We start from the raw sequence: 55,752 nt of genomic DNA on the forward strand, positions 1-55,752 counted from the left end.
GGCCACAACGCCGTCGACGGACTGACCCTCGGGGTCGAGAAGGGCGAGTTCGTGGCGCTGCTCGGACCCTCGGGTTGCGGCAAGACCACGACGCTGCAGATGATCGCGGGTTTCGTCGAGCCGACCTCCGGCGCGATCCGGCTCGGCGGCAAGGACCTGCTGGCGATGAAGCCGGCGAAGCGCGGTCTCGGCATCGTCTTCCAGAGCTACGCGCTGTTTCCGCACATGACGGTGGCCGAGAATGTCGGCTTCGGGCTCGAGATGCAGGGCGTGACCGCTGCCGAGCGCCGGACGCGTGTGGCTGAGACGCTCGAACTGGTGGGGCTGGGCACCTTCGCGTCGCGCTTCCCGCGCCAGATGTCGGGCGGGCAGCAGCAGCGCGTCGCGCTGGCGCGCGCGCTGGTGATCCGGCCACAGGTCCTGCTGCTGGACGAACCGCTCTCCAATCTCGACGCCAAGCTGCGCGAGGGCATGCAGATCGAACTGCGCCAGATCCAGCGCACGGTCGGCACGACGACCATCCTCGTCACGCACGACCAGGCCGAGGCGATGGCGCTGTCCGACCGCATCGTGGTGATGAACCAGGGCAAGGCCGAACAGATCGGGCCGCCGCACGAGGCCTATGAGCGGCCGGCCACCGCCTTCGTCGCCAACTTCCTCGGCAAGACCAATCTGGTCGATGGCGCCAGCGTGCGGCCCGAGCGCATCTCCTTCGCTGCCGCCGGCCTCGCCGGAACGGTGCGCACGCGAATCTTCCAGGGCAATCACTGGCTCTACCAGGTCGATACCGCGTCGGGCCTCGTCACCGTGATCCGCCAGAACACCGGCGAGGCGATGCCGGGCGAGGGCGATGCGGTGCATCTCCTCTGGGAAGGGCGCGCGTGAAGGCCGCGCCGTACCTGCTCTGCCTTCCCGCGCTGGTCCTGTTCGCGGGCGTCGTGATCGTGCCGCTGGGCATGACCGTGCTGCTCTCGTTCCACGACTGGGGCCAGTACAAGGGCATCGAGCCGGTCTTCATCCTGAAGAACTGGCAGGAAGTGCTGGGCGATTCGTACTTCCACGAGATGTTCGCGCGCACCTTCCGCATCGCCTTCTTCGTGACGCTGCTGGCGGCGGTGTTCGGAGCGCCCGAGGCCTACATCCTGAACCGCATGCGCAGCCCGTGGCGCGGCCTTTTCCTGCTGGTGATCCTGGGGCCGCTGCTGATCTCGGTGGTCGCGCGCACGCTGGGCTGGGCGCTGCTGTTCGGCGGCAATTCGGGCCTGGTAAACAAGGCGCTGATGGGCATGGGCCTGATCTCCGCGCCGCTGCCGTTCATGTTCACCGAGACCGGGATCGTGGTCGCATTGGCGCATGTGCTGATGCCCTACATGGTGCTGGCCGTCTGGGCCTCGCTGCAGCGCCTCGACCCGCAGGTCGAGAACGCGGCGGTGGCGCTGGGGGCGGGGCCTTTCACCGTGCTGCGCCGCATCGTGCTGCCGCAGGTGATGCCCGGCATCCTGTCGGGCGCGGTGATCGTCTTCGCGCTGGCCGCCAGCGCTTTCGCGACGCCCGCCATCATTGGCGGCCGCCGGCTCAAGGTCGCCTCGACGCTGGCCTACGACGAGTTCCTGAACACGCTCAACTGGCCGCTGGGCGCCGCCGTCGCGGTGCTGCTGCTGGCGGCGCTGATCGCCATCATCTGGGGCACCAACCGGCTGGTCGAGCGCCGCTACGCGCAGGTCTTCGCATGAGCCGCAACGGCCCTCTGGCGCTCGCCTACCACACGCTGTTCGTCGCCTTCATGCTGGCGCCGATCCTGGTCGTCTGCTGGGTGGCCTTCACGCCCGAGGGCTTCCTGTCGTTCCCGACGGATCGCTGGTCGCTGCGCTGGTTCGAGGCGATCGCACGCTATCCCGAATTCATCTCGGCGTTCTGGCGCAGCCTGTGGCTGGGCGCGATCTCCTCGGCGATCGCTGTGGCGATCTCGGTGCCGGCCGCGCTCGCCATCGGGCGCTACCGTTTCCGCGGGCGCGAGGCGCTGACGGCGCTCTTCATGTCGCCGCTGATGATCCCGCATCTCGTGCTGGGCATCGCCTTCCTGCGCTTCTTCACCCAGATCGGGCTGGGCGGCACCTTCGCCGGCCTCGTGCTCTCGCACATCGTGGTCGTGCTGCCCTTCGCGCTGCGTCTCACCCTCGCCTCGGCGGTCGGCCTCGACCGCTCGATCGAGCATGCCGCGGTGTCGCTCGGCGCGTCCGAGAGCGTCGTCCTGCGTCGCATCACCCTGCCGCTGGTCCTGCCCGGCCTGGTGAGCGGCTGGGCGCTGGCCTTCATCAATTCCTTCGACGAGCTGACGATGACCGTCTTCATCGCCGCGCCCGGTACCGAGACCTTGCCGGTGCGCATGTTCCTCTACATCCAGGACAATATCGATCCGTTGGTGACCTCGGTGTCGGCCTGCGTGATCGCCGTCACCGTCGTGGCGCTCGTGATCCTGGACCGTGCCTTCGGCCTCGAACGCATGCTCGTGGGAAGGAGCGCCAGCCATGGTCGCTGAAGGACGTGCCGCTGGAGCAGGAACCGGCGACGAGTTCGACGTCGCGGTCGTGGGCGGCGGCCTCGTGGGCGTCGCCACCGCCTGGGGCCTGGCGCGCGAAGGCTGCAGGGTCGTCGTGCTCGACGAAGGCGATCGGGCGGTGCGCGCCAGCCGTGGCAACTTCGCGCTGGTCTGGGTGCAGAGCAAGGGGCTCGGTCTCGCGCCCTATGCCGGCTGGACGATCCGGTCCTCAAACGCCTGGCAAGGCTTCTCCGATCTCCTGAAGCAGGAGACCGGCCTCGACGTGTCCTTCCAGCGCCCCGGCGGCTTCCATCTCTGCCTGTCGGAGAAGGAGCTGGAGGCGCGCGCGACCGTCCTGAAGCGGCTGCACAACCAGCCCGGCATCGTCGACTACAAGACCGAGATCCTGACGCACGACCAGGTCAAGGCGATGCTGCCGGACATCGGGCCGGAGGTCGTGGGCGGCAGCTTCTGCCCGCTCGACGGACACGTGAACTCGCTGCGCCTGTTCCGTACCCTGCATACCGCGCTCAATGCGCGCGGCGTGACCTACCTGCCGAGCCATCGCGTCGACAACATCACAAAGGACGGTGGCGAATTCCGGCTCACGACGCCGCACGGCGAGATCCGCGCCGCCAAGGTCGCGCTCGCCGCCGGCAACGCCAACATGCGGCTGGCGCCGATGGTCGGGCTGGAGGCGCCGATGCGGCCCGAGCGTGGCCAGATCGTCGTGACCGAGCGGCTGCGGCCCTTCCTCAACCATCCCGTCGTCACCCTGCGCCAGACCGACGAGGGCACGGTGATGATCGGCGATTCCAAGGAAGAGAGCGTCGACCCGAGCGGCCTCACGATTGGCGTCAGCGCCACCGAGGCCGAGCGCGCCGTGCGCCAGTTCCCGCTGCTCGCCAACGTCAACGTCGTGCGCACCTGGAGCGCGATCCGCGTGATGACCCAGGACGGCTTCCCGATCTACGACGAGTCGAAGACCCATCCGGGCGCCTTCACCGTGTGCTGTCATTCCGGCGTCACGCTGGCCGCCAACCACGCGCTCACCATCGCGCCCATGATTGCCCGCGGCGCGCTCGACGCCTCGCTCGTCGCTCCCTTCAGTGCCCGGAGGTTCCATGTTCAAGCGGCTGGCTGAGAGCAGCCCGGCCGTCGGCATCATCGTCGACGGCAAACCCGTGAGCGCGCGGACCGGTGACACGGTGGCCGCGGCGCTGCTGGCGGCCGGCATCGGCCACTGCCGCACCACGCCCGTCACCGGCGCGCCCCGGGCGCCCTTCTGCCTGATGGGCGTGTGCTTCGATTGCCTGGTGACGATCGACGGCGTCGGCAGCCGCCAGGGCTGCCTGATACCGGTGCGCGAGGGCATGAAGGTCGAGACGCAACTCGGCCGCCGGGAGGCCGGACGATGACCGCGGCGGCCGATCTCGCCTCGTCGTACGAGCTCGTCGTCATCGGCGGCGGGCCTGCCGGACTTGCCGCCGCCGCGCTGGCGGCGCGCGTCGGCGTGTCGACCGTGCTGTTCGACGAGAATCCCGGCGTCGGTGGCCAGATCTATCGCGCCATCACCTCGACGCCGGTGAAGGATCGCACGATCCTGGGCGAGGACTACTGGGATGGCACGAGGCTCGCCGACGAGGCGAAGGCCAGCGGCGCGCTGATCGTGAACGGGGCAACGGTGTGGAGCCTCGACCGGCAGCGCATCGTTGGCGTCTCGATCGCGGGCAGGGCGCGCATGATCGAGGCCAGCCGTGTGATCATCGCCACCGGTTCGCAGGAACGGCCCTTTCCCATCCCCGGCTGGACTCTCCCGGGTGTCATGACGGCCGGCGCCGCGCAGACGGCGTTGAAGGCACAGGGGCTGGTCGCTGCCGGGCGCACCGTGCTGGCCGGCGGCGGGCCGCTGCTCTGGCTGCTGGCGGCGCAGACGCTGCGCGCCGGTGGAAAGATCGATGCCATCCTCGACACCACGCCGCGGCGCAACTGGCTGCAGGCGATGTTTCATGCGCCCGATTTCGCGCTGTCGCCGTATTTCGCCAAGGGCCTGGCGCTGCTGCGCGAGGTGCGCGCCCGGGTGCCGGTCCATCGCGTCGACAGCATCGAAGCCGTCGGCACCGACCGTGTGCGCGAGGTCGTGTTCTCCAAGGGCGGCGTGTCGCAGCGCCTGCCGGTCGATCTCCTGCTGCTGCACCAGGGAGTCGTGCCCAACGTCAATCTCGCCAATGCGGCGGGCGTCGCTCACATATGGAACGACCGGCAGCTCTGCTTCGTGCCGGTGCTCGACGCGGATTTCGGCAGTTCGGTCCCCGGCATCGCCGTGGCGGGCGATGGCGCGGGCATCGCGGGCGGCACCGCCGCCGCAGAGCGTGGTCGCCTTGCCGCCATCGCTGCGGTGCGCGCGCTGAAGCCCGATGCGGTCGTTCCCGACACGCAGGCGATCCGCCAGAGCCTGCAGCGCGAGGAGATGGGACGCGCCTTCCTCGACTGGCTGAACCGGCCGGCGCCGTCGTTCCGCCAGCCCGAGGGCGACACCATCGCCTGCCGCTGCGAGGAGGTCACGGCAAAGCAGGTGCGCGACACGGCGCGGATGGGCTGCGAGGGGCCGAACCAGATGAAGGCCTTCCTGCGCTGCGGCATGGGTCCGTGCCAGGGCAGGCTGTGCGGGCTCACCGTCACCGAACTGATCGCGGCCGAGCGGGAAACGACGCCGGACGAGGTCGGCTACTACCGGCTGCGTCCGCCGGTGAAGCCGATCACCCTGGCGGAGCTCGCGTCGCTGCCGATCAGCGAGGCCGAACGCAAGGCCGTGGAGCGCTAGGATGGCGCGCACGGCCGATGTCGTGATCATCGGCGGCGGCATCCATGGCTGCTCGACGGCGCTGCATCTCGCGTTGCGCGGCCTGAAGCCGATCCTGATCGAGAAGGACTATGCCGGCCGCCACGCCTCGGGCGTCAATGCGGGCGGCGTGCGGCAGCTGGCGCGCGACATCCATGAGATACCGCTGTCGATCTCCTCGATGGACATCTGGGAACGCATCGAGGAGCTGGTCGGCGACGATTGCGGCTTCGACGCCCACGGCACCGTGCTGGTGGCCGAGAGCGAGGCCGAACTCGCGGGCTTCCGCGAGCGCGTCGCCGATCTCCGCCTGCGCGGCTTCGTGCACGAGGAGCTGATCGATGCCGCCGAGCTGCGGCGTCTCGTGCCGGCAGTGTCGGAACATTGTCCCGGCGGCGTGGTCTCGCGCCGCGACGGCGCCGCCGATCCCTTCCGCACGACACAGGCGTTCCGGCGTCGCGCGGTCGAGAAGGGAGCGGAGGTGATCGAGGGCGTCACCGTCACCGGTCTCGTCCGGGCCGGCGCCAACTGGCGGGTCGAGACCAGCGCGGGCGACTTCGAGGCGCCCAGGGTCGTGAACGCCGCCGGCGCCTGGGCCGACCGGATCGCCGCGATGCTGGGCGAGCCGGTGCCGCTCACCGTCGTGGCGCCGATGCTGATGGTGACCAGCCGTCTGCCGGCCTTCATCCAGCCGGTCGTGATCCTTCGCGGCCGCAAGCTCTCATTCAAGCAACTTGGCAACGGCACCGTCGTGATCGGCGGCGGCCATCTCTCCACGCCCTATCGCGACAGCAACGAGACGGTGCTCGACTGGGAGAAGCTCGCGATCAGCGCCCGCACCGTCTGGGAACTGTTTCCCGCCATGCACGAGGCCACCATCGTTCGTGCCTGGGCCGGCATCGAGGCCTACATGCCCGACGGCATTCCGGTCGTGGGCAAGAGTTCGACGTCCGAGGGAGTGTTCCATCAGTTCGGCTTCTCGACCCACGGCTTCCAGCTCGGGCCGGGCACGGGCGCGATGATGGCCGAACTCGTGGCCACCGGCTCGACCAATACGCCGATCGATGGATTGGGGATCGAGCGGTTTCAGGCGAAGCGGAAGTAAAGGTCCCTCGCTTACGCTCGGGATGACAACGTTGTTGGTCGTCATTCCGTGCGCTGGCGCACCCTTTTCATTCCACCAAAATTGTCATCCCGAGCGTACGCGAGGGACCTTTAGCTGATAGCCCTCCAATCATATCCCAGCCGCGGGAAATGCACGGCTACCTGTCCCACTTCATCGTTCTCGTGCAGCAGCGCGATCTCGTCGGCGTCGATGAAGTGCACCTCGCCCTCGATCCAGTCCTTCGCGTTGTCGGAGGCGCGCACGCGGGCGCGCTCGCCGGGCAGGGGATCGCCCTCCTGCGGCTGCGAAGGGCGCGGCGCCGCGGGGCTGGCGGCGCGGGCCTCGGCCAGGGCTTCGTCGGCCTCTATGTTCACGCGGGTGCCGTGGCCGATCGCGGCCATGCGGTCACGCCAGGCGAGCAGGCGCGGATGAGCGTTCAGCACCTCGCGGCAATCGATGTGCCGGCCGCGGAAGAACCAGACGACGTGATAGGTCGCGAAATCGGCGATGCACGGCGTATCGCCCAGCAGGTACGGCCGTCCGTCCGCCAGCATGTCGGCAATCCATTTGACCTGCGGCCGCACGAGCTGGAGGTTGCGCCAGGCTGCCTTGCGCACCGCCTCGATCGAGGGCTGCGGCAGGCCATGCAGCTTCGCGCGATCGGCATGCAGTCCCTCGGGCATGTGATCGGCGTTGATGCCCGAGACGTAGAGCGCGGTCGGCCGCATGAACTGCTGCTCCGCCCACCAGGCGATGGCTTCCGCCGCGCCCGCGGTCTTCGCCGGATAGAAGGTCGGCACCGGCCTGCGCCGTTCCAGCTCCTGCGCGATCAGCTTGGTATCGCACCACACATCGGCGCCATCCTGCAGTACGGGCGTGCGGCGATAGCCGCCGGTCAGCGGCGTAAGCTTGGGCTTGGGCGCGATGGGAGGAATCTCGACCGCCCGCCATGTCAGGCCCTTGAAGCCCATCATCAGGCGCGCCTTCTCGGCGAAGTTCGAGAAGTCGTACTGGTGGAGGATCAGGGGCTTCGGGGATTCGACGCTGGGCGACGACACGAGGGAAGTTTTTCCTTTCGAAGGGACAATGAAGGGCAGCGGCTATCGGACGGCGCCGCTGGTGAGGAGCATGGCCATCGCGATGGCAAGGACGGCAATCGATGCCGGCAGAAGGACGACCAGCAGGACGCGCCGGTTGCGGACCACGCGGCGCATGCGGATCGGCATCTCGACCAGGTGATAGGTGAGGCTCGCAAGAAGCCCCGCGACGAGGAGGGTCAGGGTTGCCTCGACGGGGGTCAGCAGGCGGCCCTGGACGGCGACCGCGAGAGACAGCAGGGGCCAGTGCCAGAGATAGAGGGCGTAGGAGATCCTCCCGAGGTATCGGACCGCCCGTACCCGCAGGACGGCGTAGTGCTCCCGGTCCAGTTCGAACAGCGCGAGCGCACCCGCGGTGGCGAGGCAGGCCACCAGTGTCTTGAGCGTCACGGCCAGTGGCCCCGCAGTGGCTGGAACGAGAGGGGCGATGAGGATCGTGCCCACCAGGGCAACCGACAGCAGGCGACGGGGCGGCTGGGGGGCTTCCCGGACCTTTCGCACCAGGCCAAAGACCAGGACACCCAGCCCCAGCTGCCACAATCGCCCGGGCAACAGGAAGAACGCACTGTGCGGCGAGGCACCCAGCGTGCCGCAGACGATATAGAAGGCGAAGGACAGGGTGGCGGCGGCGATCAGGAGCAGCCAGAACAACCGCTGCCGCGTGGTCGTCACCAGGCAGAGTCCCGCGATGAGCAGGTAGAACTGCTCCTCCACTGCCAGGTTCCAGGTGTTCAGGATCGGATTGGCCAACGGTGGCGTGAGCGAGTCGCCTCCCAGCCAGAAACTGAAGTTCTGGAGGTAGAAGGGCTGCAGGACGAGCGATGGCGCGAAGATCGCGCGATCGACCGGTTTCAGCAGCACGAAGCTCGCCAGCGCCGTCAGCAATACGGTCAGGAGGAGCGCGGGCGCCAGCCGGCGGAAGCGGGACGAATAGAAGTCGGCCAGCGTGGTGCGACGCTCCAGAAGCGGGAACAGGTAGGCACGCGAGATCACGTAGCCCGAGATCACGAAGAAGATATCGACGCCCAGAAAGCCCGTGGGCACGAGAGCCGGATAGGCATGGAACAGGACGACCAGCATCACCGCGATGGCGCGCAGCGTGTCGACCTCGGGCAGGTATCTACGGATCAACTAAGGCTGTTCCCGCGGGTACAAACCGGCATCACGCCGCCTTCAGGACCCCATCGTCCGCTTCGAGAGGCAGGGGATTCCAGTTGCGCGAAACGACCCAGTCGGGTCGCGGGTTGTCGCTAAGCGCCGGCCTGTTGGCGACGGTGTTGCACGAGACATAGATGTGCCAGCGGTCGTCGGCCGAAAGATTGTGCCCGGAAGCATGCAGCACGTTGCAATGGAACAGCACGCAGGTGCCGGCGCGGCCGGTCACGGCCACGGGCTCGGGCGAGTTCTTCAGGATTTCGATCATCCTCTGCTTGGGCATCGCCCAGAACTTGTAGGAAGTCGATTCGTCGTAGACCGGCTCGATGCGGCCGATCTTGTGGCTGCCCGGGATGAGATAGAGCGCCCCGCCCATTTCCGTCGTGTCGGTCATCATCAGGTTGAAGGTCGCCATGTCGGGGCGGCGGCAGCCGTCGCGCATCCATGAACCGTAATCCTGGTGCCACTGCCAGACGGTTCCTTCGATGGCGGGCTTGGTGTTGATCTTGGTGTGATAGACGTAGACCTCGTCGTCCTTCAGCACCTGCTGCACCGGGCGGAGCAGGCGTGGCGTGCGGACCAGCGCATGGAAGGGCTTCGAGCGGGTCGGGCCGTCGTCCTCGTGGACGCGGAAGATGGTGCGGACGCCGCCGGTATGCTCGCGGACGACCTCCTCGCTGTCGACGCCGGACAGCCGCGCCACTTCACGGCGGAGGATGGCCACTTCGTTGCGGTCGAACAGGTCAGGGAAGACCAGGAACCCGTCGCGATCGAATTGCTCGATCTGCCGGTCGTTCAACTCCATGGCGCAGCCTCCTTCTTGTTTCGGCAACGCTAACTCATGGGTCCATGACGTAGTAGACCTTTTTCTCCCGACGCATGCCCAGCCGGTCGTAGAAGCGCTGCGAGCCGGAATTTCCCTCGCCGGTTGTCCAGATGACGCGTGTGTCACCGCGCTCCCGGGCGAGCGTCCGGATGCCGTCGATCAGTTTCTCTCCGACTCCGCACGAGCGGGAGGCACCCCGCACGTAGAGTTCCTTGAGGAACAGCCCGTGCGTGAGGTTGGGGCCGGGGAAGTAGGGATTGAGAATGGCAAAGCCCAGGAGCTGCCCGTCCCGCTCGGCGACCAGGCACATCGTACCGCCAGGCGGGGCGGCCGCGAGGAAGGCAGCGCCCGCTTCGCCGGCGCCTCTCCCGACAGGGCTGCCGTAGTGGTGCTCGTGCTCCTCCAGCAGGAGGGCGATCTGGGCTTCGTCGCCCGGTTTTGCGTGCCTGATTTGCATGGAAGCCCGTCTAACATCGCTGGCCCGCCGCGACAAAGACCGGCAAAATCGACGCCCTCCGGGAGTTGGGAAACAATGAAAGACGTCGTCAACATCGATGATCTACGCAAGCTCGCAAAGAAGCGGCTGCCCAAGATCGCCTACGACTTCATCGAGGGCGGCACCGACGACGAGGTCGGCCTCGTCACCAACGAGCAGGCCTTCCGCAAGGCGCGCATCGTTCCGCGCTATCTGGTCGACGTCTCGGTGCGCGACCAGTCGACGACCCTGTTCGGCCGGACCTATTCCAGCCCCATCGGCATCGCGCCGACCGGCCTCGCCGGCCTGTTCCGCCACGGCGCCGACCTGATGCTGGCCGAGGCCGCGCGCGACGCCAACGTGCCCTTCATCATGTCGGGCTCCAGCACCGGCTCGATCGAGGATCTCGGCAAGCTGGCGCCCGACCATGGATGGTACCAGCTCTATTCCGCCAAGGATCAGGCGGTCTCCGAGGACATGATCAAGCGCTCCGCCGATGCCGGCCTGCGTACGCTGGTCTTCACGGTCGACGTGCCCGAGGGCTCCAACCGCGAGCGCAACACGCGCAACGGCTGGTCTCGGCCGCTCAGGCTCACCTGGAAGACCAAGTTCGAAGCGCTGCTGCATCCCGCCTGGATGATGCAGTGGTTCCGCCACGGCACGCCCTATTTCGACAACTGGGCCAAGTATGCCGGCCCCGATGCGTCGGCCGACAAGGTGGCCGACATGGTGGCCTACCAGAACCGCGCCCCGATGAGCTGGAAGCATGTCGAGCGCTTCCGCGAACTGTGGAAGGGCAATTTCGTGCTCAAGGGGATCATGCATCCCGACGACGCGATCCGCGCCCACTCGCTGGGCGTCGATGGAGTGATGGTCTCCAACCATGGTGCGCGTCAGCTCGATCTCGCGCCGTCGCCGCTCGAGGTGCTGCCGGCGATCCGCGACGCGGTCGGCGACAAGATGACGGTGATGTTCGACGGCGGCGTTCGCCGCGGCCTCGACGCCATCATTGCGCTGTGCATGGGCGCCAAGTTCGTGTTCGTCGGCCGTCCGACGCTGTACGGGGTCACGGCGGGCGGGGTCGAGGGCGCGGCCAAGGCGCTGCAGATCTTCCGCCGCGAGATCGACATCAGCATGGCCCAGATCGGCGCGACCAAGATCGCCGATCTCGGCCCGCAATACATGATGTGGAAGGACGAGGAGGATCTGCGCCGCAACCGGCGCTGATCGACATATACTTAAAGTCGGGTTGCGCTTCGGCGCGGGGTCACGCCTTCTCGCCAGACCGGTTTTCGTTCTGGTGAGGGGTCCCCATGCTTTCTGCGTTCGCTTCGTCGTCGCCGATCCTGGCTGGGGTTCTCGCCAGTCTCTGCGCAGGGCTCGCAACGGCGCTGGGCGCACTGCCGATCCGGTTCATCCGCAGGCTTTCCGAGCAGGCACAGGATGTCATGCTGGGCTTCGCTGCCGGGGTGATGCTGGCGGCCTCGTTCTTCTCCCTGATCATTCCCGGCATCGACGTGGCGCAGGAGCAGGGCGCAACCAGGCTGGGTGCCGTAACCCTGGTGATCGCCGGCATCCTGTTCGGCGCGGCGAGCCTCTGGACGGTCCATCGCTACCTGCCGCACGAGCATTTCATCATGGGTCGCCAGGGGCCCGACGCGCCGCGCTTCCGGCGCATCTGGCTGTTCGTGATCGCCATCACCCTGCACAATTTCCCAAGGGGCTGGCCGTCGGCGTGGGCTTCGGCGGCGACGATTCCGGCAAGGCCATCGCGCTGGCCATCGGCATCGGCCTGCAGAACATGCCGGAGGGGCTGGCCGTCGCCGTGGCGCTGTTGAGCCTGAACTACGGCCGGGCTCAGGCCTTCTTCGTGGCGCTGCTCACGGGCCTGGCCGAGCCGATCGGCGGCCTGCTCGGCGCCGGCGCCGTCACCATCGCGCAATCGCTGCTGCCCTGGGGCCTCGCCTATGCCGGCGGCGCGATGATCTTCGTTATCAGCGACGAGATCATCCCCGAGACCCACCGCCGAGGTTTCGAGAACCACGGCACCGTGGGCCTGATGATCGGCCTGGTGGTGATGATGTTCCTCGACGTCATGCTGGGCTGACGGCTTTCAGGTCGGGGAGCAGGCAATCGGGAACGCTCTCCGGGCGATAACGCCGCGGACGGTCTCGCCGAAACTCGAGACGGTGTTCCTCGAGGAGCGGGAAAAGCGGCACAAGAAAAGATCCGAACGAAAGCCCCGATTGACTGGCTCCCCATAACCACCAGCCTGCGAAGCGTCGCCAGCTCCATCCGCCGCGAAACCGGATACGGCGGCGATGGGGCACCAGTCGCCTATGCAATAGCTCGACGAAGTCGCGATACAGGCAGCGGCCAGCCATGTTGCTCGACAGGGTGATCGATTGCCGGTTGGCCAGCGCTAGCTCGCAAAAGAAGATCGCGACGCTGTCTCCGATGTCCAGGACGCGACCGCGGTCCGACATCTCGCAAAAAAGCCGGACCCCGCGGATCCGGCTGAAGGGCAGGGCGGCCGAACGGCCGCCCTCGTTTGTGAAGCACAATCCGTCGGCGGTGATCTCGATATCGACATCACCGCCGGGCTCGTCGCGCAGGAACGGGTAGCGCAGGGCCTAACCGCTCAGTGCACGACCTCGAACAGGCCGGCGGCGCCCATGCCGCCGCCGATGCACATGGTCACGACGACGTTCTTGGCCTTGCGACGACGGCCCTCGATCAGGGCGTGGCCGGTGCAGCGCGCGCCGGTCATGCCGAACGGATGACCGATCGAGATCGAGCCGCCGTTGACGTTCAGCTTCTCGTTGGGGATGCCGAGCTTGTCGCGGCAGTAGAGCACCTGCACCGCGAAGGCTTCGTTCAGTTCCCACAGGTCGATGTCGTCCATCTTGAGGCCGAACCGCTTCAGCAGCTTCGGGATCGCGTAGACCGGGCCGATGCCCATCTCGTCCGGCTCGCAGCCGGCGACGACCAGGCCCTTGTAGATGCCGAGCGGCTTCAGGCCGCGCTTGGCGGCTTCGGCATCGCTCATGATGACCGAGGCCGAGGCACCGTCGGAGAGCTGGCTGGCATTGCCGGCGGTGATCCACTTGTCGGGACCGGCCACCGGCTGCAGCTTGGCCAGGCCCTCGAGCGTCGTGTCGGGGCGATTGCCCTCGTCCTTGGCCAGCTTCACGGTCTTCTTGCTGGTCTGGTTCGTGTTCTTGTCGGTGACCAGCATCGTGGTCTCCATCGGCACGATCTCGTCGTCGAACTTGCCGGCCTGCTGGGCGGCCGCCGTGCGCAGCTGGCTCTGCAGCGAGTACTCGTCCTGCGCCTCGCGGCTGATCTTGTAGCGGGCGGCGACCGTGTCGGCGGTCGTGATCATGGCGTGGTAGATGCCGGGCACGTGCTCCTGTACCCACGGGTTCACGAGGCGGTTCTTATTGCCGCCCGGCGGGCCCTGGACCAGCGAGACGGACTCGAGGCCGCCGGCGATCATCACCGGCACCTTGTCGACCAGCACGCGCTGGGCGGCCATCGAGATGGTCTGGAGTCCCGAGGAGCAGAAGCGGTTGACGGTCACGCCCGAGACGCTGACCGGGGCGCCGGCGCGCATCGCCGAGACGCGGGCGACGTTTGAGCCCGTCGTGCCTTCCGGCGCGGCGCAGCCCAGGATCACGTCCTCGACCTCGCCCAGCTCGACCTTGGCGCGCTCGGCGGCGTGCTTGATCACGTGCGCGCCCATGTCGGCGCCGTGGGTGTCGTTGAAGACACCGCGGAACGCCTTGCCGATCGGCGTGCGGGCGGTGGAGACGATTACTGCATCAGCCATTTTCTTTCCTCCTCGATTGCCGCCCGGATGGCACGGCACTGACTTCAGATAGTTGTCATCCCGAGGCCGAAGGCCGAGGGACCCTTACTGTTCCGGAAAGGTCCCTCGCTGCACTCGGGATGACAGTGTGAGTAGACTCAGACGCTAGAGAACTTCTTGCCTTCCTGCACCAGCTTCTTGAGCAGCGGGGCAGGTTCCCAGAACGGGTCGCCGGACGCGTCGCGGTACTTCAGCAGCGCGTCGTGGATGGTCTTGAGGCCGACCACGTTGTCGGCCCACCACATCGGGCCGCCGCGATAGACCGGCCAGCCGTAGCCGTTGACCCAGATCACGTCGATGTCGAGCGAACGCTGGGCCATGCCTTCCTCGAGGATCTTGGCGCCCTCGTTGACCATCGGGTAGAGCGCGCGCTCCAGGATCTCCTGATCGGAGATGGCGCGGCGCGTGATGCCGAGCTTCTTCGAGGTCTCCTCGATGATCTTCTCGACCTCGGGATCGGGGATCGGCGTGCGGTCGGGCAGGTTGTACTTGTAGTAGCCCGCGCCGGTCTTCTGGCCGAAGCGGCCCAGTTCGCAGATCGCGTCGGCGACGTAGCCGGTGTAGCGAACGTTGCGCTTTTCCTTCTCCTTCTTGCCCTGGCGGATGCGCCAGCCCACGTCGTTGCCGGCGAGATCGCTCATCGCGAAGGGGCCCATCGGGAAGCCGTAGTCGTAGATCACCTTGTCGATCTGCTGGGGAAGGGCGCCTTCCTCCATCATGTAGGCCGACTGGATGCCGCGCATGCGCAGCATGCGGTTGCCGACGAAGCCCTCGCAGACACCGACGAGGACCGGGATCTTGCCGATCTTCTTGGAGAACGACATGACCGTGGCGATGACGTCCTTCTCGGTCGCCTTGCCGCGCACGTTCTCCAGCAGCTTCATGACGTTGGCCGGCGAGAAGAAGTGCATGCCGATCACGTCGCCGGGCCGCTTGGTGTAGGAGGCGATCTGGTTGACGTCGAGGCCCGAGGTGTTGGTGGCCAGGATGGCACCCGGCTTGGCGACCTCGTCGAGCTTCTTGAAGACGGTCTCCTTGACCTCCATCGTCTCGAACACCGCCTCGATGATGACGTCGGCGTCCTTGAGATCGTCGTAGTTCAGCGTCGGCTTGATCAGCGCCATGCGCTTCTCGACATCCTCGGCCTTCATGCCACCGCGCTTGGCGGTGTTCTCGTAGTTGGTGCGGATGGTCTTGAGGCCGCGATCCAGCGCTTCCTGGCTGGTCTCGAGCAGCGTGACCGGGACGCCGGCATTGGCGAAGTTCATGGCGATGCCGCCGCCCATCGTGCCGGCGCCGATGATGCCGCCGGACTTGATCTCGCGCTGCGGCGTGTCCGCCGGCACGTCCTTGACCTTGGCGGCCTCGCGCTCGGCGAAGAAATAGTAGCGCTGCGCCGCCGACTCCGAGGAAGTCAGCAGTTCGACGAACAGTTCGCGCTCGCGCTTCATGCCCTCGTCGAACGGCAGTTCGACGGCGGCCTGCACGCACTTGATGATGTTCCACGGCGCCTTGAAGCCGCGCGCCTTGCGGGCGATCGACTTCTCGGTCTCGGCGAACAGGTCGGGCGATTCCAGCGTCACCGTGAGGTCGCGCACGCGGCGCCTTGGCGCCTTCTGGGCCAGCAGCATCTCGGTGTGGGCGATCGCGCCCTTCAGCAGGTCGCCCTCGACGATGGCGTCGACGATGCCCTTGCTCTTGGCCTCGGCGGCGGGGATGTGTCGGCCCGACAGGATGGCCTCGAGCGCGTACTTGGCGCCCGTGAGACGCGGCAGGCGCTGCGTGCCGCCGGCACCCGGCAGCAGGCCGAGATGGACTTCCGGCAGGCCCATGCGCGTGGTCGGCAGCGCGACGCGATAATGCGCGCCCAGCGCCGTCTCGAGGCCGCCGCCCAGCGGCGTGCCGTGCAGCGCCGCCACGATCAGCTTCGGCGAATTCTCCATGGTGGCGATGACGTCGTTCAGGTTCGGGCCGGACGGCGGCTTGCCGAACTCGCGGATGTCGGCGCCGGCGATGAAGGTGCGGCCGCCGCCGATCAGCACGATGGCATCGACGCTCGCGTCCTGCGCGAACGCCTCGACCCCTTCCTTGATGCCGGCCCGGACGGCCGCGGCGAGCGCGTTCACCGGCGGGTTGTTGACGGTGAGGATTCCGATCCGCCCCTCTTTGGAGCGTATGACAGCGTCGGACATGGACGTTCTCTTCCCTGGTGAATGCCGTTTGGACGGCTGGTCTTAGCAATCTCTGGCTGCCCCGCCCAGCGGGCTGGTGTTCCGCCCTGCGAAGAAATGTGCAAATACACATGCTAGCCGACCGGCATGTCAGCCGCTATGCATCGCCGCACAAAAACGAAACCGGGAGGCCTTGAGCCAATGTCCAAAGTAACGACCACCCGTCGCGGTTTGCTGCGCACCGGTGCGGGCGCCAGCCTGCTCGTCGCGGCCCCCTCCATCGTGCGGGCGCAGTCCGCCGCCTGGCCGAACAAGCCGATCACCATCGTGGTGAATTTCCCCGCCGGCGGCCTGACCGACGGCATCGCCCGCGCCTTCGGCCAGTCCGTCAGCCAGGCCACCGGCCAGCAGGTCCTGATCGACAACAAGCCGGGTGCCAGCGGCAATATCGGTGCGGCTCTGGTCGCCCGCGCGCCGGCCGACGGCTATACCTTCCTGCACTCGGTCTCGAGCACGCTCATCCAGAACCGGGTGATGTTCAAGACCCTGGGCTTCGACCCCGACAAGGACTTCACGATCGTGTCGGGCACGTCGTCGGGCGTGCTCCCGGTCGTCGTGCACAAGTCGCTCCCGGCCGAGGTGAAGGATCTCAAGTCGTTCGTCGAGTACGCCAAGAAGAACAAGGTGAACTTCGGCTCCTGGGCGATGGGCTCCTCGGCTCACATCTTCGCCCAGACCCTGAACGAGAAGTACGGGCTCACGATGGAAGTCGTGACCTACAAGGGCGAGGCGCCGATGTGGCAGGACATGGGCGCGGGCCAGCTGCAGGCCGCCATGGGCAGCCCGCAGGCGATGAACGCGCTGATCGTGAAGGGCGAGGTCCGTGGCATCGCGGCACCGTCGAAGGTGCGCGCCCGCGTGTTTCCCGACGTGCCGACCTCGCGCGAGCAGGGCTTCGACGACGATGCGTTCACCGTGTCGGGCTGGCTGGCGCTCGCCGCGCCGGCGGCGACGCCGAAGGATATCGTCAAGCGGATGTCCGACCTGTGGGTCGCCGCCGCCGACTCAGAGCCCGGCAAGAAGATGATGGACAGCTTCGCCCTCGTGGAGAAGCCGATGCCGCACGAGGAAGTCATGGCCGACTATGAGCGGCTGAAGACGGTCCTGATTCCGCGCATCGTCGCGCTGGGCATGAAGCCGGAATAGCTAACCTCACCCTGAGGAGGCCGCAGAGCGGCCGTCTCGAAGGGTGGGCACCAGACGCGGTGCTCGTGCCCATGCTTCGAGACGCGCTCAGCATGAGGTGGGTGGTGGAAAATCCATCACCCTCAAAGAGCCTCAAGCCGAGACGCGCTTGAGGGTCTCGTCGAACCAGCGCGCGAGGCCGGTGATGCGGGCGTCCTCGTGCTTCTGGCCCATGAGTTGCAGACCGATCGGCAGTCCGCCGACGCTCATCAGCGGCACCGTGACCACCGGCGCAAACAGCATCGAGCTCGGAGCGTTGAATACGAAATCACCAGTCGGGCGCGGCGCCAGCGGCTGGCCCGGCACGTCGCCGACCCAGACCGGCGCGGGGCCGGGGCAGGCCAGCGTGATCGCGGCATCGGCCAGCGGCGCCATCGTCGCGTGCATGCGCTGGGCATTCTCGCGGGCCAGCAGGGCCATGCGATAGTCGTCGAGCGTCATCGCTTCGGCCTTTGCCAGCGTGGCCTTCGCCCGATCGCTGACGCCGGCGGGATTGTTGTCGACGATGCCGCGCTGGCCCCAGCGATTCTCCCAGCCCGTGACGCCGCCGCAGACCGCGCGGCCGTTGGCGATCGACTTCTCCAGCGCCTCGACCCAGGGATGATCCTCGCGCCGGATCAGTTCCACGCCGGCATCGCGCAGCTGCTTCAGCACGCCGTCGAAGGCGGCCTTCGTCGCGTCGTCGACCTCGACCCAACCCTCGGTCTCCAGCACGACGAGGCGGTTGGGCTTCACCGCGGCGGGCAGCGTCGAAGGGCCCATCAGGCCGACCTCGCCGCGATCGCCGCCGGCGCGCCGGGCGATCTCGATCGCGACCTGCCACATGTCCCGCAGCGAATTGGCGTGCGGCCCGTGCGTGCTCTGGCTGGTCGCCTGGCGTTCGCCGCGGTTGATGGCGCCCTGCGTCGGCTTCAGCGCGTAGTTTCCGCAATAGGCGGCGGGGCGGATGATCGAGCCGCCGACCTGGGTGCCGATGGCGGCCGGCACCATATTGGCGCCGACAGCCGCCGCCGAGCCGGAGGAGGAGCCGCCCGGCGTGCGCGTCGTGTCGAACGGGTTGGTCGTGGCGCCGGGATGCGAGCCGCCCAGCTCGGCCGTCACCGCCTTGGCGAGGATGATCGCGCCGGCCTGGCGCAGCGCCCACACGGCCGCGTTGTCGCGCTTGGGGAAGTTGCCCTTGAAGGCTTCGCAGCCCATCTGCGTGGGCATGTCCTTCGTCTCGAGCAGGTCCTTGATGGCGAGCGGCATGCCGTCGATCGGCGAGAGCGGCTTGCCGGCCTTCCAGCGCGCGGTGCTGGCGTCGGCCGCCGTACGCGCGCCTGCTTTGTTGATTGCCGTAAACGCCTTCACCACCGGCTCGCGCGCCGCCACCGTCTCCAGGCAGCGCTCGAGATAGGCGCGCGGCGTGTCGCCGCCGTCGGCAAACCGCTTCGCGGCGTCGTGGAAGGTGAGCGGCTTGAAATCCTTGTACGGGGGCATCGCTGATCGGTCCTCTGGTTGATGTCGTCCTGGGCGGAACTCCAACAGCGACGGACCCTAGCACGCGCGTTCAGCGCACCCGATAGCGTTCGATGGCGTCGGGATCGAAGGTGAAGCCGAGCCCGGGACGGTCGGGCACGGCGATGTGGCCGTCCTCGACCGCGATCGGCTCGCGATAGAGCTTCGAGGTCCACGGCATGTATTCCAGCCAGGTCGCGTTGGCGAAGGCGCCGAGCAGGGCGAGGCTCTGCTGCGTGAAGAGATGGTTCGAGATCGCGATGTCGTGCGCGGCCGCGAGGTGCGCCACCTTCACGAACTCGCTGACGCCGCCGACGCGGCCGAGATCGGCCATCCAGATGTCGGCCGCGCCGTGGGCGAGCATTTCGCGGAAGCCGTAGCGCGTCGCCTCGGTCTCGCCGCTGGCGATCGGCGTGTCGAGCGCTGCCGCGACTCTCGCCGAGCCGCGGTGGTCGTAGGGTGCGACCGGTTCCTCGAACCAGGTGAGGTCGAATTCCTCGAGCTTGCGGCCCAGCCGTATCGCATGGTCGGCGGTGAAGCCGCGGCTGGCGTCGCACATCAGCGAGACCCCGGGGCCGATCGCCTTGCGCACGGCCGCGACGCGCTCGACGTCTTCTTCGACCTGCGCCTTGCCGACACGCATCTTCACGCCCCGGAACCCCTCGGCCACGTAGCCTGCGGCTTCCTTCGCCAATTCGTCGGCCGTCGCAGAGAGCCACAGGCCGGCGCTGGAATAGACGGGAATACGATCGCGGGCGGCGCCCAGCAGGTGCGTGACGGACTGGCCGAGCGCCTTGCCCTTGGCATCCCACAACGCGGTGTCGACACCGGCGAGGCCGAAGATCGTCACGCCCTTGTGGCCGAGGAAGTAGAGCTCGCGCCACATCCGGTCCCAGAAACGTTCGGCGTAGCGGATGTCCTCGCCGACGAGGGCGGGCTTCAGGCTGTCGACCATCGCGCGCAGCACCTCGATGCGCCGTCCGCCCAGCGTGAACAGGAAGCTCTCTCCCGTGACACCGATGTCGGTGTCGACAAAGATCAGGACGCAACCGATGCGGTCGTTGCTGACGCCGCTCGAGTTCCTCGTGGGACGATCGAGAGGCACTTCGACGAGGATGGTCCTGAGATTTGTGACGCGCATCGCTGTCATTCTCCTGTCCGGATGAACTCACTCGAAGATGGTTCCGTCACAATAGTGTGTGATGCGGTTGATGAACTGCTGCTCGGACGACGGCGTAACACTCTACGACAAAGCCGCGGGAGATTGCGGTTCTGTCGGCCCTCGGCGAGCGCGCCGTCGTCGGTCACGCTACATGCAGAATCATTCAACCGGAGAAAACTCATGCTCAAGCGTCATACGCTGATTGCAGCCGCGGCCCTGTGCGTCCTGTCCGCTGCGCCTGCCTTCGCCCAGACCATGGCTCCTGCCGCCGGCACGGCCGCGACGCCGGCCAACCCGATGGTTGGCGGCGCCCCGATGTACGCCAACAAGAACATCGTCGAGAATGCCGCCAACTCGAAGGATCACACCACGCTCGTGGCGGCGGTGAAGGCCGCGGGTCTCGTCGAGACGCTGCAGGGTCCTGGCCCGTTCACCGTCTTCGCGCCGACGGATGCGGCCTTCGCCAAGCTGCCGGCGGGCACGGTGGAGATGCTGGTGAAGCCCGAGAACAAGGCCAAGCTCACCAAGATCCTGACCTGCCATGTCGTGGCCGCCAACGCGCTGTCGCCGGCGATCGCCAAGATGATCGCGGACGACAAGGGCACGCATCCCGTCAAGACGGTCGGCGGCTGCGTGCTGCAGGCCAAGATGATGGGCGACAAGATCACGCTGACCGATGAGAACGGCAATGTCGCCACGGTGACGATCGCCGACGTGAAGCAGTCGAACGGCGTGATCCACGTGATCGACACGGTCCTTCTGCCGAAGGGCTGAGCCTGATCGTCTGCGAGGGGAGGCGGCGGGGTTTTCCCCGCCGCCTTCATTTGCGCTAGGCTGCCCGCATCCATTGTACCGGGCTCCCGTTGCCCGGAGCGCCGGTCCGGCGCGCTTTCTCGTGGGAGGCGGGTTCATGGTCACGAAGCGGCCGCGCATCGAGGGTTACGCCGTGATCTCCACAGAGGGCATGATCGCGGCGTCTGACGGTTCGTTTCCGGAGAACCTCAAGATCCCGGCGGACCACAAATTCTATCAGGACTCGGTCGACCGGGCCGCCGCGGTGGCCAACGGCCGGCATTCCGCCGAGGGCGGTCCCAAGGAAGCCGCCCGCCGTCGCATCGTGCTGACGCGGCGGGTCGATCGCGTGATCGTCGATCCCGACAATCCCAACGCCGTCCTCTGGAATCCGGCTTCCGCGCCGTTCGAGGAAGCCTGGATGAAACTGAACCTCGACGGCGGAACGCTCGCCGTGGTTGGCGGGACCGACGTGTTCGGCCTGTTCCTCAACATCGGATACGACTGCTTCTTCCTGACGCGCGCCGACGCCAGCGTGCCGCGCGGCCGGCCGGTCTTTCCGGGCGTCGGCAGGAACGCGACGCCGGAAGAGGTGCTGAAGAAGCACGAGATGATGCTGGCCAGCACCCGCATGCTCGACGCCGCCACGAATACGCGGCTCGAGGAGTGGGTGCCCCGGCGCTAGAAGTCGACGACCAGCCCGTCGTGGGCGGCTTCCAGCGCGATCTGCGACGGGCGAGCCAGCAGTTCGGCGCTCATGTGGGTGACGATCGTGCGTTTGGCGCCGATCCGCGGCAGGTGGTTTACCAGCGTGGTGTAGTCGATGTGGTACTTCATCACCTTGTCGAAGAAATACGCCTCGCAGATGAAGAGGTCGGCGTCGCGACCGGCGGGTATCAACTCCTCGACCCATTCGGTATCGCCGGAATAGGCGAGCACCTTGCCCTCGGTCTCGATGCGCAGGGCGTAGGAGGGCGCGCCGCTATAGTGCTTCATGAGGTACGGCGTGACGGCGAGGCCGTTCGTCTCGACGCGCTCGTGCAGCTCCAGCTCGCGGATTTCCAGCTCGAACTTGCGCTGGACCTGGGTGGAGCCTGCGAACATCGCTTCCATCACCGTCATCAGCCGGTCGCGGAAGCCGGGCGGTCCTGCGAGCAGCAGAGGCTCGGTGCGCCGGCTGACCAGCTGGGCATCCAGCAGGAAGAACGGAAGCCCCGCGAAATGGTCGCCGTGGAGGTGGCTCACCAGCACGGTCGAGATCGCGTTGGGTTCGACCTCCCACTTGCGGATGGCGACCATGGACGAGGCGCCGCAATCCACCAGCAGGTTGCCGTGCGCCGCGCGCTCGAGGTGGAAACACGTATTGAATCGTCCGCCGCTGCCGAAGGCATCGCCGGACCCGAGGAATTGCAGCCGCATCGATTAGGGCGCCTGCTCCAGGCTCGACACCGAGTTGGTGAGCGTGGTGCGGCGCATGTCGCGGACTTCGGCAGAGTTGAAGCGGCGGGCGCGGTGCATGGTGGAGCGATTGTCCCACATCACCAGATCGAACGGGCGCCAGACATGGGCATAGACGAATTTGCGCTGCGTGGCGTGTTCGGTGAGGTCGCGCAGGAAGGCGCGCGCCTCGGGCACCGGCCAGCCCTCGATGCCGCCGGCATGGCTCGCGAGATAGAGCGACAGGCGGCCGGAGCCGGGATGGCGCCGCACCAGGCGCTGGCGCACCGGCGCCCACTTCTCGCGCTCGGCCTCGGTGAAATCCTCGAAGCCCAGCATGCCGCGCGAATAGATCTGGCTGTGCAGGCAGATCAGGTCGTGGACCTCGCGCTTTTCGGCGTCGGTGAGCGCATCGTAGGCCGCGCGCATGTCGGCGAACTCGGTGTTGCCGCCGGCCGACGGGATCGTGCGCGCCGACAGCAGCGAATAGAGGGCCGGCACTTCCTTGAACGAACTGTCGGAGTGCCAGAGCTGATTGCCGAGGCTGAACAGGCGGCGGCGGTCGTCGCGCGCCAGCACGTTGCCGTGGCGGTCGAGGTTGGAGATATCGTTGAGGTCCATGCTCATGCGCCGTTCCTCGGGCGGCATGATGTCTCCGGTCGCCTGTTCGAGCGGGCCGAGCTGGCGGCTGAAGGCAAGCTGGCTCTCGTCGTCGAGCTTCTGGTCACGAAACACCAGCACGCCATACCGGTTCATCCCGTCATGGATGAAGGCGACCTCTTCGTCGCTCAGCCGATGGGTGAGGTCGATTCCCGAGACTTCGCCAGCGAAGAACGGACGGTTCTGGGGATCGAGGGGGCGGATGGATCGGGTCATGGTCGAGCGAGGCTAGCGCGGCCGGGCGCGGCCGGCGAGGCGCGTCGCCGGAATTTTGCTATCCTGGCTCGCAATGCAGCATGACCTTTCCGCCTCGCCGCGCCGCAACATAGGCAAGGCGGAGCTCTTTCTCGGCTTCCTCAAGATCGGCCTCCTGGGCTTCGGCGGCGTGGCGCCCTGGGCCCGCCACATCATCGTCGAGGAGAAGGGCTGGCTTACAGACAAGGAATTCGCCGAGATTCTCGGCGTCGGCCAGGTGCTGCCCGGCCCGAACGTGGTGAACGCCTCGGTGATCATCGGCAACCGCTTCCAGGGTCCGGTGGGCGTCCTGCTCTGCCTGCTGGGCCAGATGGCGATGCCCGTCGTCATCGTGATCGGCCTGGCGATGGTCTACCAGCGCCTCGCCTCGATCCCGGAGGTGCACGCGGCGCTGATCGGCGCGGCGGCGGCGTCGGCCGGGATGGTGCTGGGCACCGCCCTCAAGATGATCCGCAACATCAGGCCGACCGCGGTCACGCTCGGAATCGTGGGGCTGGGCTTCGCGTCCATCGCTCTCTTCCGCTGGCCGCTGGTGCCGGTCGTGGTGGGGCTGGTGGTGCTGGCGATCGCCGGCACCGTCCTGGTGCGACGGTCATGAACGGCGTGCTGGTCGATCTCGCTCGCACGTTCGCGGCGCTGTCGCTGGTCTCGATCGGCGGCATCAATGCCCTGTTGCCGGAGATCCATCGCCAGGTCGTCGCGGTCCATGGCTGGATGACGGACACAGCCTTCGCGAACGCATTCGCCATCGCCAACGCCTCGCCCGGCCCAAACGTGATCCTGGTGAGCCTGATCGGCTGGGAGGTGGCAGGTCTCGCCGGCCTGCTCGTGGCGACGCTCGCCATTCTCATCCCGTCCTGCACGCTCGCCTATTTCGCGAGCCACGCCATCATGCGCTGGTCCGATCGTCCCGCCGTGGTCCTGCTGCGCGACGCGCTCGTGCCGGTGGCGCTCGGCCTCATGCTGGCCTCCGGCGTCTCGATGATGCGCACGGTGGACCGCGACATCGTCACCGTCGTGATCAGCCTGGCGACGGCGGCGTTCGTCTACACGACCAAGCGCAATCCGCTGTGGGCGCTGGCCAGCGGTGCGATCGTCAACGTGGCGGCGCTGCACCTTTCTTGAAGCGCTTCCACAGGAGGAAATAACGTAACAAGTCCGTCGGGTTGACAGTTCCTGTGCCCAACCATACGTTTGAACAGTTGTTCAAATGTCCAGATCAAAGAAAACCCTCCTGTCCGACGACCACGCGGTGGCGCTGGCCGACCTGTTCCGGCTGCTGGGCGATCCGACCCGGCTGAAGATCGTGGTCTCCTGTCTGCGCTCGCCGCTCGCGGTGTCGGACATCGCCGACCGGCTCGGTCTCTCGGTGTCGCTGGTGAGCCATCACCTGCGGCTTCTGAAGGGGGCGCGCCTGGTGCGGGCCGACCGGCAGGGCAAGCAGGTCTACTACCAGGCCGACGATCTCCATGTCCGCCGCATGGTCGAGGACATGGTCACCCACATCGCGGAGCACTGACATGAGCGCGAGCTGCCATAGCCATTCGCACGGTCATGGCCACGGCCACGACCACGGCGCCGCCGCGGCGACATCGCCGGCCTACCGGCGCATCCTGTGGATCGCGCTGGCGGTGAACCTTGCGATGTTCCTCGTCGAGATCGGCGCGGGCGTCGCCGCGCAATCGGTCTCGCTGCTGGCCGATTCGCTCGACTTCCTGGGCGATGCCGGCAACTACGGGATCAGCCTGTTCGTGCTGGGCATGGTGATCCGGTGGCGCGCCCGCGCCTCGCTCCTGAAAGCGGCCAGCATGGGCGCCTTCGGCCTGTGGGTGGCGATCACCACCGTCAATCACGCGCTGGCGGGCACCGTGCCGGCGGCGCCGGTGATGGGGATCGTCGGTGCGCTGGCGCTGGCCGCCAACTTCGGCGTGGCGGTTCTGCTCTATCGCTGGCGCGAGGGCGACAGCAACATGCGATCCGTCTGGATCTGCACGCGCAACGACGCGATCGGCAATCTCGCCGTGTTGGCCGCCGCCGCGGGCGTGTTCGGCTCGGGCAGCGGCTGGCCGGACTACATCGTCGCCGCGACCATGTCCGGCCTGGCCCTGGTGGGCGCACTCCAGGTGACGCGCCACGCCATGGCCGAACTGCGCGGGTCCCGCGAGGCGGGCCCTCAGGCGGTCGGGAGCTTGTAGCCCTCGAACTGCTTGCGCAGCGCGGTCTTGAGGATCTTGCCGGTGGCGCCGTGCGGGATGGCGTCGATGAACTGCACGTCGTCGGGCATCCACCACTTGGCGATCTTGCCCTCGAGGAACTTCAGCACGTCGGCTTTCTCGACGGCGGCCTCCGGGCGGCGGACGACGATGAGGAGGGGCCGCTCGTCCCACTTGGGGTGGGCGACGCCGATCACCGCGGCCTCGGCGACGCCGGGGCAGCCCATGGCGGCATTCTCGAGATCGATCGAGCTGATCCATTCGCCGCCCGACTTGATCACGTCCTTCGAGCGGTCGGTGATGACGACCGAGCCGTCGGTTTCGATCTTGCAGACGTCGCCGGTCTGGAACCAGTCGTTCTCGAGGAACTGGCTCTTGCCGTCGCCCTTCATGTAGCCCTTCACGATCCAGGGACCGCGGACGACCATGTTGCCCGAGACGCTGCCGTCGTGCGGCAGGTCGTTGCCGGCATCGTCGATGATCTTCATTTCGCAGCCGAAGACCGGACGGCCCTGCTTGGCGGTGATGGCGAAGCGCTCGGCGTCCGGCAGGTTTCGTTCGCCGCGGTTGAAGCGGGTCAGCGTGCCGAGCGGGCTCATTTCGGTCATGCCCCAGCCCTGGGCGACCTCGACCTCGTGCTCCTTCCAGAAGCGTTCGATCATCGCATAGGGCACGGCCGAGCCGCCGATCAGCGTGCGCTTGACCGAGCTCATCTTGAGCTTGTTCTGCGCGCAGTAGTCGAGGAGGGCCAGCCAGACGGTTGGTACGCCCGCCGACAGCGTCACCTGCTCCTTGTCGAGCAACTCGTAGATACTCGCGCCGTCGAGCTTGAAGCCCGGGAAGACCAGCTTGGTGCCGCAGAAGGGGCCGGCATAGACAAGGCCCCAGGCATTGGCATGGAACATCGGCACGACGGGCAGGATCGTGGTGTCGGGATCGAGCGCCAGCACCGGGCCCGAGCACATCATCATCGAATGGATCATCGTCGAGCGGTGCGAGTAGAGCACACCCTTCGGATTGCCCGTGGTGCCCGACGTGTAGCAGAGCGAGGAGGCGGTCTTCTCATCGAACTCCGGCCACTTGAGCGTGCCCGGCTTGTCGGCGATCAGCTCCTCGTAGCAGAGCAGCTTCGGGATCTTGGTCGAGGTCGGCATGTGGGCACGGTCGGTCATGACGACGACATGCTTCACGGTCTTGAGCTGCTCCCACACGCCCTCGACGATCGGCAAGAGGTTCAGGTCGACGAAGAGGATCTGGTCCTCGGCATGGTTGGCGATGTAGGCCACATGCTCGGGCGCCAGGCGCGGGTTCAGCGTATGCAGCACTGCGCCGATGCCGGAGATGCCGAAATAGAGCTCGAAGTGCCGGTAGGTGTTCCAGGCGATGGTGCCGACCCGGTCGCCGAGCTTGATGCCCAGCCCCTGCAGGGCTTCCGCCAGCTGCTTGGCCCGCTTGTGCGCATCCTTGTAGCCGTAGCGATGGATCGGCCCTTCGACAGTGCGGGTCACGATCTCGACGTCGGGATAGGCGGCGGCCGCATAATCGATGATCTGTGAGATCAGCAGCGGACGGTCTTGCATCAAACCCTGCATGGCGTTCCCTCTTTTACGCGCGCCGCTCGATATGAAGGCTTCTTAGGGTGAGGAGCGGCTTGAGGTCCGGTTCTAGACCGAGTCCCTGCCCGCCGGGAAGGGTGACGCTTCCGTCACGAACCGAAAAAGCATCCTGCAGGATGCCTTCGCGCAGGGGATTGGGGTTGGCATCGACCTCGAGCAGGCCCGGGCCGCGCACGGCGGCCAGCAGGTGCAGGGAATGGATCAGCCCGATTCCGCCGCCCAGGAAGTGCGGGCAGTAGGTGCGACCGGCCGCGAGGGCTGCGCGGGCGACCGGCAGGCAGCCCGAATGGCCGCCCCATTTGGCAGCGTCGGGCTGGATCACGCCGAACAGGCCGCTGTCGATCATCTCTTGGAACGGCCCGGCGCCGCGCAGGTTTTCGCCGCCGGCAAGCGTGGCCGGGGCGAGGGCGGCGACCTGACTCCATTCGGCCAGCGGCCGGTCGGCCATCAGCGGCTCCTCGATCCAGCGCAGGCCGAACTCTGCGAATTTCGGCACGAGGGCGCAGGCGGTGCGAAGGTCCCAGCCCTGGTTGGCATCGACCATCAGTCGCTCGCCCGCCTGCAGTTCGGCCGCGACCGGCCGCAGCGAGCCGAGATCGACATCCTCGCCGAAGCCCACCTTGATCTTGAAGGCGCGATAGCCGGCCGCGCGCATGCGGCCGACCGTATCGTATGCCGCCCGGCCGGGATTGAGCCCCGAGGCATAGATCGGAAGCGGCCCATTGTCCGTACCGCCGAGCGCTCGCCACAAGGGAAGGCCGCGCTTGCGTGCGCGCAGATCGTGGATCGCGAGGTCGAGGCCTGCGGCCGCTGCGGACAGTGCGCCCGCGTCGCCGCTCTGGACGCGCAGCACATGCAGCGCGCGATCGATCTCGCTCCAGAGGCCCACCGGATCGTCGAGTGACTTGCCCAGTGCGCGGGGCGCCACGATGTCGGCGAACAGCAGTGCGCGATGCTCGGCGGCGGCGTTGGGGAAATTGCACCAGATTTCGCCCCAGCCGCGCGCGCCGTCGGAATCCTCGACCCGCACGAACACCGCGACCCGCTCGGTCATGATGCCGAAGGAGGTGCGGACCGGCTCCTTGATGGGCGTGCGGAAGACGTGGGCTTCGACGCGCGCGAGAGTCGCTGCGCTCATTCGGCGGCTTGCGGCTGCGAGTTCAGCACGTCGTAGTTCCGCTTCAGGTACCAGGTCATGTAGTCGCTGTACCAGGTGGTGGGATATTTCGGCGGCCTGTCGGGACCGACCGTGGTCGGCACGGCGGCCACCGGCCAGTCGATGCCGCTGTCGCAGAAGAAGGGCAGGGCATAGCGCGCGCCACCGCTCTTGTTGATCGCGCGGTGCGGCGTCGCGAGGAACGTGTCGTTGGTGTAGCGCTGCAGCATCTGCCCGCCGTTCACGACATAGGCATTGTCGATCGCGGGCATGTCGATCCAGGTGCCGCTCTGGCTGCGGATCGACAGGCCCTGCACCTCGTTGGGCGCCAGCAGGGTGAGGAAGCTGGTGTCGGTGTGCGGTGCCAGGCCGAACTCGTCGTCGACGGGGCCGTCCTGCGGCGGATAGTGCGTCATGCGCATCGAGAACATCGGCTCGGCAAAGGCGGTGTCGAAATAGTTGGCCGGCAGGTCGAGCGCGCGGGCGTAGAGCCGCACCATCTTCTGGACCAGCCGCTCCATCTCGTTGCAGTAGTCGATCACCGTGTCGCGGAAGCCCGGCAGGTCGGGCCAGCGGTTCAGGCCGCGGAAGCGGCGGCCCGAGAGCACGTCGGGATGGTCCGGCGCCATCTCGCGCTTCACGAAGAAGGCCTCGTTCAGGTTGGCCTTCGTGCCGGTCTGGACGGTCGAGGTGCGCAGCGTGTTGCCGCGCATCGGGAGGTAGCCCGTATTGTGCTGGTCGAGCTTCAGTTCGAGCTTCTTCTCGATCGGCTGGTCGTGGAAGCGCTTCACCTCGGCGAACATCCGGGCGATCTTCTCGCGCGCGATGCCGTGGTTCACGATGAAGTAGAAGCCGATCTCGGTCAGCGCGAAGCGCAGCTCCTTCGCCGTCCGGTCCAGCGCGTCCGGCTCGCCCGCGAGATAGGGGCCGAGATCGATGACGGGGATCGTTTCGGTTGCCACGCGGTGCTCCCTCTTTTCTTCGCAATCGATGTCGGGATGGACGATACTGCCGCGCAAGGCGCGCGGTCCAGCCGCTCAAGGCGCCGTTCAAGAATAGCGGGGGAGTGCTTCCGTATGAGCGACCACTATGTCATGCACGTTCAGTCGAGCCTGACGCTCGCCCAGGCCGAGCGGATGATTGACGGCGCCTTGCAGGCCGCGCGCGCGGCGGAATTGCTGCCGCTGACCGTCGCCGTCCTCGATTCGGGCGGCCATCTCGTGGCCTTCAAGCGCGAGGATGGCTGCGGCGTGCTGCGGTTCGATATTGCCTTCGGCAAGGCATGGGGCGCCCTGGGCATGGGCATTTCGAGCCGGACCATCCGCGATCGCCTCGGCAACAGGCCGGCCTTCCAGGGCGCGCTGGCCGCAGCCTCGGGCGGCCGGTTCGTGCCGGTGCCGGGCGGCGTGCTGGCGGTTCAGGGCGAACGCAACGTTGTGGGCGCGATCGGCATCAGCGGCGATGCGTCCGATCGTGACGAGTATGCCGCGATCATGGGGGTGCGCGCAGCGGGCCTCGTCTCCCATCCCGAGGAGGCTGCCGAGAACTGGCGGTCGGCGGGCCTTTGAGATGACCCGCGAAGGAAATCCCGTGCGTCGTCGCACTCTTCTTGCCGCCGCCGGCGCAACGCTGGCCGCGCCCTCGCTCGCCCGTGCCCAGGCCTGGCCCGCGCAGCCGGTCCGGCTGGTCATCGGCTTTGCACCCGGAGGACCGACCGATGTTTACGGCCGCCTGTTCGCCGACCGCCTCGGTCGCGCGCTCGGCCAGCCGGTGGTGATCGAGAACAAGGCGGGCGCCGCAGGCATCATCGGCAGCACCGGCGTCGCGCGCGCCAAGCCCGACGGCTACACGCTGGTGTTCGGCACCGGATCGACCCAGGCGCTCTATCCCTCGATGACCGACAAGCCGGACTACGACGTCCTGAAGGACTTCACCTATATCGCCCATGTCGGCGGCGGACCGGCAGCCTTCATGGGCAACCTGGCTCAGCCCGATTCGCTGAAGGGCCTGCTCGATGCCGCGCGCGCCAAACCCGGCACGCTGAGCTACGGCTCTCCGGGAGCGGGCACGCTGCTGCACCTCACGACGGAGCGCCTCAAGGCCGCGGTCGGTGGCGTCGACATGACCCACGTGCCTTATCGCGGCAGCGGTCCCGCCATGACCGACCTGTTGGCGGGCCAGATCGCTCTGGTGGCCACGACACTGGGCGTCGCCTTGCCTTTCCATGCATCGGGCAAGGCGCGGCTGCTTGCCGTCGCGACCGCCCAGCGGACCGCTCTGGCACCCGACGTGCCGACCGTGTCGGAAACGCTGGGGGGCGTGCCGTTCGAGGCCGTGCTGTGGCATTGCCTCGCCGGTCCGGCGGGTCTGCCTCCCGAAGTGGTGGCGCGCCTTGCCGCGGCGGTCCGTGAGACGATGAACGATCCCGCGTTGCTCAAGACACTGGCCGAGCAGGGCATCGTCCCCGTCAGCGATTCGACACCGGACTCGACCGTGGCTTTCGTTCGCGGAGAGGTCGAGCGCTGGGCGCCGATCGTGAAGGCGGCCGGCGTCAGGATGGAGTGACGGGAGCATGATGTTCGGCATCCTCGCCCTCGTGACGGCGGCGCTGTTCGCCGGCGCGGCCTTCTATGTGAGCTTCGCCGAGCACCCGGCCCGATGCGAGATCGACGACCGCGCGCAACTGCAGCAGTGGAAGTTCGCCTACAGGCGCGGCACGCTCATGCAGGGCACGCTGGCCGCCCTCGGTTTCCTTCTCGGCATCGCGGCGTGGTGGCAGAGTCGCGACGAACTCTACATCGTCGGCGCCATCATGATGGGCGCCAACTGGGCCTATACGGCGCTGATGATCATGCCGGTCAACAACGAGCTCAAGTCCATCGCCCTCGACGATGCCGGCGAGGAGAGCCACACGCTGCTGCGCCGCTGGGGCAAGCTCCACGTCAAGCGCACGATGCTCGGCATCGGTGCGAGCGCGTTGTTCCTGTGGGCCGTGCTCAGTCGATAAGGAGTTTTCCTCCCCCGCTGCGGGGGAGGAAATACACTTGATCGACTTCGCTTAAGCCGTCGGCAGCTTGTAGTCCTTGAAGTCCTCGCGCAGGCGGGTCTTGAGGATCTTGCCGGTGGCGGTGTGCGGGATGGACTCGACGAACTGGACGTCGTCGGGCAGCCACCATTTGGCGACCTTGGTCCCGAGGAACTCGATCAGCTCCTTCTTGTCGATCCGCGCATCGGGCTTCTTGTGGACGATCAGCAGCGGCCGCTCGTCCCACTTCGGATGCGCCACGCCGATGACGGCCGCTTCGGCCACGGCGGGATGGGCCATGGCGGCGTTCTCGAGATCGATCGAGCTGATCCATTCGCCGCCCGACTTGATCACGTCCTTGGAGCGGTCGGTGATCTGCATGTAGCCGTCGGGGTCGATGGTGGCGACGTCGCCGGTGGCGAACCAGCCGCCGCCCTTGCCCGCGATCTCGCGCAGCACCTCGCCGCCTTCGCCCTTGAAGTAGCCCGAGGTGATCCAGGGGCCCCGGACCAGCAGGTCGCCGAAGGCCTTGCCGTCGCGCGGCAGTTCCTTGCCGGCATCGTCGACGATCGTCATGTCGACGCCGTAGGGCGGCCGGCCCTGCTTCAGGCGGACCTCCAGCAGCTCCTTCGGCGAGAGCCGCTGATGCTTCTCCTTGGGATGGTTCACCGTGCCCAGTGGGCTCATCTCGCTCATGCCCCAGGCATGGAGAACCTCGACGCCGTAGTCCTTGTCGAAGGTCTCGATCATGGCGGGCGGCGCGGCCGAGCCGCCGATCACGGCGTACTTCACGGTCGAGAGCTTGAGCTTGTTGGCCTTCATGTGATTGAGCAGGGCCAGCCACACGGTGGGTACGCCGGCGGTGAAGGTGACGCCCTCCTTCTCGAACAGCTCGTGCAGGCTGGCGCCGTCGAGCGCGACGCCCGGGAACACGAGCTTGGCGCCGACCAGGGCGGCCGAGTAGGGCAGGCCCCAGGCATTGACGTGGAACATCGGCACCACCGGCAGCACCACCGAGCGCGCCGAGAGGTTCAGCGTGTCGGGCAGCGCCGCGCCATAGGCGTGCAGGATGGTCGACCGGTGATGGTAGAGCACGCCCTTCGGGTTGCCCGTGGTGCCCGACGTGTAGCAGAGCGACGAGGCGGTGCGCTCGTCGAACTCCGGCCATTCGTAGGCGCCGGGCTTGTCGGCGATCAGCTCCTCGTAGACCAGCAGGTTGGGGATCTTGCAGTCGGCCGGGATGTGCGCGCGGTCGGTCATCGCCACGACATGGCGCACGCCCTTCATCTGCGGCAGCAGCTTCTCGACGGCCGGCAGCAGGTTCAGGTCGACGAAGAGGAGCTGATCCTCGGCGTGATTGACGATGTAGACGATCTGCTCGGGAAAGAGGCGCGGGTTGATCGTGTGGCAGACCGCGCCCATGCCGGAAATGCCGTAGTACAGCTCGAAGTGGCGGTAGCCGTTCCAGGCCAGCGTGCCGATGCGGTCGCCGACCTTGATGCCCAGCGCGAGCAGCGCCTCGGCGACCTTCTTCGCGCGCGTGTTGGCGTCGCGATAGGTGTAGCGATGGATCGGGCCTTCGACGGTGCGGGAGACGATCTCGGTGTCGCCGTGGTTGAGGGCGGCATGCTCGATGAGCTGCGAAATCAGAAGCGGGCGGTCCTGCATGAGGCCGAGCATCGGGCGTCTCTCCTGTCGTGTCGTCTGGCGGCTGGTTGCCAATTGGCTTAGGTTTGCCGGGACATTCTTTGAGGGAAAATCGATGAAACGGTCAAGCAGCGGCAGCGCCTCTGCAATCAGCGGGCTCGTCGGTGTCTGGGCGTTCCCGGCGGCGGCCCAGGCCGTGACGGCCGGCGAGGGGGCGGCGGCCAGCTTCCTCATGCTGATGACCGAGCGATTCGAATTCACGGTCGCCCAACTTCCCGCACTCGGCGCGCATCTCCTCTCCCTCCCGCAATCCGTCGACGGCCGGACAGCCTTGCTGTTGATCGGAATAGTCGTGGCGGGCCTCGTCGCGGAAGCCGTCGCGCGGATGATCCTCAGTCGCGCCCGGGTCAGCGGCTTCGACCGGCTCGTCGCCAAGACGCCGATGCGCGCCTTCATCAGAGCGCTGTTGCTCGATGTCCTCGCCTTGATCGCGCTGGCCGTCGCCGGTCGGCTGGTTTTGGGGCAACTGGGCGCATCCGACACTGTCGCAGGCCGGCTCGGCCAGGCCGTTCTCCACACGCTCGTCTATTGGCGCGGCTTCAACCTCGTGTTCCGGGCGTTCCTGCGTCCCAGCACACCCGAGGGGCGCATCGCGCCGGTCGACGACCAGGCGGCGCGGCATCTGCTATTCGCGCTCAATCTGATGGTCCTGCTGCCGATGCTGGCCAGTCTCGCCGCCCGCGCCCTCACGGTGACGGGCGCGAACCGCGAGATCACCAGCGCGGCCATCATGCTCTACATTCCCGTGATCGCGGTTCTGCTTCTGATGGTCGTCTGGCGCTACCGCCTGGATATGGCGGCCTGGCTGACGGCCATGGTTCCCGCCACCGGCTTTACCCGACAGCTCAAGCTCGACGCCGCCCGCAACTGGTGGATGGCGGGCCTTGCCTTCTATGCGCTGCTGGGCGTTGCGGCTGTCTATGCGGCCCTCACGGAGAGCGGTACGGCCTCGCGCGGCATGGCGACCATCGAATCGGCGCTGGTCGCCCTGCTGCTCTTCGAGACGCTGATGCATCGCGTGACGCGCCATATCGTCTCCGAGCTGCCGATGGCGGCCGATGTGGTGGCCGACTGCGTGCGCCTGCTCGTCCGCCTCTATGTCGCGATCCTGATCGCCGAGGCGCTGATGGTCCGCGTCCTTGCCGCCGCAACGCCCGAGGAATGGGCCCCCCACGACCGGGGCGCCAAGATCGCCGCGCTGAGCGCCGTCGCGATCTACGCCGGCTGGCGGTTCCTGAAGTACCGCATGGATTCCTACATCGCCTCCAACCCGCTGCCGTCGGCCGACGTGTCGGGCGATTCGGAGGAGGATGTGCAGGTCGCGGCTTCGCGGCTCCGTACCCTGATGCCGCTTCTGCGCGTGGTGGCCGGTGCGACCATTGCCGTCGTCGGCGGTCTCCTCGTCCTGTCGGAACTCGGTGTCAACATCACGCCGCTGATCGCCGGCGCCTCGGTGTTCGGCCTCGCCGTGTCCTTCGGCAGCCAGTCGCTGGTTCGCGACATCGTGTCGGGCATCTTCTTCCTGGCCGAGGATTCCTTCCGCATCGGCGAATATGTCGATTGCAGCAAGGTCAAGGGCACGGTCGAAGGGTTCAGCGTGCGCTCGCTGAAACTGCGCCACCAGAACGGCCAGCTTCATATCGTGCCGTTCGGGCAGGTGGGCCACATCACCAATTTCAGCCGCGACTGGACGGTGGTGAAGTTCAACATCGCTTTCGCCAACGGCACAGACGTCGAGCTGCTGCGCAAGACCGTGAAGAAGATCGGCCTCCAGATGATGGAGGAGCCGCAGTTCAAGCCGATCCTGCTGCAGCCGCTCAAGATGCAGGGCGTCGTCGACATCAAGGACAACTCGCTGATCGTGCGCTTCAAGTTCATGGCGCGCCCGAAGAATCCGACGATGGTGCAGCGCATGGCGATCCGGCGCATGTACGACCAGTTCCCGGCCCTGGGCATCCAGTTCGCCACGGGCAACAACTACCTGTTCCCGGTACCGGCGACGCCATCCGTGCCGCCGCAGGCCGCGGAGCAGACGGGCAAGCCCGCCGAGGCGGCGCCCAGGGCCGCCGAATGAACATCCTAGGGAGTGATGGAATGCAGAAGCGCAGACTCGGAAAATCGGACCTGGAATTCGTCCCCATCGCCTTCGGCGGCAACGTCTTCGGCTGGACCGCCGACGAGGCGACCTCGCACCAGTTGCTCGACGCCTTCGTCGATGGCGGCTTCTCCTTCGTCGATACCGCCGACGTCTATTCGCGCTGGTTCCCCGGCAACAAGGGCGGCGAGAGCGAGACGGTGATCGGCACCTGGCTGAAGAAGGATCCGTCCAAGCGCGACAAGATCGTGCTGGCCACCAAGTGCGGCATGGGCCTGCCGAGCGGTGCGCTGTCGGCCAAGAACATCAAGGAGTCGGTCGACGCCTCGCTGAAGCGACTCAACACCGACCGCATCGACCTGTTCCAGTCGCACAAGGACGACAAGGACACGCCGCAGGAGGAAACGCTCTCGACCTATGGCGAGCTGGTGAAGGCCGGCAAGATCCGCTTCATCGGTGCCTCCAACTTCGACGCGCCGCGCTTGGCCGAGGCGGCAAAGATCTCGAAGGAGAAGGGCCTGCCGCGCTACGAGAGCCTGCAGCCGCACTACAATCTGATGGAGCGTGGCCTGTTCGAGGGTGCGCTCGAGGACGAGTGCCTGAAGCAGGGGATCGGCGTGATCCCCTATTACTCGCTGGCCAGCGGCTTCCTCACCGGGAAGTACCGGTCCGAGGCCGATGTCGGCGGCGCCCAGCGCGGTGCCGGCGTGAAGAAGTACATCAACCCCAAGGGCATGGCGGTACTGAAGGCGCTCGACGATGCCGCCGCAAAGGCCCATGCCACGCTGGCCCAGGTGGCGCTCGCCTGGCTGCTGCATCGCAAGTCGATCACCGCGCCGATCGTGAGCGCGACCAGCCTGAAGCAGCTCGACGATGTGCTCAATGCGACCACGCTGGAGCTCGATCCGGAATCGCTGGCCGCGATCGACAAGGCCAGCGCGCCGGCCTGAGGAGCTGCCACCGATGCTTGTCTTCCGACAACTGTTCGATCCGACTTCCTCGACCTACACCTACCTACTCGGCTGCAGCGTCTCGAAGGAGGCGCTGCTGATCGACCCGGTGTTCGAGCAGGCCCGCCGCGATGCGGCGCTGATTGGCGAGCTTGGTCTCACGCTAAAGTGGACGCTCGACACGCATGTCCATGCCGACCACGTGACCGGCGCCTGGCTCCTGAAGCAGCGGCTTGGCAGCAGGATCGCGCTGTCTGCGGCGTCGGGCGCGGCCGGTGCCGACCGGCTGCTGCAGGATGGCGACCGCATCGAGTTCGGGCGGCGTGCGCTCGAAGTGCGGTCGACGCCCGGCCACACCTCGGGGTGCGTCACCTACGTGCTCGACGATGAAAGCATGGCCTTCACCGGCGACTGCATCCTGATCCGCGGGTCGGGGCGCACCGATTTCCAGCAGGGCGATCCGCGGGCGCTGTATCGCTCGGTGCGCTCCCGCATCTTCGCTCTGCCGGAGAACTGCCTTCTCTATCCGGCGCACGACTATCGCGGCCTGACGGTCAGCAGCGTCATCGAGGAGAAGACGTTCAATCCACGGCTGGGCGGCGAGGTCGGCGAGAACGACTATGTCGGCTACATGAAGAACCTCGATCTTCCGCATCCCAAGAAGATCGACGAAGCGGTGCCGGCCAACCTGCGCTGCGGTCAGCCGGGGAACGCGGCGGGTGTGCCGGCCGAGCCCGGCTGGGCGCCCTTGCGCTTCACCTTCGGCGGCGTCTGGGAAGTCGAGCCGCACTGGCTGGAGGAGCATCTGTCGCAGGTGAACGTGCTCGACGTGCGCGAGCCGGCCGAGTTCTCCGGCCCGCTGGGCCACATTCGCGGCGCGACTCTGGTGCCGCTCGGCGAACTCGCCGCGAAGGCCGGGGACCTGCCGAAGGACAAGCCGATCGTCGCCGTCTGCCGCGCCGGCAGCCGCTCCGCGCACGCCACCGCGATCCTGCAGAAGGCGGGACTCGCCGACGTCGCCAACCTCCCCGGCGGCATGCTCCGCTGGCGCGCCGAGAACCGCCCCGTCGAGGGCGGCACGGCCTGACCCAACGGCGTCTACTTGATGAATTCGTAGGCGAAGTAGCCTCCATCGCGAGACGCCGATGGCGGCCATCCGTGAAGTTGGCTCGGCGGACTCGGATACTTTTCCATCCCGTAGAAACGAACACGCCTAGTTGGAGCGGTTGTGGGGAGCCGAACGGCTTCCTCCCAGCACCGGTTTGCGGACTCGATCACGGCGCTGCCGTAACCCGTGAAGATGAGAGGCCCTTCGATGATGACTCGAATTGGCATTTTCACGGCCTGAAGCTGTCGCAGTCCGACTCGTGCGCCTGCCCACGACGGGGGCAGGCATTCCCGGTTGTCTCCGAAGCGCTGACAAGGTCTTGAGAAGCTGTCGGAGAGCGATTCGACGCTTCCCTCCAGCACCCAGGTTGCCTTGGTCTCGCACGCCTTCGGTCCTTCCTTCTTCAGGTCGCAGGGAGGGGGCGGGCAGAGTCCCTGGGCAAGGCTGGCCGCCGGCGATGCCAGCATGGCGACATGCAGTACCGCCAGCGCGGCAACATGGATCGCCCTCATTGCGGAAGCATCTCGAAAGCAAAGAAGCCCGGTCCCGTGCTCGGACCCACGGATTTCTCCGTCCCGAAAAACCGAACGCGCTGACCGATCATGGCGGGCGTGACCTTCACGAAGCGGGAGAAGCAATGCGAGGCCGACTTCATCATGTCGCGACGCCCCGGCATATCGCTCGGCCGGCCCGCCACAATGGCACCCTTGAGCATCTTCATGTCACTCCCGAGCGTGACGTTGACGCCGTACCATAGCGACGAACAGCCAAAAGTATCGCAATAGCGGCCATGAATGTCCGTCAACTGCTCGATCGTTCCTTCGGCGATCCAGTCGGCCTTGGCGGCACATTGTTTGAGGCCATCTGCTGTTGTCGGATCGCAGATCGCGGGGGTACAGGGATGGTTGGCGAGCGCCGCCGAGCAAAAGAACAACGAGCAGACAACAACAGCAAGTCGATACAGGAGTGCCTCCGCCGGTCGAGGCCGCGAGCATCGTCGAACGACCGGAGGTTGTCCACTGCCAGCCAGTTCTAGAACCCGTACAGCTTCGATGGCGTCTCGACGAGGATCGTGCGCCGCGTCGCCTCGTCCGGCACCCAGTCCTCGAACGTCTTGAGCGTGATCGGATAGGTCGTTACGCGGTTGAGGTCGGTGTCGGTGTGCGGCCAGTCGCTGCCCCACATCAGGCGTTCGGGGCCGAAGGCATCGAGCAGAATCGGCGCCGCCATCCGCGCGCGCTCCGGGCCGACGCGATAGGCTCCGCACATCACGACGAAGACGCGGCCGGTCCTGGCGCTTTCCAGCAGGACCTTGAAGCCGGGGTCGCGGGCGGGTCCCAGGGTGCGGTCGAACATGCCGTAGTGCGGGATCACCACCTTGTGGCCGCCATCCAGCAGGAAAGGCAGCATCTCGGGCAGGCGCCGACTCTCGACATAGAGATGGATCGGCCAGTCCCGCTTCAGCGCCTCGCCCAGCATCTCGTGATAGGCCGACCATTGTGGCGACGGCAGGCCGAAGATCGGAAAGCGCAGGCCGCGGACGCCGATGCGCGCCATTTCTTCCCACTCTTCGGGCCGCGTTTCGACCGAGGGCGAAATCCAGGGCACGCCGCGAAACCGGTGCGGCTCCGCCTTGAGCGCGCCGAACAGGTACGAATTGTCGTAGCCCAGGAACGAGGGCTGCAGCAGTACCGCGCGGCCGACGCCATTCGCTTCGGCCAGTGCGAGCAGCGTCTGCCACGAGGCGTCGTAGTCGGGTGCATAGCGCGCATCGACGGCGAGCTTCAGGCCGCGCACGAAGACATGCGTATGGGCGTCGACCCAGGCGGAGGGCACGGCGCGCGCGGTTCCGGCAAGCACACTTGCCGCCAGCGCCAGCGGCCCGAGGGCGCGGCGCGAGAGCGTCACGGCGGCAGCGTCGCGTCGCGCGAGGTCTCCCGGAAGGTGAGGAGCGTGACGATCGAGATGGCGGCGGCTGCCATGAACAGCCAGGCCGGGCTGAGATCGACGCCGGTGCGGGCGACGAGCCAGGCGGCGGTGAGCGGGGTCAGGCCGCCGATCACGCCGAAGGCGATGTTGTAGCCCAGCGATACCGCCGTGCAGCGGACGCGGCCGGCCACCGCTTCGGTGAGGATGGCGGGGAGGATGCCGAGCCCCATGCCCGCCGGTACGACCAGCGCGAGTTGGCCTGCGAGGATCAACGCGGGATCGGGATGATGCATCAACCAGAGGAACGGCACCGCTCCGGCGAAGCCTAGGATCATTGCGGCGAACATGAGTGGTCGTCTCCCCACGCGGTCCGACAGCCAGCCCGACAGGAGCATCACCGGCAGCAGGAAGAACATGCTGACGGTATTGATCTCCAGCGCGCGCGCCGGTGCGATCCCATCGACGGTCTGGAGCCAGGTCACCACGTAGAGGAACATGAGGTAGAAGCCGACGGCATTGAAGATCGTGACGCCGGCCACGCGCAGCACGGCGCGGCCGTGATGGCGCACCGTCTCGGCCAGCGGCGAGGTTTGCGCCCGCTCCTTCGGCGCTTCCTCCACGATGACCTGCCGGATCCACCAGCCGATCACGCCCAGCAGTAGCCCCAGCAGGAACGGGATGCGCCACCCCCAGGCGGCCAGCGCGTCCGCCGGCAGGACGGCGGCGAAAAGGGCACCGATCGCCGAGCCCAGCAGGAAGCCGCCGGTGGCCGCCAGCGAGCAGAAGCTGCCGACCAGGCCGCGGCGGCCAGGCGGCGCCTGTTCGACGAGGAAGACCATCGCGGTCGTCGCCTCGCCGCCGACCGAGAGACCCTGGATCATACGCAGCAGCGTGAGCAGGATCGGCGCCGCCAGGCCCAGTGTCTCGTGGCCGGGCAGCAGGCCCACGAGGAAGGTGGGGATCGCCATGGCGGCGATCGAGAAGGTGAGGGCGGCGCGTCGCCCGTAGCGGTCGCCGATATGGCCCACCACCACGCCGCCCAGCGGCCGCATCAGGTAGCCCAGCGCAAAGATGCCGAAGGCCGCCAGGACCTGCGCCACAGGATCCTCGGCCGGGAAGAACACGCGGCCGATGGTGGCCGCGAAGTAGCCGTAGATCGCGAAATCGTACCATTCGAGCAGATTGCCGATGGTGCCGGCGGCGACGATGCGCCGTGTGCTGGGCGGACTCATTGCGCCGGACTATGCCATGAGTGGCCGCGGCGGCGTCACTTCTTCGGCGGGGCCGCGGAAGCATCGTCCGGCAGGCCCGTCCTGTCGGGAAAAGAGGCCGTCGCGGCGAAGGAGATCGCCGCCGCCCCGACGATCAGGAAGGCCGGGCTGAGATCATTGCCGGTCCGGTGGATAAGCCAGGCCGCGGCGAGCGGCGACAGGCCGCCCAACACGCCCGCGGGCAGGTTGAAGCCCAGCGCAACCGCCGTGCAGCGAATGCGGGCCGGTGTCGCCTCCACCATGAAGGCCGGTTCCACCCCGAACACGGTGCCGATGATCGCGACGAAGCCCAGTTGCCCCGCCATCACCAGCAGCGGATCGGGATGATGCAGAAGCCAGAACAGCGGCACGGCGCCGACCATCGCGGCCGCCATCGCGATCAGGAGCAGCCGGCGCCGGCCGATCCGGTCGCTGAGCCATCCGGCACCGAGATAGATCGGCAGGGCTACCGCCATGGCCACCGTGTTGAAGGCGAGGGCGCGGACCGGGGCCACTCCGTCGACGAACTGCAGCCAGCTCACGAGATAGAGGAACACGATGTAGAAGGTCACGGCGCCCAGCGCGGCGATGCCGGCCAGTCTTGCCAGCAGCCAGAGATGCTGATGCAGCACCTCCCGCACCGGTGTCTCGGCCATCCCGCTCGCCCGGGGCGGCTCGGGCACCCGGCGGCGCAGCCAGATCCCCAGCAGCCCGATGGGCAGGCCGAGAAGGAAGGGCAGGCGCCAGCCCCAGTCCTGCAGGGCCTCCGGCGGCAGGACGGCGGTAAGCAGCGCCCCCGTCGCGGATCCGAAGAGGATGCCGGCGGTGCCTCCACCCGTCGCCATGGCGCCGGCCAGTCCACGCCGGCGGGGGCCGGCATGTTCGATCATGAAGATGAAGGCCGTCGGGCACTCGCCGCCGATCGACAGGCCCTGCACGATGCGCAGCGCGGTGAGCAGCACCGGCGCCAGGAGGCCGAGACTCTCATAGCCCGGCAGGATCCCGACGAGGAACGTGGAGAAGGCCATGGCGGCCATCGACAGGTTGAGCGCCGCCCGCCGGCCGAAGCGATCCCCGATGCTGCCCGACACGAGGCTTCCCAGCGGCCGCATCAGGCAGCCAATGGCGAAGACGCCGAACGCCGACAGCAGCTGCGCGAGCTCGCTCTGATGCGGGAAGAAGGTCTGCCCGATGATGATCGCGAAATAGCCGTAGATCGCGAAATCGTACCATTCGAGCACGTTGCCGATGGCGCCCGCGCCGACGATCCGGGTTTTCTCGGAGAACATCGCCTATCCGGCGCCGGCGGCGTCAGTTGCCCTTCTTCTCGATGTTCCAGAACACCGGGACGGGGCTGGTCACCACGCCGCTCAGCCGGTCGGCGCGCGTCGCCGTCGGCAGCGTGTACTGGCCGAGCGGGACGTGCGTGCCGTAGGTGATGGCGCGCGCCTGCAGGTCGGCCGCGATCTTCCTGCGGCTTTCCAGGTCGGGCGCACGGGCGAATGCGTCGCGCAGCCGTTCGACCTCGGCATCGCACGGCCAGCCGAAATTGGCCTTGTCGCAGGACGCAGTGAGCATGCTGTTGGTCAGCGGGTTCATCATGTCGACCGAGAGCCATGAGGTCATGAAGCCGTTCCAGCCGCCGTCCTGCGGCAGGGTCTTGCGCAGGCGGCGCGAGACGATCGCCTGGAAGTCGAGCGGCACCATCTGGACCTTGAAGCCGCCCTTCTCCAGCAGGTCCTTGGCGATCGGGCCGGCATTGGTCAGCACCGCGATGTCGGTGGTGTGCAGCATCACGATCGGGGTGCCGTCGTAGCCGGCCTCCTTGAGCAGCTCCCGCGACCGGGCGAAGTTGCCGCGCACCAGCCCGTCCATGCCGGCCTTGCTCTCGAGCGGCGTGCCGCAGACGAACATGGCATCGCAGGTCTGGTAGTACTTCTCGTCGCCGATCACGCCCTGCAGGAACGCCTTCTGGTCGAAGGCATACTCGGCGGCACGTCGCACCTTCTCATTGTCGAAGGGGGGCACGACGGTATTCCAGCGGAAGACGTACTGGGCACCGATCTTGTTGTAGACCTCGAGCCGGATGTTCCTGTCGGCCTGCAACAGCGACTTCAGGTCGTGCGGCGGCGCCTCGATATAGTCGATCTCCCCCGCCAGCAGGGCGTTCACCGCGGTCTGGTGGTCGGGGATCGCCAGCCACTCCACGCGATCGACCTTGGCGACCTTGCCGCCAGCGAGGCCGGAGGCAGGTTCCGGGCGCGGCTTGTAATCGGGGTTCCTCACATAGACGGTCTTGTCGCCGGGCTTCCACTCGTCGGCCTTGAAGATGAAGGGACCGGAGCCGACGAACTCGGAAATCTGCTTGGCCGGATCGGTGTCGGCGATGCGCTTGGGCATCATCAGCGGGGTCGAGCCGCCGGGCTTGGCCAGCGAATCGATCAGCAGCCCATAGGGCTCCTTGAGGACGATCCTGAACGTCCTGTCGTTCACCGGCTCGAACGAGGACACGAAACTCAACATCTTCACGCCGGTCGAATCGCGCGCGCCCCAGCGCTTCAGCGAGGCGATGCAGTCCTCGGCGGTGACCGGCTTGCCGTCGTGCCACTTCAGCCCGTCGCGCAGGGTGAAGGTGTAGGTGAGCTTGTCGTCGCTCAGGCTCCAGGTGTCGACCATCTGCGGCTGCGCCTGCAGCTTCTCATCCATCGCGAACAGCGTGTCCCACACCATGTAGCCATGGTTCCGCACGATGTTGGCGGTGGTCCAGATCGGATCGAGCACCTTGAGGTCCGAATGCATCACCGCCTTGATGGTCTTCGTCTGGGCGAAGGCAGGCGAGGCGAGCAGGAGCGCGGCGGCGGAGCCGGCGGCGAACAGTCCGCGAAGGCGCATCGGATCAGGCCTGCCAGCGCGAGGTGGCGCGTTCGCCGGGCGCGATCTCGGCCTCCGACGGTGCCTGCACCTTCGCCATGTGGCCGTAGCGCTGGGCGGCGAACCACAGCGCATAGTCGCCGAATTTGATCGGCGGATACTTGGCCGGCCGCTCCGCCGACTGGCACGAGGGCAGGCACTCGATCATCGTGTCGTGGTCGGGATCGCAGAAGAAGGGAATGGCGTAGCGGATCTGGCCCGACACGTTGCGCACGCGATGGGGCGTCGACAGGAAGCGCTCGTTGCTCCAGCGGTGGAGGATGTCGCCGCCATTGACGACGAAGGCATCCTCGATGCCGGGCGCGTCCATCCAGCGTCCGTCGGGCAGCAGGATCGAGAGGCCCTGGACCTTGTTCGGGGGCAGCAGGGTCATGAATCCCGAATCGGTGTGCGGCACCAGGCTCTCGACGGTTTCGTCGGTGCCGTCGATCTGCGGATAGCGCGACATGCGCAGGATCATGTGCGGCTTGGCGAAACAGGCGTCGAAAAAGGTCTCCGGCAGGTCGAGCGCCAGCGCGTAGAGCTTCACCAGCTTCTGGCAGAGCTTTTCCAGGGTCGCGATGTATTCGAGCGTCGTCTCGCGGAAACCGGGCAGTTCGGCCGGCCACTTGTTCGGTGCGTGGAAACGGCGCCCCGAGATCACGTCCGGATCGTCGGCGGCACGCTCGCGGCGCAGGAAGTAGGCCTCGTTCTGGCTGGGCTTCTTGCCCTGCGCGGCGGCATTGGGCGGCGCCTTCTGCGCGATCGGCATGTAGCCGATATTGTGCTCGTCGACCTTGACCGCGAGCTTGGCCTCCATCGGCTGGGCGTGGAAGCGCGCGGCGGCTTCATAGGTATCGTCGATCAGCTTCTGGGGCACGCCGTGGCCCGCGAGATAGTAGAAGCCGACATTCTCGAAGGCGTAGCGCAGCTCGGCGGCGGCCTTTTCGGCCGCGCCTGGTACGCCCGCGAGATAGGCCGAGACATCGATCAGCGGAATCTCGCCGCCGATCAGCGGCGGGGCGACGGGCCGCCCGCTCACGGGCTGGATGGTTGGCTGCATCGACGACCTCCGAATACGCTGCCCACAGACGCTATCACGTGGGCTGCAAGCCCTGCAAAAAGCAAGCCGTATGCATTTCGCAGGAGTGGTAGAATTCTGGAGGCCGCCCGTATTCTGCGGTCCCAGGAAAGGTCGATTTCGTGCAGCCCATCTGGATCTCGCTCGCGGCTTGCGGGGTCATGCTCCTCGGCGCGGTCATCGGTGCATTGCTGCGCCGCAGGCTGCCGGACCATCACCTCGACGACCATGCCCGGGACATCGTCCGGTTGGGAGCCGGTCTCGTCGGGACGATCGCGGCGCTGGTCCTGGGCCTCCTCATAAACTCGGCAAGCACTATCTACGAGACCCAGCGCACCGAAGTCCGCCAGATTGCGGCCAATCTCATCCTGCTCGACGCCGTGCTCGATCAATACGGCCCGGAAGCCAAGCCGCTCCGCTCCGTGCTGCGGGAAGCTGTCGACCAGATGATCGAAAGGATCTGGCATGAGGCAGGGTCCACGGATAATCGCGCCCTCTATGGCAGCGGGACCCTGGCGTCGCAGGTCTACGCTGGGCTCCACGCGCTGCCCGGAGGGACGACCGTCAAGTCGGCCCTGGTCGCGCAGGCTCTCCAGCTCGCCGTTCCAATCTCGCAGGCCAGGCTTGCGCTCTATGAGCAGTCGAGGTCCGGACTGCCGCTGCCGATCCTCGTGGTGCTGATATTCTGGCTCACCGTGCTCTTCGTCAGTTACTGCCTGTTCTCGCCGGTGAACCCGACATCGGCTGTGGCGCTCGGGCTGGTCGCTCTTTCGGCGGCGGCGGCGCTGTTCCTGATCCTGGAGATGGTCGAGCCATTCTCCGGCCTGATGCAGATCTCGAGCGCGCCGATCCGGGCCGCGGTGCCGCCGCTCGTGCCTTGAGGTCCGCCGCGGGCCTCAGCGTTCCGGCTGCCTCAAGGCGCGCCGGATGAGCTCGGGAGTCGACGTCGCGCTCAGTTTCAGCATCGCGCGAGCGCGGTGGATCTCGACGGTGCGGTGGCTGATACCCAGCGCCCGCGCGATGGACTTGTTGGCGGCGCCCTCGAGCACCTGGACCAGCACCTCCGTCTCGCGTCGTGTAAGCGTTTCAAGGGCCGGCTGCGGAAGTCGCCGTAGCAGTTCGGCGCCGGTATAGGTCGCGGCCTGCAGATCGAGCGGCTTGCCGGCGATCTCCGACAGCCGCAGGCGCGCCGTACTCCCGATGATACGGCAGGCGGTGACGACCGGCTTGCCGCTGGTGCGCTCGACCTGCTGCGCCATCTCGCCCGTGTAGCCAACCGAGTTCATCACGATCAGGTCTGCGCCCGAAACGCGATCGATGGCCTGGGTGAGATCGGAACTCTGGTTGCCGCCGATGCTGGCGAGCGAACTTTTCAGCATCGTGCCGTAGTCGCTTTCGCTCGCCGCCGATTGCTGGCTCGCCAGCGGAAAGATGATGCCGATCCGGGAATTGCTGGCGGTCAGGGCGGAAATCCAGGCGTCCAGCGCATCCTGACCGTGAATGAGCGGCGTGCGCGTCGCGAGGCGCGCACGCATGCCGGTCATTGCCAGGATGATCAGATCGAAGTTCTGTCCGTCGAGTTTCGTGACCAGGGCTTCCGTGCGGCTCGTCACGAAGCCGGCTTCGACGATAACATGCCGGCCATCGCGCAGCCGCGTGAGATAACTCAGCTCGTCGCGGCACGGTGCGCTCTTCGCGATGAGTCTGTCGGAGTCGTTGTCGAGCGCGCCGAACTCGTCGAGCGTGGCTTCGCCCAGCAGCGGCCGGAGTTCCTCCATGACGTCCGGGCGTGGCGCGTGCCCCATGGTGACGACGGCGATGCGGGGAATGCGCCTGGTGCCCACCTGTCTCCTCCTCATACGTGTTCGCACGTATAGATCGCCGTCTGATTAATCCATAGACATGCCTTAACACGGGGCAAGATGTCATGCGGGCTGGACCTCATCGCGCGACGAAAGTAGCTGGTCGATGGTCCCGATCTTGCAAGGCTTCGCTCCGGCGGACCCTCGTCCATCCCGACAAGAGCGACCTCGCCCGAAGCACCGGATCATGCCCCTGACCGACATCACAATCGACGACATCGAATCGCTGGCCGTCGGCGCCTGGGTGCTCGGCACCGGCGGCGGCGGCAGCCCCTATCTCGGCCTGCTCAACATGCGGGCGCTCTACAAGGAAGGCTACCGGGTCCAGCTCATGCCGGCGTCGGAGCTGGCCGACGACGACTGGGTCGCCGCGGTTTCCAACATGGGAGCGCCGCTGGTCGGGCAGGAGCGTCTCACCGACAGCCGCACCATCGCGCGGGCCGTGGACCTGATGGAGCGCCACACGCGATATCGCTTCCGCGGGATCATGGCGCTGGAGATCGGCGGCGGCAATTCGATCCAGCCGCTGATGGCGGCGGCGCACCTGAAGCGTCCGGTGATCGATTCGGACATGATGGGCCGGGCCTATCCGGAGGCGCAGATGACCTCGGTCGCCGTTGGCGACCTCATGCCGTGTCCGCTGACTACCGTCGACGTTCGCGGCCTCGAGTCGGTCGTCGAAAAAGTGCCGACGTGGAAATGGATGGAGCGGGTCAGCCGCAAGATCTGCGTCGAGTACGGCTCGATCGCCTCGACCTGCAAGGCCCCGCGCACAGGCGCCGAAGTGAAGAAGTGGGGCATCCACGGGACCACGACCAAGGCCATCGCCATCGGTCATGCGGTGCGCGAGGCGCAGCGCCGGCACGAGGATCCGATCGCGGCCATTCTCGCCGTCGAGCCCGGCAAGCTGCTCTACAAGGGCAAGGTCGTCGACGTGGAGCGGCGCGCGACCGAGGGCTTCCTGCGAGGCCGCACCCGCTTCGATGGCATGGACGAATGGCGCGGCTCGTCCATGGAGATCAACTTCCAGAACGAATGGATCGTGGCCTGGCTCGACGGCAAGCCGATTGCCATGTCACCCGACCTGATCTGCGTGCTGGACTCGGTGTCGGGCGAGGCGGTCGGTACCGAGACCATCCGCTACGGCCAGAGGGTGACGGTGATCGCGCTGCCGCCGCCGCCGGTGTTCCTGAGCCCCAAGGGCCTGCAGCACGTGGGGCCCCGGGCCTTCGCCTACGACATCGAGTTCAAGAGCGTCTTTGCGTGAGCTCGCGCGAGATCACCGAGGACGATATCGAATCGCTTGCCGTGGGGGCCTGGATCCTCGGCACGGGAGGCGGCGGCAATCCGTACCTGTCGCTGCTCAACATGCGCGTGCTCTATCGAGAGGGGAAGCGGGTGCAGCTGATCGATGCCGAAGATCTGGGGGACGATGCCTATGTCGCCGTGATCGCGGGCATGGGCGCGCCGCTGGTCGGCATCGAACGTCTCACCGATCATCGCGTGTTCACTCGTGCTGCGGTGTTCATGGAAGAGCACACAAGGCGCAGGTTCGATGCCGTGATGGGCATGGAGATCGGCGGCGGCAACGGTGTGCGCCCGCTGATGGTGGCCGCCAATCTCGGCATTCCGGTCGTCGATTCGGACACGATGGGGCGCGCCTATCCCGAGGCGCAGATGACCTCGGTGGCGGTGGGCAAGCTCAAGCCGTGTCCGATGACGGTGGTCGATGTTCGCGGGCTGGAGGCGGTCGTAGAGACCGTGCCGACCTGGAAGTGGGCCGAGCGCGTCGGCCGCAAGATCGTGGTCGAGTACGGCTCGACCGCTTCGACGTGCCAGCCTCCGCGCACCGGGGCCGAGGTCAAGAAGTGGGGCATCCACGGAACCACGACCAAGGCGATCGCCATCGGCCGCGCCGTGCGCGAGGCGCAGCGGACGCACGACGACCCGGTCGCCGCCATCCTTGCCGTCGAGCCGGGCAAGCTCCTCTATCGCGGCAAGGTGGTCGACGTCGAACGACGCGCGACCGAGGGGTTCCTGCGTGGCGTCGTGCGTTTAGAGGGCATGGACGACTGGCGCGGCTCGGCCATGCAGATCGACTTCCAGAACGAGTGGATCGTGGCGCGGCGTGACGGCGAGCCGGCCGCCATGAGCCCCGACCTGATCTGCGTGCTCGATTCGGTGTCGGGCGAGGCGGTCGGCACCGAGACCATCCGCTATGGCCAAAGGGTGACGGTGATCGCGTTGCCCGGCCCCGACATCTTCCTCACCCCCGAAGGACTGGCACATGTCGGTCCGCGGGCCTTCGGCTATGATCTCGACTTCAGGAGCGTGTTCGCGTCATGAGACGAATCGGTATCGATGTCGGCGGCACCAACACCGACGCCGTCCTGATCGAGGACGGCAAGGTCGTAGGCGCGGTCAAGGCGCCGACCAGCCAGGACGTGACTTCCGGCATCCTCGACTCGCTGAAGAAGCTCGGCGCGACCGGCGTACTGAAGGGCGCCGACGGCACGCCGAAGAAGGTCGATGGCGTGATGATCGGCACCACGCATTTCATCAATGCCGTTGTGCAGCGCCGGCACCTGACCAAAGTAGCGGCGCTGCGGCTCGGGCTGCCGTCCGGTGCCTCGCTGCCGCCGTTCTGCGACTGGCCCGAAGATCTCGCGACGCTGGTGCGCGGCGGCGTCTGGATGGTCGAGGGAGGCCACGAGTATGACGGTCGCCCCTTCATGCCGCTCGACGAAGCCGCCGTTCTGAAGGCGGCGCAGGAGATGAAGGCGGCGGGGCTGCGCGCAGTCGGCATCTCGTCCGTCTTCTCGCCGCTCGATCCCAGCCACGAGAAGCGCGCAGCCGAACTGGTGGCGTCGGTGATCCCGGATGCGGCAATCACCTGCTCGTCCGATCTCGGGCGTATTGGCCTGCTGGAACGCGAGAATGCCGGGCTGCTGAATGCCGCCCTGGCCGACCTGTCGCGCGACACGATCGCCGCCTTCGAGCAGGCAATCCGCGATTCCGGCATCGCCGCGCCACTCTTCATCACCCAGAACGACGGCACCGTGGCCGAAGCGAGCCAGGCGCGGCGCCTGCCGGTCTACAGCTTCGCTTCCGGCGCGACCAACTCGATGCGCGGCGCGGCCTACCTTTCGGGCCTGAGCGACGCGATGGTGATCGATGTCGGCGGCACCACGACCGACGTCGGCCAGCTGAAGCTCGGCTTCCCGCGCGAGGCCAATTCGGTGGTCAAGGTGGGTGGCGTCCGTACGCTGTTCCGCATGCCCGACCTTCTGTCGATCGGCCTCGGCGGTGGCAGCCATGTGGCGCTCGATCCGCTCTCGATCGGCCCGGTTTCGGTGGGCTATCGCCTGGTGACCGACGGCATTGCCTTCGGCGGCGCACAGCTCACCACCACGGATGTGGCGGTCGCCGCCGGCATCCTGGATCTCGGCGACAGGACGAAGGTGGCGCATCTCGATGCCGCGACCTGCGCCAGGGTGTTCTCCGAAGCTGCGCGACTTGCCGAGGAGGCGGTCGACCGCATGAAGACCGAGGCCGGCGACGTGCCGCTGATCGCTGTCGGCGGCGGTGCGTTCCTGATCCCAGAGATAATGGCGGGCGTTTCGCAGGTGATCCACGTCGAGCATGGCGATTGTGCCAATGCCGTCGGCGCCGCCATCGCGCAGGTCTCGGGCGAGTGCGACCAGATCTTCAAGGATATGACCCGGGTCGAGGCCCTGGCCGCGGCGCAGGAGATCGCCAACGACCGCGCCGCGGCGGCCGGCGCCGATCGCACGACCCTGCACACGATCGAGAGCGAGGACATGCCGCTCGCCTACCTGCCCGGCAACTCGGTGCGCGTGCGCGTCCGGGTCGTCGGTGATGTCGCGGCCACCGCGTGACCGGGCCGGCATGACGAACACCGCCCGCCCGTCACCGATCGCCTGGCTGATCGCCCCGGCCGGGCTGCTGTTCGTCCTGTTCTTCGTGATGCCGTTCGCCGTGATGACGGCGATGTCGTTCTATTCCGGCAATCCCGTCACCAACCCCAACGCCTTCCTGACCACCCGGCACTACGAGCGTTTCATCCTCGACACGGCCGGCATCTTCCACGAGGCCCTGTGGTCGACCCTGCGCATCGGCCTCGTCACCACGATCGTCTCGCTGCTGATCGGCTATCCGCTCGCCCACTGGATGGCGCGCATGCAGTCGCGCCTCGGGCATGCGCTGGTGCTGATGGCGGTGATCGCGCCGATGCTGACCGGCATCGTCGTGCGCACCTTTGCCTGGATGACCATCCTGCAGGACAAGGGCGTCATCAACACGACGTTGATCCAGTGGGGTTTGATCGAGAAGCCGCTGCCTCTGATGTACAACGAGTTCGGGACCATCGTGGCACTGGTCCACATCTATGTGCCGTTCATGGTCCTGACGCTGACCGGCGTGATCGGCCGCATCGACGAGCGGCTGGAGCAGGCCGCGCGCAGCCTCGGAGCGGGCCGTCTGCGCGCCTTCGTCGAGGTGACCCTGCCGCTCAGCCTGCCCGGCATTCTGGCCGGCTCGCTGCTGGTCTTCGCCCTGTCGATCAGCGCCTACGTGACGCCCTCGCTGATGGGCGGCACCAACGTGCTGACCCTGCCCATGCTGATCGCCCAGCAGGTCGGCACCAGCTTCAATCCGAACTTCGCGGGTGCGCTCGGCGTCATCCTGCTGCTGGTCTCGCTGGCCATCGTCGTCGCCTACAACCGCATTCTGGCGCGGCTGTCGGGCGAGCAGGGGATGGCATGAGCGTCGCCCGCAACCGCCGGCCGTTCGATGCCGGCCGCGCCGCCTACCTTGCACTCAACGCGCTGCTGCTCGCGTTCCTGCTGCTGCCGATCGTCATCGTGCTGGTCTTTGCGCTGAACCCGACGCCCTACATCTCCTTCCCGCCGGTCGGCGTGAGCCTGCGCTGGTTCGAGAAATTCTTCACCAGCGCCGAGTTCATGAATGCGCTCTGGCTGTCGCTGTGGGTGGCGACGGTGGTGCTGGTCCTGTCGATCGTCATCGGCGCCGCCTGCGCGCTCGCCCTGGCGCGCGGCAACCTGCCGGGGCGTGCGGTGCTGACGGCCTTCTTCATGTCGCCGCTGATGGTGCCGGCCATCCTGACGGGCCTTGCGCTGTTCCAGGCCTATCTCCTGTCGGGGATCGGGCGGCCGGTCTGGGGGCTGATCGCGGCCCATACGCTCGTCGCGGTGCCCTACGTGATCCGCACGACGCTGGCGGTCCTGCACAATTTCGATCGCCGCATCGAGGAGGCCGCCGCCGTGCTGGGCGCCAGCCCGACACGCGTGTTCTTCGAGGTCACGCTGCCGCTGATCCGGCCGGGCGTGTTCGCGGGCGGGGTCTTCGCGTTCATCGTCTCGTTCGACCAGTTCCCGGTGTCTCTGTTCCTGGTGGTACCGAAGGGCGAGACGCTGCCGGTGGTATTGTTCAACTACATGAAATTCGACCTCGACGGCGCCATCGCGGCCGCCTCGATGGTCTCGATCTTGCTCGCTTTGTCGGTGGTTCTGGTGCTGGAGAGGCTGATCGGCCTCAAGGCCTACGTTAAGCTGTGATGGGAACGAACAAGGGGGTTGCCATGATTTCACGTCGCAAAGCGTTGCGTGCCGGTGCGGGCTTCGCGGCCCTGGCCACGGTGGGGGCGCCGTCGATCCTCCATGCCCAGACCAAGACGCTCAAGATCACGACCTGGGGCGGCAAGTGGGGCGAGGTGATGAAGGCCACGGTGCTGCCGGCGTTCGAGAAGGAGTTCAAGTGCACGGTGTCGGCCGACCAGGCCTTCCCGTTCCTGCCCAAGCTGCAGGTCAGCCCGAAGAACGAACCGATCTACGACGTGCTGCACGCCAACTCGAACGAGCAGTGGAACGCCGTCGTCGAGGGCTTGGTGATGGACAAGATCACCGCGAAGGAAGTGCCCAACATCGCCGACGTCTATCCCTACGCCGTGAGCGACAAGATCGTGGGCGTCACGATCTTTACCAGCGCCATCGGCCTGGGCTATCGCACCGACAAGGGGCTCACCAAGCCGACTTCGTGGAAGGATCTCGCCGATCCCAAGCTGGCCGGCGCGCGCGGTGGCTACCTGATCCCGGTGAACAGCCTGGGCCAGGCCCATCTGATGATGCTGGGCAAGGTCTACGGCAAGGGCCTCACCGATCTCGACGCCGCCTACAAGGCGCTCGAGGCGCTGAAGCCGATCAAGCTGGTCGATTTCACCGGCCAGATGGAGAAGATGCTGCTCTCGGCCGAGGTGTCGATGGGCGTCATCCACGATTCGGGCGTCTACCGCTACGAGGGCGCGAACATGCAGCCGGTCGACTTTGCGAGCCCCTCCGAGGGTGTGCTGGCGCTGGAGCAGGTGCTGAACGTGACGCCGGGCTCCAAGGTCAAGGAGCTGGCCTTCGCCTACATCGACTACATGCTGCGGCCGGACGTGCAGAAGCAACTGGCCGAGGCCGTCTGGTACTCGCCGGCGAACAAGAAGGTGAAGCTCGACGCCAAGTACGATGCCAAGCTCCTCACCACGCCGGAGAAGGTCGCGACGCTGATCCAGCCCGACTGGAAATGGTACAATGCGCGCCGCGAAGACATCGACGCCCGCGTCACCAAGATCCTGAAGGGCTAGTGACTTCCGCCGCCATCAAGCTCGACCGCGTGAGCAAGACGTTCGACGGCCGCGTCCTGGCCGTCGATTCCGTCACGCTCGACATCGCCGCGGGCGAGTTCTTTTCGCTGCTGGGCCCGTCGGGCTGCGGCAAGACGACGAGCCTGCGCATGATCGCGGGTTTCGAGCACCCCGATTCCGGCCGCGTTCATGTCGGGGGCAACGACATCACCGACCTGCCGGTGCACCGCCGGGACATGGGAATGGTGTTCCAGTCCTATGCGTTGTTCCCGCACCGCACGGTGGCGGAGAACGTCGCCTTCGGCCTGCGCATGCGCGAGGTGCCGAAGCCCGAGATCGAGCGGCGGGTCGCGGCAGCCTTGGCTCAGGTGGCGCTGACCGGCTTCGAGACGCGCAAACCCGGCCAGCTTTCAGGCGGCCAGCAGCAGCGCGTGGCGCTGGCGCGGGCGCTGGTGGTCGAGCCGCCGGTGCTGCTGTGCGACGAGCCACTGGGGGCGCTCGACCGCAAGCTGCGTCAGCAGATGCAGTTCGAACTGAAGGAGCTGCAGAAGCGCCTGGGCGTCACGCTGGTCTTCGTGACGCACGACCAGGAGGAGGCGCTGGCCATGAGCGACCGGATCGCCGTCATGAATCGCGGCAAGGTCGAACAGGTCGGCACGCCCACCGAAATCTACGAGCGGCCGCGCACGCGGTTCGTCGCCGACTTCATCGGCGAGATCAACATTCTGGAAGTCGGCAGCAGCCTCACCGCGTTGCGCCCCGAGAAGATCAGGCTCGTGGCGCCCGCCGGCGCGCGCCTCGCCGGCACCGTCGAGACGGCCAACTATCTCGGTGGCTCGACGCTCCTTCGGGTGCGGCCCGCCACCGGTCCGTCGATGCTGGTGCGCGAGACGCATGCCGGCGAGCGGGCCTCGCGGATGCCGGGCGATGCGGTTGGCCTCGCCTGGAACGACACCGACACCGTGTCCCTGGAGGGCTGATTGATGAACACGCTGGGCATCGTCACCATCGGCCAGGCGCCGCGAGACGACATCGTCGCGCTGTTCGCGGCGCAGGCGCCGCCGGGAACGAAGGTGGTCCTGCGCGGTGCACTCGACGGCCTCAGCGACGAGGAGGTCGACGCGCTGCCGCCTCTCAGCGGCGCCGACACCCTGTACACCCGCCTGCGCGGCGGCCGGGACGTGAAGATCTCCAAGCAGGCCGTGATCGCTCGCTCGCCCGCGGCGCTGGCCAAGCTTCGTGCCGACGGCTGCGATGCCATCGTCTATGCCTGTACCGGCGAGTTTCCGCCCATGGAGGGCGATGCCGGCGTGCTCTTCCCGTCGCGGGTGCTGAGCGGGATCGCCGAGGGCTTGCTGCCGCGCGGTCGGCTTGGCCTGCTCGTGCCGTTCGCCGAGCAGGGCGAGAAGCTTGCCACGAAATGGGCACGTAACGGCGTCGACGTCACTGTTGAAGCGCTGGTGCCGAGTGCGTCACCGGAAGAGGCGACTGCGGTGGCGCGACGCCTCGCGGCAACGCGACCCGACCTGGTGGCCCTCGACTGCATGAGTTATGCGCCGCCCATAAAGGCCGCAGTGAAGGCCGAGGTGAAGGTGCCGACCCTGCTCGCGATCACGGCCACCGGCCGCGTCCTGCGCGAGCTGCTCGACGACGGCTAGGAGCCGCTGCCGACCGTGAACGGGATCTCGCCATCGGCCTGCGGCGACCCGCCGACGAGCCAGTGAAGACTGTAGCGGCCCGGTGCCAGCGTCGGGGCGCGGGCGAACAGGACTTCGGGAGCGGACTCCAGTCGCGGATGCAGGACCTCGATGATCCGTCCATCCCGCTTGATGGCAAGCCGTGAATCCTGGTGGTCGACCGGGCGGCTGAACCGCACATAGAAGGCGCTGCTGCGGCCGTCGATCACGGCGTTCGCCTGCGGCGCGGATTCCAGCACGCGAAGCTCCTGGGCGTGCCCGGGGCGGATGAATCCGAACAGGACGGCCGGGGCGCCGCAGAAAAGGGAATGTCGTCGCGTGATCATGCTGCACGTTTCATCGCATGGCCGCGCCTTCCTGCCTAGACGAGCCAGCCGTGACCCGCGGTGCTGGTGAAGTCGAGTTGCACGACGAGGTCGTTGAAGTCGCGGTCGCCGCCGCCCGCGAGGTCTTCCCAGCCCCAGGTATTGGCGCCGTAGTTCCACAGATGGGCGACATGCTCGCCGCCGACCATCTCGTTGGCCTGGCTGAAGGCCCAGAAGGTGTCGCCGCTGGTGACGTTGGTGAGCTGCATGGCGATCAGGTCGCCGGCATCGACGCCGGTGATCTGCGCCTGGCCGGCATTGCCGTCGCCCGGTCCGGCGATGGTCGTGCCGCCGCCCAGCACGGCATAGGCGCGGCCCGCAGCGGCCGCGGCGTAGCCGGCCTGGCCGGGGGCGAGGCCGCCGATCGTGCCGTTGTAGTCGTCGACCTTGTAGAGCATCAGCGAGAGGTCGGCGCCCGCGACCTGGCGCATGCGCACGACGACGTTCACGTCGTCGGCGCCGTTCGCGGTCTCGGCGACCGCGACCGCCTGCGCCAAGCGGACGGAGTTGCCGGCATCGGAGAAGAAATCCGCGAACCCTGAAGAGCTGCTGAGGGTGGCCTGCGCGGCAACCGTTCCGCCGCCGTTGAAGGTGACGGACACGGTGTCGCCGTTGGCGACGATGGCCTGCGCGAGGTTGCCCTGGCCCTGCCCGTCGAACAGAGCGAGCAGGTCGCCGTCGAAGTCGCTCTGCAGCGACTGCTGCGCCAGCTGGCTGGTCCAGGCGTAGGGGCCGTGCGCGGTGCTGCTGGCGTCCGTGGTGTCGCTTCCGGTGTGCACGGCGACCGTGGCCGACGCCGTCGCGCTGGTCTGCAGCAACAGGGTTTGCGCGGTCCCGCTGGTCCAGCCGCCGGCACCGTTGGAATCGATCAGGTCGGGCAGGCCGCCGAAATAGACCTGCGAATGGGCGATCCCGGTGAGCGCGCGCGCCAGCAGCACGCCATTGGGCGTGCCCAGTCCCGTCACCAGATCGTAGCCCATCCCGGCCGAATA

The 55,752-nt window shown here is 67.2% G+C and carries 55 protein-coding genes (2 of these 55 running past the window's edge); 32 read left to right on the top strand and 23 right to left on the bottom strand.

Annotation, left to right across the window (positions count from 1 at the left end; translation table 11 throughout):
* The 7 genes in view from LJ725_RS18410 to LJ725_RS18440 are tightly spaced (at most 1 nt apart) and all read left to right on the top strand, a layout consistent with a single transcriptional unit that may run on beyond the window.
* Positions 1-885 carry the 3' portion of an ABC transporter ATP-binding protein gene (locus tag LJ725_RS18410; RefSeq protein ID WP_230552114.1) on the top strand. Its footprint begins 42 nt before the window's first position, so 885 of the gene's 927 nt are visible here — the last part of the coding sequence; its start codon lies off the left edge, out of view; its stop codon occupies positions 883-885.
* Positions 882-1,733, top strand: coding sequence for an ABC transporter permease (locus tag LJ725_RS18415; RefSeq protein ID WP_230552115.1), 852 nt, complete (start codon positions 882-884; stop codon positions 1,731-1,733). Before LJ725_RS18410 ends, LJ725_RS18415 begins: the two co-directional genes overlap by 4 nt.
* On the top strand, positions 1,730-2,539 hold the full coding sequence (locus LJ725_RS18420; protein WP_230552116.1) for an ABC transporter permease: 810 nt from the start codon (positions 1,730-1,732) through the stop codon (positions 2,537-2,539). The genes LJ725_RS18415 and LJ725_RS18420 overlap by 4 nt, the downstream gene beginning before the upstream one ends.
* Entirely contained in the window at positions 2,529-3,683 is a 1,155-nt protein-coding gene (locus tag LJ725_RS18425; RefSeq protein ID WP_230552117.1) for an NAD(P)/FAD-dependent oxidoreductase, read from the top strand. The genes LJ725_RS18420 and LJ725_RS18425 overlap by 11 nt, the downstream gene beginning before the upstream one ends.
* Entirely contained in the window at positions 3,664-3,957 is a 294-nt protein-coding gene (locus LJ725_RS18430) for a (2Fe-2S)-binding protein (protein WP_230552118.1), read from the top strand. The genes LJ725_RS18425 and LJ725_RS18430 overlap by 20 nt, the downstream gene beginning before the upstream one ends.
* Positions 3,954-5,363: an FAD/NAD(P)-dependent oxidoreductase gene (locus LJ725_RS18435; RefSeq protein ID WP_230552119.1), complete on the top strand. Its 1,410-nt coding sequence runs from the start codon at positions 3,954-3,956 to the stop codon at positions 5,361-5,363. Before LJ725_RS18430 ends, LJ725_RS18435 begins: the two co-directional genes overlap by 4 nt.
* 1 nt (position 5,364) lies before the next feature.
* Positions 5,365-6,486: an NAD(P)/FAD-dependent oxidoreductase gene (locus tag LJ725_RS18440; protein ID WP_230552120.1), complete on the top strand. Its 1,122-nt coding sequence runs from the start codon at positions 5,365-5,367 to the stop codon at positions 6,484-6,486.
* A 110-nt stretch (positions 6,487-6,596) separates the two neighbouring features.
* Here the strand turns inward: LJ725_RS18440 and LJ725_RS18445 are convergent, their stop codons facing one another.
* Genes LJ725_RS18445 through LJ725_RS18460 form a run of 4 tightly spaced genes read right to left on the bottom strand, consistent with a single transcriptional unit; the run spans position 6,597 to position 10,021 of the window.
* Positions 6,597-7,544, bottom strand: a complete 948-nt coding sequence (locus tag LJ725_RS18445; RefSeq protein ID WP_230552121.1) for a glutathione S-transferase family protein — start codon at positions 7,542-7,544, stop codon at positions 6,597-6,599.
* 42 nt (positions 7,545-7,586) lie between these two features.
* A complete protein-coding gene (locus tag LJ725_RS18450) occupies positions 7,587-8,714 on the bottom strand; it encodes an acyltransferase family protein (RefSeq protein ID WP_230552122.1) in 1,128 nt (375 codons plus the stop codon).
* Between the two features lie 31 nt (positions 8,715-8,745).
* A complete protein-coding gene (locus LJ725_RS18455) occupies positions 8,746-9,543 on the bottom strand; it encodes a phytanoyl-CoA dioxygenase family protein (protein ID WP_230552123.1) in 798 nt (265 codons plus the stop codon).
* A 34-nt stretch (positions 9,544-9,577) separates the two neighbouring features.
* Positions 9,578-10,021, bottom strand: coding sequence for a GNAT family N-acetyltransferase (locus LJ725_RS18460; protein WP_230552124.1), 444 nt, complete (start codon positions 10,019-10,021; stop codon positions 9,578-9,580).
* A 75-nt stretch (positions 10,022-10,096) separates the two neighbouring features.
* Between LJ725_RS18460 and LJ725_RS18465 the strand changes: the two genes are divergently transcribed.
* The 3 genes from LJ725_RS18465 to LJ725_RS18475 all read left to right on the top strand — a co-directional run bounded on the left by LJ725_RS18465 (position 10,097) and on the right by LJ725_RS18475 (position 12,146).
* Entirely contained in the window at positions 10,097-11,266 is a 1,170-nt protein-coding gene (locus LJ725_RS18465; protein ID WP_230552125.1) for an alpha-hydroxy acid oxidase, read from the top strand.
* A gap of 86 nt (positions 11,267-11,352) precedes the next feature.
* Positions 11,353-11,877, top strand: a complete 525-nt coding sequence (locus LJ725_RS18470; RefSeq protein WP_230552126.1) for a ZIP family metal transporter — start codon at positions 11,353-11,355, stop codon at positions 11,875-11,877.
* Complete coding sequence (locus LJ725_RS18475; protein ID WP_230552127.1) at positions 11,775-12,146, top strand: ZIP family metal transporter; 372 nt, start codon at positions 11,775-11,777, stop codon at positions 12,144-12,146. The genes LJ725_RS18470 and LJ725_RS18475 overlap by 103 nt, the downstream gene beginning before the upstream one ends.
* Before the next feature lie 534 nt (positions 12,147-12,680).
* On the opposite strand, the gene LJ725_RS18480 is transcribed toward LJ725_RS18475, so the two are convergent.
* Together LJ725_RS18480 and LJ725_RS18485 are read right to left on the bottom strand one after the other, a co-directional pair.
* The gene (locus LJ725_RS18480; RefSeq protein WP_230552128.1) at positions 12,681-13,871 is read right to left on the bottom strand and encodes an acetyl-CoA C-acyltransferase; all 1,191 of its coding nucleotides are present in this window, start codon (positions 13,869-13,871) and stop codon (positions 12,681-12,683) included.
* A gap of 137 nt (positions 13,872-14,008) precedes the next feature.
* Positions 14,009-16,102 carry a 3-hydroxyacyl-CoA dehydrogenase NAD-binding domain-containing protein gene (locus LJ725_RS18485; protein ID WP_230552129.1) on the bottom strand — a complete coding sequence of 698 codons (2,094 nt, stop codon included), beginning with the start codon at positions 16,100-16,102 and terminating at the stop codon, positions 14,009-14,011.
* A gap of 180 nt (positions 16,103-16,282) precedes the next feature.
* On the opposite strand from LJ725_RS18485, the gene LJ725_RS18490 reads away from it, so the two are divergent.
* A complete protein-coding gene (locus LJ725_RS18490; RefSeq protein WP_230552130.1) occupies positions 16,283-17,287 on the top strand; it encodes a Bug family tripartite tricarboxylate transporter substrate binding protein in 1,005 nt (334 codons plus the stop codon).
* A 132-nt stretch (positions 17,288-17,419) separates the two neighbouring features.
* Here the strand turns inward: LJ725_RS18490 and LJ725_RS18495 are convergent, their stop codons facing one another.
* Both LJ725_RS18495 and LJ725_RS18500 read right to left on the bottom strand, forming a co-directional pair.
* Entirely contained in the window at positions 17,420-18,805 is a 1,386-nt protein-coding gene (locus LJ725_RS18495) for an amidase (protein WP_230552131.1), read from the bottom strand.
* Between the two features lie 70 nt (positions 18,806-18,875).
* Entirely contained in the window at positions 18,876-19,964 is a 1,089-nt protein-coding gene (locus LJ725_RS18500) for a mandelate racemase/muconate lactonizing enzyme family protein (RefSeq protein WP_230552132.1), read from the bottom strand.
* A gap of 276 nt (positions 19,965-20,240) precedes the next feature.
* On the opposite strand from LJ725_RS18500, the gene LJ725_RS18505 reads away from it, so the two are divergent.
* Entirely contained in the window at positions 20,241-20,759 is a 519-nt protein-coding gene (locus LJ725_RS18505; RefSeq protein ID WP_230552407.1) for a fasciclin domain-containing protein, read from the top strand.
* Positions 20,760-20,895: 136 nt separating this feature from the next.
* Positions 20,896-21,462, top strand: coding sequence for a dihydrofolate reductase family protein (locus LJ725_RS18510; RefSeq protein ID WP_230552133.1), 567 nt, complete (start codon positions 20,896-20,898; stop codon positions 21,460-21,462).
* Here LJ725_RS18510 and LJ725_RS18515 read toward each other — a convergent pair.
* Together LJ725_RS18515 and LJ725_RS18520 are read right to left on the bottom strand one after the other, a co-directional pair.
* Positions 21,459-22,196 (bottom strand): MBL fold metallo-hydrolase, encoded by a 738-nt coding sequence (locus LJ725_RS18515; RefSeq protein ID WP_230552134.1) that lies wholly within the window; start codon positions 22,194-22,196, stop codon positions 21,459-21,461. The two genes, LJ725_RS18510 and LJ725_RS18515, sit on opposite strands and share 4 nt — an antisense overlap.
* Positions 22,197-22,199: 3 nt before the next feature.
* Positions 22,200-23,090 (bottom strand): TauD/TfdA dioxygenase family protein, encoded by an 891-nt coding sequence (locus LJ725_RS18520; protein WP_230552135.1) that lies wholly within the window; start codon positions 23,088-23,090, stop codon positions 22,200-22,202.
* A gap of 73 nt (positions 23,091-23,163) precedes the next feature.
* On the opposite strand from LJ725_RS18520, the gene LJ725_RS18525 reads away from it, so the two are divergent.
* From LJ725_RS18525 to LJ725_RS18540, 4 genes are all read left to right on the top strand, one after another.
* The gene (locus LJ725_RS18525) at positions 23,164-23,727 is read left to right on the top strand and encodes a chromate transporter (protein ID WP_230552136.1); all 564 of its coding nucleotides are present in this window, start codon (positions 23,164-23,166) and stop codon (positions 23,725-23,727) included.
* Positions 23,724-24,254: a chromate transporter gene (locus LJ725_RS18530; protein WP_230552137.1), complete on the top strand. Its 531-nt coding sequence runs from the start codon at positions 23,724-23,726 to the stop codon at positions 24,252-24,254. The genes LJ725_RS18525 and LJ725_RS18530 overlap by 4 nt, the downstream gene beginning before the upstream one ends.
* Before the next feature lie 85 nt (positions 24,255-24,339).
* Positions 24,340-24,648, top strand: coding sequence for an ArsR/SmtB family transcription factor (locus LJ725_RS18535; RefSeq protein ID WP_230552138.1), 309 nt, complete (start codon positions 24,340-24,342; stop codon positions 24,646-24,648).
* Position 24,649: 1 nt separating this feature from the next.
* Complete coding sequence (locus tag LJ725_RS18540; protein WP_230552139.1) at positions 24,650-25,324, top strand: cation transporter; 675 nt, start codon at positions 24,650-24,652, stop codon at positions 25,322-25,324.
* Here the strand turns inward: LJ725_RS18540 and LJ725_RS18545 are convergent.
* From LJ725_RS18545 to LJ725_RS18555, 3 genes are read right to left on the bottom strand one after another with little or no spacing between them, the layout of a single operon-like run.
* Positions 25,303-26,934: a long-chain-fatty-acid--CoA ligase gene (locus tag LJ725_RS18545; protein WP_230552140.1), complete on the bottom strand. Its 1,632-nt coding sequence runs from the start codon at positions 26,932-26,934 to the stop codon at positions 25,303-25,305. The two genes, LJ725_RS18540 and LJ725_RS18545, sit on opposite strands and share 22 nt — an antisense overlap.
* A gap of 13 nt (positions 26,935-26,947) precedes the next feature.
* Complete coding sequence (locus LJ725_RS18550) at positions 26,948-28,096, bottom strand: mandelate racemase/muconate lactonizing enzyme family protein (protein WP_230552141.1); 1,149 nt, start codon at positions 28,094-28,096, stop codon at positions 26,948-26,950.
* Complete coding sequence (locus LJ725_RS18555; protein WP_230552142.1) at positions 28,093-29,076, bottom strand: isopenicillin N synthase family dioxygenase; 984 nt, start codon at positions 29,074-29,076, stop codon at positions 28,093-28,095. The genes LJ725_RS18550 and LJ725_RS18555 overlap by 4 nt, the downstream gene beginning before the upstream one ends.
* Positions 29,077-29,190: 114 nt before the next feature.
* On the opposite strand from LJ725_RS18555, the gene LJ725_RS18560 reads away from it, so the two are divergent.
* The 3 genes from LJ725_RS18560 to LJ725_RS18570 are packed head-to-tail and all read left to right on the top strand — an operon-like array spanning position 29,191 to position 31,121.
* A complete protein-coding gene (locus tag LJ725_RS18560) occupies positions 29,191-29,682 on the top strand; it encodes a GlcG/HbpS family heme-binding protein (RefSeq protein WP_230552143.1) in 492 nt (163 codons plus the stop codon).
* A 22-nt stretch (positions 29,683-29,704) separates the two neighbouring features.
* A complete protein-coding gene (locus LJ725_RS18565) occupies positions 29,705-30,679 on the top strand; it encodes a Bug family tripartite tricarboxylate transporter substrate binding protein (protein WP_230552144.1) in 975 nt (324 codons plus the stop codon).
* 7 nt (positions 30,680-30,686) lie between these two features.
* Positions 30,687-31,121 carry a DUF1772 domain-containing protein gene (locus tag LJ725_RS18570; RefSeq protein ID WP_230552145.1) on the top strand — a complete coding sequence of 145 codons (435 nt, stop codon included), beginning with the start codon at positions 30,687-30,689 and terminating at the stop codon, positions 31,119-31,121.
* Positions 31,122-31,172: 51 nt separating this feature from the next.
* Here LJ725_RS18570 and LJ725_RS18575 read toward each other — a convergent pair whose 3' ends face one another.
* Positions 31,173-32,819 carry a 3-(methylthio)propionyl-CoA ligase gene (locus tag LJ725_RS18575; RefSeq protein WP_230552146.1) on the bottom strand — a complete coding sequence of 549 codons (1,647 nt, stop codon included), beginning with the start codon at positions 32,817-32,819 and terminating at the stop codon, positions 31,173-31,175.
* An 82-nt stretch (positions 32,820-32,901) separates the two neighbouring features.
* Here LJ725_RS18575 and LJ725_RS18580 point away from each other — a divergent pair, with 82 nt between their 5' ends.
* From LJ725_RS18580 to LJ725_RS18590, 3 genes are read left to right on the top strand one after another with little or no spacing between them, the layout of a single operon-like run.
* Positions 32,902-34,920 carry a mechanosensitive ion channel domain-containing protein gene (locus tag LJ725_RS18580; RefSeq protein ID WP_230552147.1) on the top strand — a complete coding sequence of 673 codons (2,019 nt, stop codon included), beginning with the start codon at positions 32,902-32,904 and terminating at the stop codon, positions 34,918-34,920.
* A 20-nt stretch (positions 34,921-34,940) separates the two neighbouring features.
* The gene (locus tag LJ725_RS18585; protein WP_230552148.1) at positions 34,941-35,891 is read left to right on the top strand and encodes an aldo/keto reductase; all 951 of its coding nucleotides are present in this window, start codon (positions 34,941-34,943) and stop codon (positions 35,889-35,891) included.
* Between the two features lie 13 nt (positions 35,892-35,904).
* Positions 35,905-36,978 carry an MBL fold metallo-hydrolase gene (locus tag LJ725_RS18590; RefSeq protein ID WP_230552149.1) on the top strand — a complete coding sequence of 358 codons (1,074 nt, stop codon included), beginning with the start codon at positions 35,905-35,907 and terminating at the stop codon, positions 36,976-36,978.
* 529 nt (positions 36,979-37,507) lie between these two features.
* Here LJ725_RS18590 and LJ725_RS18595 read toward each other — a convergent pair.
* From LJ725_RS18595 to LJ725_RS18620, 6 genes are all read right to left on the bottom strand, one after another.
* On the bottom strand, positions 37,508-37,933 hold the full coding sequence (locus LJ725_RS18595) for a hypothetical protein (protein ID WP_230552150.1): 426 nt from the start codon (positions 37,931-37,933) through the stop codon (positions 37,508-37,510).
* Positions 37,934-38,031: 98 nt separating this feature from the next.
* Entirely contained in the window at positions 38,032-38,907 is an 876-nt protein-coding gene (locus LJ725_RS18600; RefSeq protein ID WP_230552151.1) for an amidohydrolase family protein, read from the bottom strand.
* Positions 38,904-40,160, bottom strand: a complete 1,257-nt coding sequence (locus tag LJ725_RS18605) for an MFS transporter (protein WP_230552152.1) — start codon at positions 40,158-40,160, stop codon at positions 38,904-38,906. Before LJ725_RS18605 ends, LJ725_RS18600 begins: the two co-directional genes overlap by 4 nt.
* Before the next feature lie 35 nt (positions 40,161-40,195).
* On the bottom strand, positions 40,196-41,467 hold the full coding sequence (locus LJ725_RS18610) for an MFS transporter (protein ID WP_230552153.1): 1,272 nt from the start codon (positions 41,465-41,467) through the stop codon (positions 40,196-40,198).
* 22 nt (positions 41,468-41,489) lie between these two features.
* Positions 41,490-43,070, bottom strand: a complete 1,581-nt coding sequence (locus LJ725_RS18615) for an ABC transporter substrate-binding protein (protein WP_230552154.1) — start codon at positions 43,068-43,070, stop codon at positions 41,490-41,492.
* Between the two features lie 4 nt (positions 43,071-43,074).
* Entirely contained in the window at positions 43,075-44,151 is a 1,077-nt protein-coding gene (locus LJ725_RS18620; RefSeq protein WP_230552155.1) for an isopenicillin N synthase family dioxygenase, read from the bottom strand.
* Positions 44,152-44,291: 140 nt separating this feature from the next.
* On the opposite strand from LJ725_RS18620, the gene LJ725_RS18625 reads away from it, so the two are divergent.
* A complete protein-coding gene (locus tag LJ725_RS18625) occupies positions 44,292-45,050 on the top strand; it encodes a bestrophin-like domain (protein ID WP_230552156.1) in 759 nt (252 codons plus the stop codon).
* Between the two features lie 15 nt (positions 45,051-45,065).
* On the opposite strand, the gene LJ725_RS18630 is transcribed toward LJ725_RS18625, so the two are convergent.
* Positions 45,066-46,013 carry an AroM family protein gene (locus LJ725_RS18630; protein ID WP_230552157.1) on the bottom strand — a complete coding sequence of 316 codons (948 nt, stop codon included), beginning with the start codon at positions 46,011-46,013 and terminating at the stop codon, positions 45,066-45,068.
* Between the two features lie 205 nt (positions 46,014-46,218).
* Here LJ725_RS18630 and LJ725_RS18635 point away from each other — a divergent pair, with 205 nt between their 5' ends.
* The 8 genes from LJ725_RS18635 to LJ725_RS18670 are packed head-to-tail and all read left to right on the top strand — an operon-like array spanning position 46,219 to position 54,356.
* Positions 46,219-47,298 carry a DUF917 domain-containing protein gene (locus LJ725_RS18635; protein WP_230552158.1) on the top strand — a complete coding sequence of 360 codons (1,080 nt, stop codon included), beginning with the start codon at positions 46,219-46,221 and terminating at the stop codon, positions 47,296-47,298.
* Complete coding sequence (locus LJ725_RS18640) at positions 47,295-48,377, top strand: DUF917 domain-containing protein (RefSeq protein ID WP_230552159.1); 1,083 nt, start codon at positions 47,295-47,297, stop codon at positions 48,375-48,377. Before LJ725_RS18635 ends, LJ725_RS18640 begins: the two co-directional genes overlap by 4 nt.
* Positions 48,374-49,930: a hydantoinase/oxoprolinase family protein gene (locus LJ725_RS18645; protein WP_230552160.1), complete on the top strand. Its 1,557-nt coding sequence runs from the start codon at positions 48,374-48,376 to the stop codon at positions 49,928-49,930. The genes LJ725_RS18640 and LJ725_RS18645 overlap by 4 nt, the downstream gene beginning before the upstream one ends.
* A 10-nt stretch (positions 49,931-49,940) precedes the next feature.
* Entirely contained in the window at positions 49,941-50,816 is an 876-nt protein-coding gene (locus LJ725_RS18650; protein WP_230552161.1) for an ABC transporter permease, read from the top strand.
* Positions 50,813-51,628, top strand: coding sequence for an ABC transporter permease (locus tag LJ725_RS18655; protein WP_230552162.1), 816 nt, complete (start codon positions 50,813-50,815; stop codon positions 51,626-51,628). Before LJ725_RS18650 ends, LJ725_RS18655 begins: the two co-directional genes overlap by 4 nt.
* A 23-nt stretch (positions 51,629-51,651) precedes the next feature.
* Positions 51,652-52,698, top strand: a complete 1,047-nt coding sequence (locus tag LJ725_RS18660) for an extracellular solute-binding protein (RefSeq protein ID WP_230552163.1) — start codon at positions 51,652-51,654, stop codon at positions 52,696-52,698.
* A complete protein-coding gene (locus LJ725_RS18665) occupies positions 52,698-53,678 on the top strand; it encodes an ABC transporter ATP-binding protein (RefSeq protein WP_230552164.1) in 981 nt (326 codons plus the stop codon). Before LJ725_RS18660 ends, LJ725_RS18665 begins: the two co-directional genes overlap by 1 nt.
* Positions 53,679-53,681: 3 nt before the next feature.
* Entirely contained in the window at positions 53,682-54,356 is a 675-nt protein-coding gene (locus LJ725_RS18670; RefSeq protein ID WP_230552165.1) for an AroM family protein, read from the top strand.
* On the opposite strand, the gene LJ725_RS18675 is transcribed toward LJ725_RS18670, so the two are convergent.
* On the bottom strand, positions 54,353-54,721 hold the full coding sequence (locus tag LJ725_RS18675) for a copper resistance protein CopC (protein ID WP_230552166.1): 369 nt from the start codon (positions 54,719-54,721) through the stop codon (positions 54,353-54,355). The genes LJ725_RS18670 and LJ725_RS18675 overlap by 4 nt on opposite strands.
* Positions 54,722-54,756: 35 nt before the next feature.
* Positions 54,757-55,752 carry the final stretch of a DUF4114 domain-containing protein gene (locus tag LJ725_RS18680; RefSeq protein ID WP_230552167.1) on the bottom strand. Its footprint extends 1,932 nt past the window's final position, so 996 of the gene's 2,928 nt are visible here — the last part of the coding sequence; the start codon falls outside the window, past its right edge; its stop codon occupies positions 54,757-54,759.

Origin of the sequence: Reyranella aquatilis, from assembly GCF_020880995.1 — a bacterium.
Taxonomy (GTDB): domain Bacteria; phylum Pseudomonadota; class Alphaproteobacteria; order Reyranellales; family Reyranellaceae; genus Reyranella; species Reyranella aquatilis.

Bases quoted from the DNA above. Each gene is read 5' to 3' on its own strand.
- LJ725_RS18435 (WP_230552119.1), top strand. From the start codon at position 3,954: ATGACCGCGGCGGCCGATCTCGCCTCGTCGTACGAGCTCGTCGTCATC.
- LJ725_RS18550 (WP_230552141.1), bottom strand. From the start codon at position 28,096: ATGAGCGCAGCGACTCTCGCGCGCGTCGAAGCCCACGTCTTCCGCACG.
- LJ725_RS18675 (WP_230552166.1), bottom strand. From the start codon at position 54,721: ATGATCACGCGACGACATTCCCTTTTCTGCGGCGCCCCGGCCGTCCTG.
- LJ725_RS18615 (WP_230552154.1), bottom strand. From the start codon at position 43,070: ATGCGCCTTCGCGGACTGTTCGCCGCCGGCTCCGCCGCCGCGCTCCTG.
- LJ725_RS18620 (WP_230552155.1), bottom strand. From the start codon at position 44,151: ATGCAGCCAACCATCCAGCCCGTGAGCGGGCGGCCCGTCGCCCCGCCG.
- LJ725_RS18465 (WP_230552125.1), top strand. From the start codon at position 10,097: ATGAAAGACGTCGTCAACATCGATGATCTACGCAAGCTCGCAAAGAAG.
- LJ725_RS18525 (WP_230552136.1), top strand. From the start codon at position 23,164: ATGCAGCATGACCTTTCCGCCTCGCCGCGCCGCAACATAGGCAAGGCG.
- LJ725_RS18635 (WP_230552158.1), top strand. From the start codon at position 46,219: ATGCCCCTGACCGACATCACAATCGACGACATCGAATCGCTGGCCGTC.
- LJ725_RS18585 (WP_230552148.1), top strand. From the start codon at position 34,941: ATGCAGAAGCGCAGACTCGGAAAATCGGACCTGGAATTCGTCCCCATC.
- LJ725_RS18505 (WP_230552407.1), top strand. From the start codon at position 20,241: ATGGCTCCTGCCGCCGGCACGGCCGCGACGCCGGCCAACCCGATGGTT.
- LJ725_RS18440 (WP_230552120.1), top strand. From the start codon at position 5,365: ATGGCGCGCACGGCCGATGTCGTGATCATCGGCGGCGGCATCCATGGC.
- LJ725_RS18655 (WP_230552162.1), top strand. From the start codon at position 50,813: ATGAGCGTCGCCCGCAACCGCCGGCCGTTCGATGCCGGCCGCGCCGCC.
- LJ725_RS18650 (WP_230552161.1), top strand. From the start codon at position 49,941: ATGACGAACACCGCCCGCCCGTCACCGATCGCCTGGCTGATCGCCCCG.
- LJ725_RS18485 (WP_230552129.1), bottom strand. From the start codon at position 16,102: ATGTCCGACGCTGTCATACGCTCCAAAGAGGGGCGGATCGGAATCCTC.
- LJ725_RS18535 (WP_230552138.1), top strand. From the start codon at position 24,340: ATGTCCAGATCAAAGAAAACCCTCCTGTCCGACGACCACGCGGTGGCG.
- LJ725_RS18610 (WP_230552153.1), bottom strand. From the start codon at position 41,467: ATGTTCTCCGAGAAAACCCGGATCGTCGGCGCGGGCGCCATCGGCAAC.
- LJ725_RS18430 (WP_230552118.1), top strand. From the start codon at position 3,664: ATGTTCAAGCGGCTGGCTGAGAGCAGCCCGGCCGTCGGCATCATCGTC.
- LJ725_RS18570 (WP_230552145.1), top strand. From the start codon at position 30,687: ATGATGTTCGGCATCCTCGCCCTCGTGACGGCGGCGCTGTTCGCCGGC.
- LJ725_RS18425 (WP_230552117.1), top strand. From the start codon at position 2,529: ATGGTCGCTGAAGGACGTGCCGCTGGAGCAGGAACCGGCGACGAGTTC.
- LJ725_RS18495 (WP_230552131.1), bottom strand. From the start codon at position 18,805: ATGCCCCCGTACAAGGATTTCAAGCCGCTCACCTTCCACGACGCCGCG.
- LJ725_RS18670 (WP_230552165.1), top strand. From the start codon at position 53,682: ATGAACACGCTGGGCATCGTCACCATCGGCCAGGCGCCGCGAGACGAC.
- LJ725_RS18645 (WP_230552160.1), top strand. From the start codon at position 48,374: ATGAGACGAATCGGTATCGATGTCGGCGGCACCAACACCGACGCCGTC.
- LJ725_RS18500 (WP_230552132.1), bottom strand. From the start codon at position 19,964: ATGCGCGTCACAAATCTCAGGACCATCCTCGTCGAAGTGCCTCTCGAT.
- LJ725_RS18520 (WP_230552135.1), bottom strand. From the start codon at position 23,090: ATGACCCGATCCATCCGCCCCCTCGATCCCCAGAACCGTCCGTTCTTC.
- LJ725_RS18575 (WP_230552146.1), bottom strand. From the start codon at position 32,819: ATGCTCGGCCTCATGCAGGACCGCCCGCTTCTGATTTCGCAGCTCATC.
- LJ725_RS18545 (WP_230552140.1), bottom strand. From the start codon at position 26,934: ATGCAGGGTTTGATGCAAGACCGTCCGCTGCTGATCTCACAGATCATC.
- LJ725_RS18590 (WP_230552149.1), top strand. From the start codon at position 35,905: ATGCTTGTCTTCCGACAACTGTTCGATCCGACTTCCTCGACCTACACC.
- LJ725_RS18605 (WP_230552152.1), bottom strand. From the start codon at position 40,160: ATGAGTCCGCCCAGCACACGGCGCATCGTCGCCGCCGGCACCATCGGC.
- LJ725_RS18490 (WP_230552130.1), top strand. From the start codon at position 16,283: ATGTCCAAAGTAACGACCACCCGTCGCGGTTTGCTGCGCACCGGTGCG.
- LJ725_RS18420 (WP_230552116.1), top strand. From the start codon at position 1,730: ATGAGCCGCAACGGCCCTCTGGCGCTCGCCTACCACACGCTGTTCGTC.
- LJ725_RS18460 (WP_230552124.1), bottom strand. From the start codon at position 10,021: ATGCAAATCAGGCACGCAAAACCGGGCGACGAAGCCCAGATCGCCCTC.
- LJ725_RS18530 (WP_230552137.1), top strand. From the start codon at position 23,724: ATGAACGGCGTGCTGGTCGATCTCGCTCGCACGTTCGCGGCGCTGTCG.
- LJ725_RS18510 (WP_230552133.1), top strand. From the start codon at position 20,896: ATGGTCACGAAGCGGCCGCGCATCGAGGGTTACGCCGTGATCTCCACA.
- LJ725_RS18540 (WP_230552139.1), top strand. From the start codon at position 24,650: ATGAGCGCGAGCTGCCATAGCCATTCGCACGGTCATGGCCACGGCCAC.
- LJ725_RS18560 (WP_230552143.1), top strand. From the start codon at position 29,191: ATGAGCGACCACTATGTCATGCACGTTCAGTCGAGCCTGACGCTCGCC.
- LJ725_RS18480 (WP_230552128.1), bottom strand. From the start codon at position 13,871: ATGGCTGATGCAGTAATCGTCTCCACCGCCCGCACGCCGATCGGCAAG.
- LJ725_RS18515 (WP_230552134.1), bottom strand. From the start codon at position 22,196: ATGCGGCTGCAATTCCTCGGGTCCGGCGATGCCTTCGGCAGCGGCGGA.
- LJ725_RS18470 (WP_230552126.1), top strand. From the start codon at position 11,353: ATGCTTTCTGCGTTCGCTTCGTCGTCGCCGATCCTGGCTGGGGTTCTC.
- LJ725_RS18580 (WP_230552147.1), top strand. From the start codon at position 32,902: ATGAAACGGTCAAGCAGCGGCAGCGCCTCTGCAATCAGCGGGCTCGTC.
- LJ725_RS18660 (WP_230552163.1), top strand. From the start codon at position 51,652: ATGATTTCACGTCGCAAAGCGTTGCGTGCCGGTGCGGGCTTCGCGGCC.
- LJ725_RS18455 (WP_230552123.1), bottom strand. From the start codon at position 9,543: ATGGAGTTGAACGACCGGCAGATCGAGCAATTCGATCGCGACGGGTTC.